53 protein-coding genes and 1 riboswitch (1 of these 54 running past the window's edge) are annotated in these 56,892 nt (G+C 72.4%); of the genes, 41 read left to right on the top strand and 12 right to left on the bottom strand.

The features are described 5' to 3' along the window. The first annotated feature begins 60 nt into the window (after positions 1-60). Both J2S58_RS05835 and J2S58_RS05830 read left to right on the top strand, forming a co-directional pair. Positions 61-591 (top strand): Lrp/AsnC family transcriptional regulator, encoded by a 531-nt coding sequence (locus tag J2S58_RS05835; RefSeq protein WP_205258407.1) that lies wholly within the window; start codon positions 61-63, stop codon positions 589-591. A 43-nt stretch (positions 592-634) separates the two neighbouring features. Continuing rightward, positions 635-2,020: a UTP--glucose-1-phosphate uridylyltransferase gene (locus tag J2S58_RS05830; protein ID WP_205258408.1), complete on the top strand. Its 1,386-nt coding sequence runs from the start codon at positions 635-637 to the stop codon at positions 2,018-2,020. Positions 2,021-2,027: 7 nt separating this feature from the next. On the opposite strand, the gene J2S58_RS05825 is transcribed toward J2S58_RS05830, so the two are convergent. Then, complete coding sequence (locus J2S58_RS05825; RefSeq protein WP_205258409.1) at positions 2,028-3,053, bottom strand: chorismate-binding protein; 1,026 nt, start codon at positions 3,051-3,053, stop codon at positions 2,028-2,030. 90 nt (positions 3,054-3,143) lie between these two features. Here J2S58_RS05825 and J2S58_RS05820 point away from each other — a divergent pair, with 90 nt between their 5' ends. The 15 genes from J2S58_RS05820 to J2S58_RS05750 all read left to right on the top strand — a co-directional run bounded on the left by J2S58_RS05820 (position 3,144) and on the right by J2S58_RS05750 (position 16,060). Further along, positions 3,144-3,719 (top strand): NUDIX domain-containing protein, encoded by a 576-nt coding sequence (locus tag J2S58_RS05820; RefSeq protein WP_205258410.1) that lies wholly within the window; start codon positions 3,144-3,146, stop codon positions 3,717-3,719. A gap of 112 nt (positions 3,720-3,831) precedes the next feature. After that, a complete protein-coding gene (locus J2S58_RS05815) occupies positions 3,832-4,506 on the top strand; it encodes a CDP-alcohol phosphatidyltransferase family protein (protein WP_205258411.1) in 675 nt (224 codons plus the stop codon). A gap of 1 nt (position 4,507) precedes the next feature. Then, entirely contained in the window at positions 4,508-5,413 is a 906-nt protein-coding gene (locus J2S58_RS05810; RefSeq protein ID WP_205258412.1) for a DUF881 domain-containing protein, read from the top strand. A gap of 73 nt (positions 5,414-5,486) precedes the next feature. Then, positions 5,487-5,819, top strand: a complete 333-nt coding sequence (locus tag J2S58_RS05805; RefSeq protein ID WP_205258413.1) for a small basic family protein — start codon at positions 5,487-5,489, stop codon at positions 5,817-5,819. Between the two features lie 65 nt (positions 5,820-5,884). Continuing rightward, a complete protein-coding gene (locus J2S58_RS05800; protein WP_306826556.1) occupies positions 5,885-6,556 on the top strand; it encodes a DUF881 domain-containing protein in 672 nt (223 codons plus the stop codon). 103 nt (positions 6,557-6,659) lie between these two features. Further along, the gene (gene gcvH / locus J2S58_RS05795; protein ID WP_205258415.1) at positions 6,660-7,055 is read left to right on the top strand and encodes a glycine cleavage system protein GcvH; all 396 of its coding nucleotides are present in this window, start codon (positions 6,660-6,662) and stop codon (positions 7,053-7,055) included. Between the two features lie 181 nt (positions 7,056-7,236). Further along, a complete protein-coding gene (gene odhI / locus J2S58_RS05790; protein ID WP_306826553.1) occupies positions 7,237-7,674 on the top strand; it encodes an oxoglutarate dehydrogenase inhibitor Odhl in 438 nt (145 codons plus the stop codon). Continuing rightward, positions 7,671-8,408: a transcriptional regulator FtsR gene (gene ftsR, locus J2S58_RS05785; RefSeq protein ID WP_205258416.1), complete on the top strand. Its 738-nt coding sequence runs from the start codon at positions 7,671-7,673 to the stop codon at positions 8,406-8,408. Before odhI ends, ftsR begins: the two co-directional genes overlap by 4 nt. Positions 8,409-8,563: 155 nt before the next feature. Continuing rightward, entirely contained in the window at positions 8,564-9,088 is a 525-nt protein-coding gene (locus J2S58_RS05780; protein WP_205258417.1) for a bifunctional nuclease family protein, read from the top strand. A 302-nt stretch (positions 9,089-9,390) separates the two neighbouring features. Next, entirely contained in the window at positions 9,391-9,933 is a 543-nt protein-coding gene (locus tag J2S58_RS05775; RefSeq protein WP_205258418.1) for a MerR family transcriptional regulator, read from the top strand. A gap of 110 nt (positions 9,934-10,043) precedes the next feature. Then, on the top strand, positions 10,044-10,517 hold the full coding sequence (locus J2S58_RS05770; protein WP_205258419.1) for a MarR family winged helix-turn-helix transcriptional regulator: 474 nt from the start codon (positions 10,044-10,046) through the stop codon (positions 10,515-10,517). Between the two features lie 107 nt (positions 10,518-10,624). Then, positions 10,625-11,911 (top strand): MFS transporter, encoded by a 1,287-nt coding sequence (locus J2S58_RS05765; RefSeq protein WP_205258420.1) that lies wholly within the window; start codon positions 10,625-10,627, stop codon positions 11,909-11,911. 64 nt (positions 11,912-11,975) lie between these two features. Continuing rightward, positions 11,976-12,081, top strand: a riboswitch (glycine riboswitch). Positions 12,082-12,152: 71 nt separating this feature from the next. Next, complete coding sequence (gene gcvP / locus J2S58_RS05760; protein WP_205258421.1) at positions 12,153-15,014, top strand: aminomethyl-transferring glycine dehydrogenase; 2,862 nt, start codon at positions 12,153-12,155, stop codon at positions 15,012-15,014. 51 nt (positions 15,015-15,065) lie between these two features. Further along, positions 15,066-15,635, top strand: coding sequence for a hypothetical protein (locus J2S58_RS05755; RefSeq protein WP_205258422.1), 570 nt, complete (start codon positions 15,066-15,068; stop codon positions 15,633-15,635). After that, a complete protein-coding gene (locus J2S58_RS05750) occupies positions 15,620-16,060 on the top strand; it encodes a hypothetical protein (protein WP_205258423.1) in 441 nt (146 codons plus the stop codon). The genes J2S58_RS05755 and J2S58_RS05750 overlap by 16 nt, the downstream gene beginning before the upstream one ends. A 35-nt stretch (positions 16,061-16,095) precedes the next feature. Here the strand turns inward: J2S58_RS05750 and J2S58_RS05745 are convergent, their stop codons facing one another. Continuing rightward, entirely contained in the window at positions 16,096-17,190 is a 1,095-nt protein-coding gene (locus J2S58_RS05745) for a hypothetical protein (RefSeq protein WP_205258424.1), read from the bottom strand. Between the two features lie 333 nt (positions 17,191-17,523). On the opposite strand from J2S58_RS05745, the gene J2S58_RS05740 reads away from it, so the two are divergent. Continuing rightward, positions 17,524-18,348 carry a PspA/IM30 family protein gene (locus tag J2S58_RS05740; protein WP_205258425.1) on the top strand — a complete coding sequence of 275 codons (825 nt, stop codon included), beginning with the start codon at positions 17,524-17,526 and terminating at the stop codon, positions 18,346-18,348. A gap of 4 nt (positions 18,349-18,352) precedes the next feature. Continuing rightward, complete coding sequence (gene pspM, locus J2S58_RS05735) at positions 18,353-19,216, top strand: phage shock envelope stress response protein PspM (protein ID WP_205258426.1); 864 nt, start codon at positions 18,353-18,355, stop codon at positions 19,214-19,216. A gap of 24 nt (positions 19,217-19,240) precedes the next feature. On the opposite strand, the gene J2S58_RS05730 is transcribed toward pspM, so the two are convergent. Continuing rightward, the gene (locus tag J2S58_RS05730; RefSeq protein ID WP_205258469.1) at positions 19,241-19,444 is read right to left on the bottom strand and encodes a DUF3046 domain-containing protein; all 204 of its coding nucleotides are present in this window, start codon (positions 19,442-19,444) and stop codon (positions 19,241-19,243) included. Between the two features lie 294 nt (positions 19,445-19,738). On the opposite strand from J2S58_RS05730, the gene recA reads away from it, so the two are divergent. The 3 genes from recA to rny all read left to right on the top strand — a co-directional run bounded on the left by recA (position 19,739) and on the right by rny (position 23,882). After that, positions 19,739-20,779: a recombinase RecA gene (gene recA / locus J2S58_RS05725; protein WP_344470578.1), complete on the top strand. Its 1,041-nt coding sequence runs from the start codon at positions 19,739-19,741 to the stop codon at positions 20,777-20,779. A gap of 5 nt (positions 20,780-20,784) precedes the next feature. Next, positions 20,785-21,651 carry a regulatory protein RecX gene (locus J2S58_RS05720; RefSeq protein WP_205258428.1) on the top strand — a complete coding sequence of 289 codons (867 nt, stop codon included), beginning with the start codon at positions 20,785-20,787 and terminating at the stop codon, positions 21,649-21,651. A 368-nt stretch (positions 21,652-22,019) separates the two neighbouring features. Further along, positions 22,020-23,882 (top strand): ribonuclease Y, encoded by a 1,863-nt coding sequence (gene rny, locus J2S58_RS05715; protein ID WP_205258429.1) that lies wholly within the window; start codon positions 22,020-22,022, stop codon positions 23,880-23,882. A 341-nt stretch (positions 23,883-24,223) separates the two neighbouring features. On the opposite strand, the gene J2S58_RS05710 is transcribed toward rny, so the two are convergent. The 4 genes from J2S58_RS05710 to J2S58_RS05695 all read right to left on the bottom strand — a co-directional run bounded on the left by J2S58_RS05710 (position 24,224) and on the right by J2S58_RS05695 (position 27,810). After that, positions 24,224-25,132, bottom strand: a complete 909-nt coding sequence (locus tag J2S58_RS05710) for an amino acid ABC transporter permease (RefSeq protein WP_205258430.1) — start codon at positions 25,130-25,132, stop codon at positions 24,224-24,226. Then, positions 25,129-25,830 carry an amino acid ABC transporter permease gene (locus J2S58_RS05705; RefSeq protein ID WP_205258431.1) on the bottom strand — a complete coding sequence of 234 codons (702 nt, stop codon included), beginning with the start codon at positions 25,828-25,830 and terminating at the stop codon, positions 25,129-25,131. Before J2S58_RS05705 ends, J2S58_RS05710 begins: the two co-directional genes overlap by 4 nt. A gap of 152 nt (positions 25,831-25,982) precedes the next feature. Beyond that, entirely contained in the window at positions 25,983-26,969 is a 987-nt protein-coding gene (locus tag J2S58_RS05700; RefSeq protein ID WP_205258432.1) for a glutamate ABC transporter substrate-binding protein, read from the bottom strand. Between the two features lie 112 nt (positions 26,970-27,081). Next, positions 27,082-27,810: an amino acid ABC transporter ATP-binding protein gene (locus tag J2S58_RS05695; protein WP_205258470.1), complete on the bottom strand. Its 729-nt coding sequence runs from the start codon at positions 27,808-27,810 to the stop codon at positions 27,082-27,084. Between the two features lie 346 nt (positions 27,811-28,156). Between J2S58_RS05695 and miaB the strand changes: the two genes are divergently transcribed. Continuing rightward, positions 28,157-29,644, top strand: coding sequence for a tRNA (N6-isopentenyl adenosine(37)-C2)-methylthiotransferase MiaB (miaB, locus tag J2S58_RS05690; RefSeq protein ID WP_205258471.1), 1,488 nt, complete (start codon positions 28,157-28,159; stop codon positions 29,642-29,644). Positions 29,645-29,770: 126 nt separating this feature from the next. Here the strand turns inward: miaB and J2S58_RS05685 are convergent, their stop codons facing one another. Next, positions 29,771-31,090, bottom strand: a complete 1,320-nt coding sequence (locus tag J2S58_RS05685) for a DUF349 domain-containing protein (RefSeq protein WP_205258472.1) — start codon at positions 31,088-31,090, stop codon at positions 29,771-29,773. A gap of 1,062 nt (positions 31,091-32,152) precedes the next feature. Here J2S58_RS05685 and miaA point away from each other — a divergent pair. The 4 genes from miaA (at position 32,153) to tatA (ending at position 36,095) form a co-directional block, all read left to right on the top strand. Then, positions 32,153-33,091, top strand: a complete 939-nt coding sequence (gene miaA / locus J2S58_RS05680; protein WP_205258433.1) for a tRNA (adenosine(37)-N6)-dimethylallyltransferase MiaA — start codon at positions 32,153-32,155, stop codon at positions 33,089-33,091. Next, positions 33,088-33,915, top strand: coding sequence for a diaminopimelate epimerase (gene dapF / locus J2S58_RS05675; RefSeq protein ID WP_205258434.1), 828 nt, complete (start codon positions 33,088-33,090; stop codon positions 33,913-33,915). Before miaA ends, dapF begins: the two co-directional genes overlap by 4 nt. Before the next feature lie 163 nt (positions 33,916-34,078). Next, positions 34,079-35,548, top strand: coding sequence for a GTPase HflX (gene hflX / locus J2S58_RS05670; protein WP_205258473.1), 1,470 nt, complete (start codon positions 34,079-34,081; stop codon positions 35,546-35,548). Between the two features lie 169 nt (positions 35,549-35,717). After that, positions 35,718-36,095, top strand: coding sequence for a Sec-independent protein translocase subunit TatA (gene tatA, locus J2S58_RS05665; RefSeq protein WP_205258435.1), 378 nt, complete (start codon positions 35,718-35,720; stop codon positions 36,093-36,095). Positions 36,096-36,203: 108 nt separating this feature from the next. Here the strand turns inward: tatA and lexA are convergent, their stop codons facing one another. Beyond that, positions 36,204-36,824 carry a transcriptional repressor LexA gene (gene lexA, locus J2S58_RS05660; RefSeq protein WP_205258474.1) on the bottom strand — a complete coding sequence of 207 codons (621 nt, stop codon included), beginning with the start codon at positions 36,822-36,824 and terminating at the stop codon, positions 36,204-36,206. 539 nt (positions 36,825-37,363) lie between these two features. Between lexA and J2S58_RS05655 the strand changes: the two genes are divergently transcribed. From J2S58_RS05655 to J2S58_RS05645, 3 genes are all read left to right on the top strand, one after another. Beyond that, positions 37,364-37,993 carry a LysM peptidoglycan-binding domain-containing protein gene (locus J2S58_RS05655; RefSeq protein WP_205258436.1) on the top strand — a complete coding sequence of 210 codons (630 nt, stop codon included), beginning with the start codon at positions 37,364-37,366 and terminating at the stop codon, positions 37,991-37,993. 275 nt (positions 37,994-38,268) lie between these two features. Further along, on the top strand, positions 38,269-38,766 hold the full coding sequence (nrdR, locus tag J2S58_RS05650) for a transcriptional regulator NrdR (protein WP_205258437.1): 498 nt from the start codon (positions 38,269-38,271) through the stop codon (positions 38,764-38,766). A 207-nt stretch (positions 38,767-38,973) separates the two neighbouring features. Then, complete coding sequence (locus tag J2S58_RS05645; protein ID WP_205258438.1) at positions 38,974-41,952, top strand: vitamin B12-dependent ribonucleotide reductase; 2,979 nt, start codon at positions 38,974-38,976, stop codon at positions 41,950-41,952. Positions 41,953-42,049: 97 nt separating this feature from the next. Here J2S58_RS05645 and J2S58_RS05640 read toward each other — a convergent pair whose 3' ends face one another. Next, entirely contained in the window at positions 42,050-42,490 is a 441-nt protein-coding gene (locus J2S58_RS05640) for a VOC family protein (protein WP_205258439.1), read from the bottom strand. A gap of 125 nt (positions 42,491-42,615) precedes the next feature. Here J2S58_RS05640 and J2S58_RS05635 point away from each other — a divergent pair, with 125 nt between their 5' ends. The 8 genes from J2S58_RS05635 to J2S58_RS05600 all read left to right on the top strand — a co-directional run bounded on the left by J2S58_RS05635 (position 42,616) and on the right by J2S58_RS05600 (position 52,262). Further along, on the top strand, positions 42,616-43,245 hold the full coding sequence (locus J2S58_RS05635; protein ID WP_205258440.1) for an alpha-ketoglutarate-dependent dioxygenase AlkB: 630 nt from the start codon (positions 42,616-42,618) through the stop codon (positions 43,243-43,245). 407 nt (positions 43,246-43,652) lie between these two features. Beyond that, positions 43,653-46,553 carry a Na+/H+ antiporter subunit A gene (locus J2S58_RS05630; protein ID WP_240189415.1) on the top strand — a complete coding sequence of 967 codons (2,901 nt, stop codon included), beginning with the start codon at positions 43,653-43,655 and terminating at the stop codon, positions 46,551-46,553. Beyond that, positions 46,550-46,921 (top strand): Na(+)/H(+) antiporter subunit C, encoded by a 372-nt coding sequence (locus J2S58_RS05625; RefSeq protein WP_205258441.1) that lies wholly within the window; start codon positions 46,550-46,552, stop codon positions 46,919-46,921. The genes J2S58_RS05630 and J2S58_RS05625 overlap by 4 nt, the downstream gene beginning before the upstream one ends. 1 nt (position 46,922) lies before the next feature. Beyond that, on the top strand, positions 46,923-48,722 hold the full coding sequence (locus J2S58_RS05620) for a Na+/H+ antiporter subunit D (RefSeq protein ID WP_240189416.1): 1,800 nt from the start codon (positions 46,923-46,925) through the stop codon (positions 48,720-48,722). Next, on the top strand, positions 48,719-49,381 hold the full coding sequence (locus J2S58_RS05615; RefSeq protein WP_205258442.1) for a Na+/H+ antiporter subunit E: 663 nt from the start codon (positions 48,719-48,721) through the stop codon (positions 49,379-49,381). The genes J2S58_RS05620 and J2S58_RS05615 overlap by 4 nt, the downstream gene beginning before the upstream one ends. Then, a complete protein-coding gene (locus J2S58_RS05610; RefSeq protein ID WP_205258443.1) occupies positions 49,378-49,638 on the top strand; it encodes a monovalent cation/H+ antiporter complex subunit F in 261 nt (86 codons plus the stop codon). The genes J2S58_RS05615 and J2S58_RS05610 overlap by 4 nt, the downstream gene beginning before the upstream one ends. Further along, positions 49,635-50,084 (top strand): monovalent cation/H(+) antiporter subunit G, encoded by a 450-nt coding sequence (mnhG, locus tag J2S58_RS05605; RefSeq protein ID WP_205258444.1) that lies wholly within the window; start codon positions 49,635-49,637, stop codon positions 50,082-50,084. The genes J2S58_RS05610 and mnhG overlap by 4 nt, the downstream gene beginning before the upstream one ends. A 492-nt stretch (positions 50,085-50,576) precedes the next feature. Beyond that, positions 50,577-52,262, top strand: a complete 1,686-nt coding sequence (locus tag J2S58_RS05600; RefSeq protein ID WP_205258445.1) for a DUF885 domain-containing protein — start codon at positions 50,577-50,579, stop codon at positions 52,260-52,262. Here J2S58_RS05600 and J2S58_RS05595 read toward each other — a convergent pair. Beyond that, positions 52,259-52,903, bottom strand: a complete 645-nt coding sequence (locus J2S58_RS05595; RefSeq protein ID WP_306826523.1) for a GNAT family N-acetyltransferase — start codon at positions 52,901-52,903, stop codon at positions 52,259-52,261. The genes J2S58_RS05600 and J2S58_RS05595 overlap by 4 nt on opposite strands. Before the next feature lie 1,185 nt (positions 52,904-54,088). On the opposite strand from J2S58_RS05595, the gene J2S58_RS05590 reads away from it, so the two are divergent. Beyond that, complete coding sequence (locus J2S58_RS05590; protein WP_205258446.1) at positions 54,089-54,451, top strand: SAV_6107 family HEPN domain-containing protein; 363 nt, start codon at positions 54,089-54,091, stop codon at positions 54,449-54,451. 64 nt (positions 54,452-54,515) lie between these two features. Here J2S58_RS05590 and J2S58_RS05585 read toward each other — a convergent pair whose 3' ends face one another. Continuing rightward, complete coding sequence (locus J2S58_RS05585; RefSeq protein WP_306826520.1) at positions 54,516-55,361, bottom strand: ParA family protein; 846 nt, start codon at positions 55,359-55,361, stop codon at positions 54,516-54,518. 140 nt (positions 55,362-55,501) lie between these two features. On the opposite strand from J2S58_RS05585, the gene J2S58_RS05580 reads away from it, so the two are divergent. Both J2S58_RS05580 and dinB read left to right on the top strand, forming a co-directional pair. Continuing rightward, positions 55,502-56,248, top strand: coding sequence for a class I SAM-dependent methyltransferase (locus J2S58_RS05580; protein ID WP_205258447.1), 747 nt, complete (start codon positions 55,502-55,504; stop codon positions 56,246-56,248). Positions 56,249-56,369: 121 nt separating this feature from the next. After that, positions 56,370-56,892 carry the beginning of a DNA polymerase IV gene (gene dinB / locus J2S58_RS05575; protein ID WP_205258448.1) on the top strand. Its footprint extends 941 nt past the window's final position, so only the first 523 of its 1,464 coding nucleotides appear in the window; the start codon lies at positions 56,370-56,372; the stop codon falls past the right edge of the window.

The raw sequence follows: 56,892 nt of genomic DNA, 5'->3' as shown, positions 1-56,892 counted from the left end.
GTATGAACTTCACGTCCGCAGACCGGAAGATGTCTGCAGAAGATTCGGTACGGTGGGCGGATGAGCGAGTTTCCGTCGACGACCGCGGCGGCCGGTCCGATCCCGACGAAGGATGTTCGGCCGGCCCGGGAGCCGGTCACCACCGACGAGGTCGACCGGCGGATCCTCACGGTCCTCGCCCGGGATGCCCGGACGCCCAACAACGCCGTCGCCGCGGAGGTCGGCGTGGCCCCGTCGACGTGCCTGGCCCGGATGCGCGCCCTGCGGGACAGCGGGGTGATCCGTGGCTACCACGCCGATCTCGACCCGGCCGCGCTCGGTCGGCCCCTGCAGGCCCTGGTGTCCGTGCGGCTGAGCTCCGGCGCGCGGGGCCGGCTGCGATCGTTCACCGACCGCATCCGCGCCCGACCCGAGGTGCGGTCGGTCTACTTCCTCGCCGGCGGCGACGACTTCCTCCTCGACGTCACCGCCGTCGACGTCGCCGACCTCCGCGACTTCGTCGTCGAGGAGCTCTCGGCGTACCCCGAGGTCGCCTCCACCGAGACCAACCTGGTCTTCGAGCACGTCCGCGGGACGGCCGCCGGGCTCTGACCCGAGGGTGATCGGGTGGTCACCGGCCCCTACGCTCCCTGTCATGAGCGAGAGCGGACTGGACCAGGCCCGGCGACTGATGGAGGCGGGGGGAGTGCACCCCCAGGCCATCGCCGTCTTCGCGCACTCCTACGACATGCTCGCCGGCGGTGAGACCGGCATCCTCGCCGAGGACGACCTGACCCCGGTGGACGAGCTGCCCCGCCTGGACGACCTGGACGTCGACGAGACCGCCGCCGCTGCCGCCCTGGCCGCCACCGCCGTCATCAAGCTCAACGGCGGGCTCGGTACCTCCATGGGCATGGACCGGGCCAAGTCTCTGCTCCCCGTCCGGGACGGTCTGTCGTTCCTGGACGTCATCGCCCGGCAGGTGCTGGCCCTGCGCGCGCAGTACGGCGCACCCCTGCCGCTCGTGGTGATGAACTCGTTCCGGACCAGCGAGGACACCCGGGCCGCTCTGGCCCGCCACCCCGAGCTCGCGACCGAGGGGCTGCCGGGGGAGTTCCTGCAGAACCGCGAACCCAAGCTGCGCACCGCCGATCTCACCCCGGTCAGCTGGCCCGCCGACCCGACCCTGGAGTGGTGCCCGCCGGGTCACGGCGACATCTACACCGCGCTGGACGCCTCCGGCACGCTCGACGCCCTGCTCGACGCCGGGTTCCGGTACGTCTTCGTCTCCAACGCCGACAACCTCGGCGCCCGGCCCGATCCGCGGCTCGCCGGCTGGTTCGCCGCGTCCGGCAGCCCGTTCGCCGCCGAGTTCTGCCGCCGCACCGCCGCCGACCGCAAGGGCGGCCACCTGGCTCGCCGACGGGACGACGGGCAGCTCGTGCTGCGGGAGTCCGCGCAGACCCGCCCCGAGGACGAGGCCGCGTTCGGCGACATCGACCGCCACCGGTACTTCAACACCAACAACCTCTGGCTCGACCTGGCCGCGCTGCGCGACAAGCTCCGTGCGAACGGCGGGGTGCTCGGGCTGCCGATCATCCGCAACGTCAAGACGGTCGACCCGACCGACCCGACCTCGCCCGAGGTGGTGCAGATCGAGACCGCGATGGGCGCCGCCATCGGGCTCTTCGAGGGTGCCGCCGCCATCGAGGTGCCACGCCGCCGGTTCCTGCCGGTGAAGTCGACCTCCGACCTCCTGGTGCTGCGCTCCGACGCCTATGAGGTGACCGACGACTTCGAGGTGGCCCTAGTGCCGTCGCGGACCGCGGCGCCGTTGGTCGACCTGGACAAGACCTACAAGCTGGTGGGCGACTTCGAACAGCGTTTCCCCGCCGGCCCGCCGAGCCTGGTGGCGGCCGAGAAGCTCGCCGTGCAGGGCGACTGGACCTTCGGGGCGGGGGTGCGGGTGCTCGGCGCCGCCGTGGTGTCGTCCGACGGGTCGCCGGGCACCATCCCGGACGGAACGGTGCTGGGCGGCTGACCCCGCCTCAGGAGCTGGCCAACCCGACCAATCGGGCGGCCTTGAGTTCGGTCTCGGCCCACTCGGCGGCCGGGTCCGACGCCCAGGTGATGCCGGCCCCGGTGCCGAAGGTGAGCCGCCGCGCGCCGCTGTCGTCCCGCGTGGCGGTGAACGTCCGGATGCCGACGGCGAGGCGGGCGGTGCGACGATCGGCGTCGACATAGCCGACGGCGCCGCAGTACTGGCCCCGGGTGCCCGGCTCGAGCTCCGCGATCACCTGCAGCGCGCGGATCTTCGGTGCACCGCTGACCGACCCGGGCGGCAGGGTGGCGGCGAGCACCTCGGTCCACCCCAGGCCGGGCTCGAGGCGGGCGCTCACCGTGGACACCAGATGGGCCAGGCCCGGGTGCTCCTGCCGGGCCAGCAGGGCCTGCACCACCACGGATCCCGGGACGGCGACCCGGCCGAGATCGTTGCGGACGAGATCGGTGATCATCACGTTCTCGGGAGTGTCCTTGTCCGCGAACGGTTCTCCCGGCCCGGCGGTGCCCTTCACCGGCGAGGACACCAGGGTCGAGCCGTCCCGCGACAGGAACAGCTCGGGTGAGGCGGTCACCACGAACCCGTCGTCCACGCACAGCACCCCCTGGTAGGGCGCGGGGTTCCCCGCGGCGAGGACGGCGGCCAGGGCCAGCGGGTCGGCGTCGTCGTCGAGCGGGGCGTCCAGCACCCGGCAGAGGTTGACCTGGTAGACCGACCCGGCGGCCACGTGCTCGCGGATGCGCCGCACCCCGGCCAGGTAGTCCGCGCGGCTCATACTGCTGCGCCAGCTGTCGACCGCCGGCCCCCGCCACGCCCGGTCCGGCGGCGGGAGCGGCGCCCGGCGGACGTCGGCGAACCGGTAGCCGGTCACCCGACCCTCGAAGGTCGCCGCGACGGCCCACCAGCCGGCCCCGTCCAGCGGTCCGGCGTCGGCGGTGAGATCGACGGTCTCCTGCAGATCCGTGGCCCACTGCCCGTCGAACCACGCGAAGGGTCCGGTGACGGGGGGCACCGACCGAGCCTAGGGGCCGCCGTGGGTGGGGTCCGCCGATCCGATCGACGCCTCACCCGCGCCGACCGCGGCGGACGCCATACTCCCGTCATGGACGCGATCCCGGGTCGACCCGAGACCACCGGCAGCACCGTGGTGTACCGCAACCCCTGGATGTCGGTGCGGGAGGACACCTTCCGTCGGCCCGACGGGTCCGCCGGCGTCTACGGCGTCGTCGACAAGCAGGACTTCTCCATCGTCATCGCCGAGGCCGACATCGCCGGGTCGGGGCCGGCGTTCCACCTCGTCGAGCAGTACCGCTATCCGCTGTCCCGCCGGGCCTGGGAGTTCCCGATGGGCACCTGGCCGGCCGGGGCCGGCGGGAGCCCGCTGGAACTGGCCCGGGCCGAGCTGCGCGAGGAGACGGGCGTGCGGGCCGAGGAGTGGCGGCACCTGGGCCACCTGAACGAGGCCGGCGGGTTCTGCTCCCAGGGTTTCGACGTCTTCCACGCCACCGGGTTGACCGCCGGTGTGCACGCCCGGGAGGCTTCGGAGGCGGACATGGTGCATGCCCTGGTCGGTGAGGACGAGTTCGGCGCGATGATCGACGACGGTCGGGTGGTGGACGCGGCGACCATCGCGGCCTACCTGTTGCTGCTGCGGCACCGCGCGCGGCCGTCCACCTGACCCGCCCGCCCGCTCGCGGCAACTAGGATTCCCCGCGACGGCGGGGCCCGCGCACCCGTCCGGAACCGTTGCGGCCGTTCGGCTCGAGGCAGACGCGGGGTGGGAGGGCACCATGTCGACCCCGGGACCGGGCTCCCCCCCGATCGACCCCACCCCGGCGGGACCGGCCGGCGCCGCCGCGCCCACCGACACCGGTCCGGCCCCCGTCGACCACGGCCCCTGGACCATCCCCAACGCGCTGTCCGTCCTGCGGCTCGCCGGCGTCCCGCTCTTCCTCTGGCTCCTGCTGGGGCCGCAGGCCGACGGCTGGGCCATGGTCGTCCTCGCGCTCAGCGCCCTGACCGACTGGGCCGACGGCAAGCTCGCCCGGCTGCTGAACCAGTACAGCCGCCTCGGGGAACTGCTCGACCCGGCCGCCGACCGGCTGTACATCGTCGCGACCCTGGTCGCCTTCGTCCTGCGCGGGTTCATCCCGTGGTGGGTGGCCGCGCTCATCGTGGGCCGTGACCTCGTCCTCGCCCTCGCCCTGCCGCTCGTCCGGCGCCGCGGCTACGCCGCACTGCCCGTCCACTATGTGGGCAAGGCCGCCACCTTCTGCCTGCTCTACGCCCTGCCCCTGCTGCTCATCGCCCAGGGCGACTCGCTGCTGGCCCGCATCGCCCTGCCCGTCGGGTACGGGTTCTTCGCCTGGGGGGTCCTGCTCTACCTGTGGTCGGCCGCCGTCTACCTGGGTCAGGTGCGCTGGGTGGTGCGGAACGTCCCGGTCCGCGGACCGGTGCGGAACTGACATGACCGGTGCCCCACCGGACGGTCCGGGGGAGGAGCCGGCCGCACCGCCCGTCCGCCGCAACCCCGTCCCCGGGCTGCTGGCCGCCCTGGACCGCGATCATCTCGACCCGGGGTACGCCGCCGCGGCCGCCCGCCGGGCCGGTGGTCCCGAGGCGCCCGACCGTCGCCGGCGGCTGCGGTCCGCCGTCCTGCTGGCCGTCGCCGTGCTTGTCCTGGGAGTGCTGTTCGGGGTCGCCGCCCAGACCACGGACCTCGGCGCGGTGGGCGCCGAACGGGCCCGCGCGGGCCTGCTGGACGACATCGAGCAGGCTCGCCAGCGGCAGGACGTCCTCGCCTCCTCGGCGGCCGCGCTGGCCGGCGAGGTGGCGGCCTCCCGCTCCGCCCTCGGCGTCCAACTGCCGTCGCTGGACGCGGCCGACCTGGCCCTGGCCGCCGGATCCGACGCCGTCAGCGGTCCCGGTGTCCGGGTGGTGATCGGCCCCGGCAGCCCCCCGTCGGCGACGACCGACGCCGCCGGAAGCCAGGCGCAGCGCACCGTCATCGCCGACCGGGACATTCAGCTGCTGGTCAACGGGCTGTGGGCGGCCGGCGCCGAGGCCGTCACCGTGGGTGGGGCGCGGCTGCGCCCGACCAGTGCCATCCGCCAGGCCGGCGGCGCGATCCTGGTGGACAACAGTCCGGTGTTCTTCCCCATCACCGTCGAGGCCATCGGCGACCCGGATGTCCTGCCCGCCCAGTTCGCGCTGACCAGCGGTTTCGGCCGGTTCAACTCCTTCGCGCAGCTCTACGGCATCCAGTTCGACCTCTCGGTGCAGGACGACCTGCAGGCGGCGGCCGGTTCGGGTCCCGACCTGCGCTTCGCCGCACCGACGACCGCACCGACGACCGCGCCGACCACCCGGTGAGACCCTTGCCCCGCCCGACCCGTCGACCGCACCACCACCGCACCCTCGCCGACCGCACTGCTGGAGGAACCCCGTGTACGCCGTTCTCGCGCTGGTCGTCGGCATCGTGGCCGGGCTCTTCCTGCAACCCACCGTCCCCGACTGGTTCGCCCCGTACCTGCCGATCGCGGTGATCGCCGCGCTGGACGCGGTGTTCGGCGGCCTGCGGGCCAAGCTCGACCACATCTTCGACGCCAAGGTCTTCGTGGTGTCGTTCGTGGCCAACGTGGTGGTGGCCGCGTTCATCGTCTTCCTGGGTGACCAGCTGGGGGTCGGGGCGCAGCTGTCCACCGCCGTCGTCGTGGTCCTCGGCATCCGGATCTTCGGCAACGCCGCGGCCATCCGGCGGCACGTGTTCAAGGCATGAGCGGCCCACAGCGGCCGCAGCCGACGCCCGTGCCGCCGCCCCCGTCCGGCCGGAGCGGCACGGGTGTGTCGACCCGGGTGGTGGTCGCGCTGCTGTGCGCGCTGCTCGGGCTCGGACTGGTGGTGCAGGTCCGCCGCACCGCCTCCGGCGACGCGCTGGCCAGCGCCCGGCCCGACGACCTGGTCCAGTTGCTCGACGGACTCCAGCGGCGGGAGGCCGACCTGACCGGCGAGATCGCCGGCCTGCAGGACACCCTGGTCCGGCTGCGCAGCAGCGGCGCCTCCTCGGCCGAGGCCCTCGCCGAGGCGCAACGGCAGGCCGCCGTCCTCGGCATCCTCACCGGTGCCGCCCCGGCCACCGGCCCGGGGGTCCGCATCGTCATCGACGACCCCCAGGCCCGGGTGCCCCCGGAGGTGCTGCTCGACGCCCTCCAGGAGCTGCGCAACGCCGGCGCCGAGGCCTTCCAGATCGGACCCGTCCGACTCGGGGTGGACAGTGCGTTCACCGGTTCCGCGGGCGCCGTCACCACCGACGGGAGACCGCTCGCCGCGCCCTACGTGTTCCTGGCCATCGGGGACCCGCCCACCCTGTCGGCCGCTCTGGCCATCCCCGGTGGGGTGCTGGACACCGTCCGCCGGGCCGGGGGGACGATGACCGTCGACCAGCAGGACACCGTGGAGATCGACGCGGTGCGCCCCCCGCGGACGCCGCAGTTCGCCCGGCCGGCCGACGGGTGACCTCCCCGGCGCCGACCCTGGCGGGTGTCCGCCCCGCGCCGGCGTGACAGGCTCCGACACTGATCCCTACCGATCCCGACCACCCCGACCCGAGAGGCCCCCCGTGATCCCCGAAGACCTGCGGTACAGCTCCGACCACGAATGGGTCCGCACCACCGGCGACGAGGCCGACACGGTGACCGTGCGCATCGGCATCACCGACTACGCGCAGAACTCGCTCGGCGACATCGTCTTCGTCCAGGTGCCCGAGCCGGGGACGACGGTGGAACCGGGCGAGTCGATCGGGGAGGTGGAGTCGACCAAGTCGGTCTCCGACCTGTTCTCGCCGGTCAGCGGGACGGTGGTGGCCCGCAACGAGGTCCTGGACTCCACCCCCGAGCTCGTCAACTCCGACCCGTACGGCGACGGCTGGATGATCGAGGTGCAGCTCACCGACCCGTCCGCGCTCGACGACCTGCTCGACGCCGCCGGGTACGCCCAGGTCGCGGGCGAGGGCTGAGCCCCGTCCGGGGACGCGCGCGCGTCCCCGGCACCGGAGTGTCACCGGGAGTGCGGGCGGGCCGCGGCGACCGTGTCGCCCCCCGGCACGGTACGGTTCACGCCACATGGATCTGTCCGTGCGGGCGATGCCGCGCGGCGTGGGGTGCCGGGGCCTCGATCCAGCTGCGAAGGAGTTTCGGGTGACTGCAAGCGACCGCGGGTCCGGTGTGGATCCGACCTCGATCTTCTCCGGCGGCCTGTTCCCGACGGCCGAGACCGAGGCGGCCGACGAGGCCCTGGGTGGTGTCGAGTCCCTGTCCGCCGGCAGTGCGCTGCTGGTCGTGAAGCGGGGCCCGAACGCCGGCTCGCGCTTCCACCTCGACAAGGACCTGGTCACCGCCGGTCGTCATCCGGAGAGCGACATCTTCCTGGACGACGTCACCGTGTCCCGTCGGCACGCCGAGTTCCGCCGCACCGGCGGGGGTTTCGAGGTCGCCGATGTCGGCTCGCTGAACGGCACCTACGTCAACCGGGAGCCCATCGAGGTCTCGGCCCTGGTCAACAGCGACGAGGTGCAGATCGGCAAGTTCCGGCTGGTCTTCCTCTCGGGGGACCAGGCCGACAGCGCAGGGTCATGACGGCGGCGGCGCTGCACAGCACGGAGCCGGCCGGCCCGTCGTTCAGCATCGGCGCGGTGCTGGACCGGCTGAAGCCGGAGTTCCCGGACGTGACGATCTCCAAGATCCGTTTCCTGGAGTCCGAGGGTCTGGTCACCCCGCAGCGCACCGCGTCGCGGTACCGGCAGTACACCCGGTCCGACGTCGAGCGCCTGCGGTACGTCCTGGCCGCCCAGCGCGATCACTACCTGCCGCTCAAGGTCATCAAGGACCAGCTCGACGCCATCGACCGCGGGCTCGAGCCGGCCACCCCGGCGGCTCGGCTGCCGCGGTCGTTGATGTCCGCCGACGGCCCCCAGCCGCGGGACTTCGCCGCCTCCACCCAGGTGCGGATGAGCCGCAGCGAGGTGCTGGCCCAGACCGGTCTCAGCGCCACCGGGCTGGCCGAGCTCGAGCAGTTCGGTCTGGTGTCCGCGGGCCCGGGTGACTACTTCGACGCCGACACCGTGCTGATCGCGCAGACCGCCGGCGAGCTGCTCGCCGCCGGGCTGGAGGCTCGTCACCTCCGCCCGTTCCGCACTGCGGCCGAGCGGCAGGCGGGTGTGGTCGCGCAGATGGTGTCGTCCTCCGCCCGGCAGAAGGACCCGGACGCGCGCGAGCGGGCCGGTGCCGCGGCCAACGACCTGGCCGCCACCACCCTCCGCCTGCACGGGCAGCTGATGAAGGCCGCCCTGCGCCACGAACTGGGCACCTGAGCCGACCCGGTCCCGGTGCGCACCGTGGTCGGTCCGCCTCGGCCGGGTTCGGATCGGCCCCCGGGCCCGTCGCTCCGGTGATCGACGGCCGGGGGCGGTCGGGCACCGCACGTGTAGCGTTCGCCAGGACGGATCGGGCAGAAGGGCACACCGCGATGATCGAGATGCGCATCATCGGCGTTCGCGTCGAGATGCCCAACCAGCAGCCGATTCTGGTGCTGACCGAGGTGAACGGATCGCGCAGTCTGCCGATCCTCATCGGTTCCGCGGAGGCCACCGCCATCGCGATGCACCAGCAGGGCGTGCGGCCCAGCCGCCCCCTCACCCACGACCTGCTCGGACAGGTGATCACCGCCCTCGGCCGTTCCGTCGTGCAGGTCCGCGTGGTCGACTTCCGCGAGGGCACCTTCTTCGGCGAGCTGGCGTTCGACGACGGCACCACCGTCTCGGCCCGCCCGTCGGACGCCATCGCGCTCGCCGTCCGGGTGGAGATCCCCGTGTTCGTCGAGGACGCCGTGCTGGCCGAGGCCGGCATCGTGCTGCCCGAGCAGGGCGACGAGGACGATCCGGACGTGGACGAGGCCGACGAGGTGACCGCGGAGGACGAGGTCGAGCGCTTCCGCGAGTTCCTCGACACCATCTCGCCCGACGACTTCGGCGGCGGCGCCCCGAAGGGCTGACTGTCGCCCGATCGGGGCGGAACCGCGCCCCGCCCCGCCCGGTCGGGCTCACCCTCGAGCAGAGGGTGAGGGACACGCCGCCGCTATCGTTGACCCTCGACCTCGGGTGCGCCTACCTTCAAGGAGTTCCACCGGTCGTCCCGCGCCTCCTCGTGAGCCGCGCCCGGGATCGACGCGCGTGGGCCGACGAGCGTCACCGGAAGTCCGGACGAGCAGTCCGAGCACCACGCATCCCGCACGGCGGGCGGCGCCAGAACGCCCGACACGAGTTCGCGTCGGAGCACGGGAAGAGGGTTGGCGGTATGCCGGAAGCCGGCCAGGATGCGCTGTTCCCGAACACCGCGGCGCCCGACGAGTCCGTCGGCTACCGCGGACCGACCGCCTGTCAGGCCGCCGGCATCACCTACCGCCAGCTGGACTACTGGGCCCGCACCGATCTGGTCGTGCCCACCGTTCGCGGCGCGTCCGGTTCCGGTTCCCAGCGGCTCTACTCGTTCAAGGACATCCTCGTCCTCAAGGTGGTCAAGCGGCTGCTCGACACCGGCGTCTCCCTGCAGAACATCCGCGTTGCTGTCGAGCACCTCCGCGCCCGCGGGGTCGACGACCTCGCCGGGGTCACCCTGTTCTCCGACGGCACCACCGTCTACGAGTGCACCTCGGCCGAGGAGATCGTCGATCTGCTTCAGGGCGGGCAGGGCGTGTTCGGCATCGCTGTCGGCGGCACCATGCGCGAGGTCACCGGATCGCTCGCCGAGTTCCCCGCCGAGCGGGTCGACGGGGAGCGCATCGTGCAGGTCGCCCACGACGAGCTCGCCCGGCGCCGACAGGCCCGTACCGCCGGCTGACGCCCGCCACATCCCGTTCCGCCCAGGACCCCCGGTTGCCGACCGGGGGTCCTTCGCGTTCCCGACCATCAGCGCCGTCGTGAGCAAGGGTAATGAGGTAGCCTAAGAACATGACCGCAGACGCGCCCCGCGACGAGACCGCCGCGCCGTCGTCGGCCGATCCGGCCGGGCTGTCCGAGGTCGCGACGCTCCGCGGGGCCGTCCTCGTGCTGGCCCGACGCCTCCGTCACCAGCAGGCCGGCGACGGCCTCCCCGCCACCGAGTCGGCCGTCCTCGGGCGGGTGTTCCGGGAAGGTCCGACGAGCCCCGGCCGGCTGGCCCGGGCAGAGCACGTCCAGCCCCCGTCGATGACCCGCATCGTCGAATCGCTGGAACGGCAGGGATTGGTCCGCCGGGACCCGCACCCGACCGACGGCCGTCAGGTCCAGGTCAGCATCACCGCCGACGGCGAGGAGTTCATCGAGCGCTCCCGCGCGTTGCGCACCGCCTGGTTGGCCCGGCAGATCGACCGGCTCGACCCGGCCGACCGGGAGATGCTGACCGCCGCGGCGCCGGCTCTGCACCGACTGGCCCATCTCGAGTGAGCGCCCCACCCCGTCCCCGTCCGTCCGAGTCCCGACCCGCCCCGGCGGGGGAGCGCCGAGCAGTCCAGGAGAACACCACGAGCACCGCCACGACCACGTCCCCGGGCGTGCAGGAACCGTCGCCGGACGCCGGGCGTCCGACCCTCTTCGCCGCCCTGCACCTGCGGAACTACCGCCTGTTCTTCGCCGGGCAGGTCGTCTCGAACACCGGCACCTGGATGCAGCGCATCGCGCAGGACTGGTTGGTCCTGCAGCTGACGAACTCGCCCCTGGCCGTCGGCATCACCACCGCCCTGCAGTTTCTGCCGATGATGCTGTTCGGGTTGTGGGGCGGGCTGCTCGCCGACCGCTATCCCAAGCGCACGCTGCTGATGATCACCCAGACCGTCATGCTGCTGCTCGCCGCGATCCTGGCCACCCTCGCGCTGACCGGCCTGGTCGAGGTCTGGCACGTCTACGTCATCGCCCTGGGGCTCGGGATGGCCACCGTGGTGGACAACCCGGCCCGGCAGACCTTCGTCAACGAGATGGTGCCGCGCGAGCTGGTCCGCAACGCGGTCAGCCTGAACAGCGGCAACTTCCAGCTCGCCCGCCTGGTCGGACCGGCCGTGGCCGGCGTGCTGATCAGCGCGGTCGGTTCCGGGTGGGCCTTCGCCATCAACGCCGTCAGCTACCTGGCCGTGCTGGCCGGGCTCGCCCTCATGCGGACCTCGGAACTGACCCCGTCCACCCTGGCCCGTCGTGGCCCGGGGCAACTGCGTGAGGCCCTGCAGTACGTCCGGACCCGGCCCCGGTTGCTCTGGCCCATCGTGCTGGTCTTCTTCGTGGGCACCTTCGGCTACAACTTCGCCATCATCCTGTCGGCGTACACCAAGGACGTCTTCAACTCCGGCGCCGATGTCTTCGGCCTGCTCAACACCGCCCTGGCCGCCGGATCGGTGGTCGGCGCCCTGATCGCCGCCCGGGCCACCACCGCCCGGCTCGCCGTGCTCTTCGCCGCGGCAGCGGGGGTCGGTCTGCTGTTGATCCTGCTCGGTCTGACCCCGTGGTTCGTCCCCTTCGTGGCCCTGCTGGTGATCACCGGCCTGGTGTCCGTGCTGTTCAACACCCTGGGCAACTCCACCGTGCAGCTGTCCACCGACCCCGAGCTCCGGGGCCGGGTGATGAGCCTGTACATGCTGGTCTTCATGGGCGGCACCCCGATCGGTTCCATCGTGGTCGGGGCCATCACGGAGGCCTGGGGGGCGCCGTTCGCCCTCGTCGTGTCCGGCTCGGTCTGCCTGGTCGCGGCGCTGGCCGCCGGGGTGCTCGCCGCCCGGCGGGCCGGCCTCACCGTGCACGTCGACCTGCACCGTGGGGTCGAACACCACCTGGAGATCGTGCACCGCTCCTGACGCGTCGAGCCCCGGCCGTCCGTCGGGGTCGGCCGGACCCACGCTGGTAGATTCGACGGGTCGACGATCCCCCGCGGGAGAGTCCGACCGGCTCGTCGTCGAGCGGCCGGACGCCGAAGGAGCAAGCTCTCCCCGCCAACCTCTCAGGCCCAACGAACCGCGGGGAGCAGACACCTCTGGAGCCGCGCCACGCGGTGACTGAGGGGGAGACCCGGGCACCACCCCGCGTCGAGGAGAGCACATGAGCATCCCCCTGAACCCGTCCGCGTTCGCCGAACGGCACATCGGTCCGGACCGTCCCGGTCTGCAGACCATGCTGGACGTACTGGACCAGGCCGACCTCGACGCGCTGGAGGCCCGGGCCGTGCCCGCCGCCATCCGGTCCGGTGCCCCGCTCGACCTGCCCGCCCCGGCCTCGGAGGTGCAGGCGCTGGCCGAGCTCCGCGCCCTGGCCGCGCGCAACCGGCCCATGGTGCAGATGATCGGCATGGGCTACCACGACACCCTGACCCCGGCGGTGATCCAGCGGAACGTGCTGGAGAGCCCGGCCTGGTACACCGCCTACACGCCGTACCAGCCGGAGATCTCCCAGGGCCGGCTCGAGGCGTTGTTGAACTTCCAGACCGCGGTCTGCGACCTGACCGGCCTGGACGTGGCCGGCGCGTCCATGCTGGACGAGTCCACCGCGGCCGCCGAGGCGATGACGCTGATCCGGCGGACCGCCCGCTCCAAGTCGTCCCGCTTCGTGGTCGATGCCGACACCCTGCCGCAGACCCTGGCCGTCCTGGCCACCCGCGCCGAGCCGTTGGGCATCGAGCTGGTCGTCGCCGATCTGACGCTCGGCGAGGAGGGGTTGCCGGCCGGCGACTTCTTCGGTCTGCTGCTGGCCCACCCCGGAGCTTCCGGCGCCGTCTGCGACCACCGCGCCGTCATCGACATCGCCCACCAGCGCGAGGCCAAGGTGGCGATGGCCACCGATCTGCTCGCCCTCACCCTGCTGACCCCGCCCGGCGAGCTCGGCGCAGACATCGCCGTCGGCTCCGCCCAGCGCTTCGGGGTGACTCTCGGGTTCGGTGGCCCGCACGCCGGTTTCCTGTCCGTCCGCAGCGACCTCCAGCGCCAGCTCCCGGGCCGGCTCGTCGGCGTCTCCAAGGACGACGCCGGGAACGCGGCGTACCGGTTGGCCCTGCAGACCCGCGAACAGCACATCCGCCGGGAGAAGGCGACCAGCAACATCTGCACCGCGCAGGTCCTGCTGGCCGTCATGGCCTCCATGTACGCCGTCTACCACGGCCCCGAGGGGCTGACCCGGATCGCCCGCGACGTGCACGGGCGCGCCCGCAAGCTCGCCGCGATGCTCACCGGAGCCGGGGTGACCCCCGAGCACGAGCACTACTTCGACACGCTGCGACTGCAGGTGCCCGGCCGTGCCCGGGCGATCGCCGCCGCCGCCCGCGAGCGGGGCGTCAACCTCTGGGTCGAGGGCGACGACGTCGTCCAGGTCTCGGTGTCCGAGGCGACCACCGACGACCACCTGGAACTCGTCCTGGGCGCCTTCACCGGCGAACGGACCGATGGCGCGGACACCGCCCCCGGCTCGGCCCTCCCGCGGGAGCTGACCCGGACCTCGGAGTTCCTCACCCATCCGGTCTTCCACGCCCACCGCTCCGAGACGGCCATGCTGCGCTACCTGCGTCGGCTCTCGGACACCGATCTCGCCCTGGACCGGACGATGATCCCGCTCGGCTCCTGCACGATGAAGCTCAACGCCACCACCGAGATGCAGGCCGTCACCTGGCCCGAGTTCGCCGGCATCCACCCGTTCGCCCCCGCCGAGGACTCGGCCGGTTACCGCGCCCTGATCGACCAGCTGTCGAGTTGGCTGTGCGAGATCACCGGGTACGCCGCGGTCTCCCTGCAGCCCAACGCCGGGTCCCAGGGCGAGTTCGCCGGCCTGCTCGCCATCCGCGGCTACCACCGCTCCCGCGGCGACGAGCACCGCACCGTGTGCCTCATCCCGGCCTCCGCGCACGGCACGAACGCGGCCAGTGCGGTGATGGCCGGCATGTCCGTGGTCGTCGTGAAGACCGCGGCCACCGGGGACGTCGACATGGCGGACCTGAAGGCCAAGATCGACCAGCACGCCGACTCGCTCGCCGCGATCATGGTCACCTACCCGTCCACCCACGGAGTCTTCGAGGACTCGATCACCGAGCTGTCCGAGCTGGTGCACGCGGCCGGCGGTCAGGTCTACGTGGACGGGGCGAACCTGAACGCCCTCGTCGGTGTGGCCCAGCCGGGCGTCTTCGGCGGGGACGTCTCGCACCTGAACCTGCACAAGACGTTCTGCATCCCGCACGGCGGCGGTGGCCCCGGGGTCGGCCCGGTGGCCGTGGCCGCGCACCTCGCGCCGTTCCTGCCCACCCACCCGCTCGTCCCCGAGGCGGGTCCGGAGACCGGGATCGGTGCCGTGTCGGGCGCTCCCTGGGGATCGGCGTCGATCCTGCCGATCTCGTGGGCGTACATCCGGATGATGGGCGCGGACGGACTGCGGGCGGCGACGTTGACCGCGATCGCCGCGGCCAACTACGTCGCGCGGCGGCTCGACGAGTACTTCCCGGTGCTCTACACCGGCGCCGGCGGTTTCGTCGCCCACGAGTGCATCCTGGATCTCCGGCCGATCACCAAGGCCACCGGCGTGACGGTCGACGACGTGGCGAAGCGGTTGGCGGACTACGGTTTCCACGCCCCGACCATGTCCTTCCCCGTCGCCGGCACCCTCATGGTCGAGCCGACGGAGAGCGAGGACCTCGCCGAGATCGACCGGTTCTGCGACGCGATGATCGCGATCCGGGGCGAGATCGACCGGGTAGGCGCGGGGGAGTGGCCGGCGGAGGACAACCCGCTGCGCAACGCCCCGCACACCGCGGCCGCGCTGGTGTCCGAGTGGACGCATCCGTACAGCCGGGCCGAGGCCGTCTTCCCGGCCGGGGTGGACCCGGCCCACAAGTACTTCCCGCCGGTGGGTCGCATCGACGGTGCCTACGGCGACCGCAACCTGATGTGCTCCTGCCCGCCGTTGGAGAGCTACGCCGGCCGCTGACTCCCGTGACGGCGCTCACATCCGGGAACCGCTCGCGGTTACCGTGACGGGATGGACCGCCGGTGGACCGGGGCGATGACGCTCCTGCTCGCGGTGACGCTCGCCCTGGTCGGCCCGGTGATGGGCGGCCGGGGTGTACGCGGTGACGCGGCCGCGGCGCCGCTGCCGGGTCCGCCTGCGGTCGGTGACTGCCTGCTGCGCGAGCCGACGGAGACCCCGACCGGCCCGGCCGCCCTGGTCACCCCGGAGGCCGAGGCCTCTCCCGCGCAGGCAACCAACAACGCGACCCTGCCGGCGGTGGGAGTGACCTCCTTCGGGTCGCCCTCCACCGGCGGGTGCGCCGGCGGGCAGCTCGGCGAGGTGGTCGCGGTGATCACCGACCGAGCTGCCGTCACCGGCGCGCTCACCCGGTCCTCCGGGGCGGACCGGGACGCCCGCTGTCGGGCCGCCGCGGTGGACTACGTCGGTCTGCGCACCGTGGACGGCGTCGCCCGCTGCCGGACGCCCCGACCGAGTCGATCGCGCTGCAGTGGTCCCCGGCCCTGCCCATCGCCACCCGGTGGGTCGGGCCGGACCGTCTGCGGCGGCAGAACGGGCAGCTCTGGATGGCCTGCGTCCTGACCCCCGCTTCCGCCGCCCCCTACCGCGGCACGGTCCGGGCCACGCTCGGTGCCGGGGTGCCGCCGTCGGCGTACGGCCTGTGCTGGCCCACCGTGGACCTGGCCGGTCTACCCCGCGCGGTGGACTGCGGCGGCCCCCACCGGGGGCAGCTGATGGCCACCGGATCGCTCGCCGAGCCGGCCGCCGCGGATTTCGCCGCCGTGCTGGCGTCCTGCCGCGCGGTGACCGCCCGCCTCCTGCTCCGCGGTGATCCCGAGGGCAGTGGCGACCTCGTGGTGCGGACCGATCCGGCCGAGCCGCCCCCCACCCGACGCTTCGCACAGGGTCCGATCACCGTGGCCTGCTTCGTCTCCACCGCGGACGGCCGTGAACTCGACCGGACCCTGATGGGTATCGGTCGGTCCGCCGTGCGGTACACCGGCTGACGCCCCTCCGTACTCGGCGCCGCCCGCCGGCCGGATCAACCGGAGACGACCTCGATCAGTTGGTCGGTGACCTCGATGCCGGCCGGTGCGAGCAGCGGCACGGTCGCCGTTGCGTCGACCCGGGTTTCGGGGGTCGTCGGGGAGACGCCGTCCACCCGTAACCCGCTGTCCACCAGGGCCTGTCGACCCTGTTCCCCGCGCAGGAACCCGGCGAACCGCCCGGCCGCATCGGCGGCCGTGGGGTCGACCCACGGGGCGGTCAGCTGCAGCACCAGCACGGTGTCGCCGGCCGTGGGCCCGCCGGGATGCACGGCGGTGAGGGGAGCATCCGGATGGTCCCGGTTCCAGGCGATGAGCTCGGACTCCACCACCGGCACGACCTGTCCGGGAGCCAGTGCGCCCAGGGCGTCGGCCGTGGAACCCGGCGCGGTGGTCCCCGCGGCCAGCGCGCGCAGGGCGGGCGCGGCCGCCGTGACCGCCGCGGCGTCGACCGCCGGAGCCGCTCCGGTGCTCGCCGGTCCGGCGTTCGTCGCCCCGGCCACCACCGACTGCAGCGCGTAGGAGCTGGCCCGGTTGGCCGCCGGGTCGGGCAGCACCAGGGTGAGGCGGGCGCCCGGGGTGAACACCTGCGGCAGATCCGACCAGGTGATGCCGCTCAGTGCGGCGACATCGCCGTCGCCGACGGCCAGCACGACCGGCGAGGTGGCCTCGGGGCGGTCGTCGCGGCCCGCGGTGAGGGCGGCGTCCTGCGCTTCGAGCGCGGTCACCTCGCTCTCCGTCGCCGCCGCCCAGACCGCCGGACCGGCGGCGTCCTGGGCGGACCCGTCCAGCAGCGACTCCGCCGCCCCGTCCGTCGGTGCGCGGACCGCGGTGGTGATGCAGGTGGACCGGGCGACCGGACGCGTGGCGTCGAACGCCGCGGCCGCGGCGGTGATCCCGCCGACGGCGCCGGGGGAGGCGAGGACGGACAGCACGGCGTCCGAGGTGCAGGTCGCGGTGTCCTGCTCGTCCCGACCGGTGACCGACACCCAGATCACGGTGGCCGCGGCCAGCACGACCACGGCGACAGCCGTGACGACGATCCAGGGCGCCACGCCCCGGCGGCGACCTCCGTCGGCGTGACGAGCCACGGTGCCTCATCTCCGTAGGCGTGGGGGCGGATGCGGGTGCCCTCGCCAGGGCGCCGGCCGCGCGGGAGGCGACCGTCCTCCGCGGGGAACACTGTAGCCAGCGGCCCCGACGCCCCGGGCCGGCCGGCGGGTCGGCGGTGGGTGGAGGGGTCCGGTGTGCGGCGGGCGGTGCTGCCCCGGGCTCCGGGTCGACCCCGGTCCGACCCTGTTTCTGTGCCTTTCACCCCTGAGTCGCACCGCCGGAGGTGGAAGCCGGTCCCGTCACCTGACACGATGGAGCGGTGGCCACCTGCGGTGGCCCGAGTCGACGCTGGCGCGAGAGGATCGGACCCGATGGCGAACCCGTTCACCAAGGCCTGGAAGTACATGATGGCCTTGTTCTCCTCCAAGGTCGACGAGTACGCCGATCCCAAGGTGCAGATCCAGCAGGCGATCGAGGACGCCCAGCGACAGCACGCCGCCCTCTCCCAGCAGGCGGCGGCCGTCATCGGCAACCAGCGGCAGCTGGAGATGAAGCTGAGCCGCCAGATGGGCGACGTCGAGCGGCTGCAGTCCTCCGCGCGGCAGGCGCTGGTGCTGGCCGACGAGGCCCGGGGCAAGGGTGACGAGGTCAAGGCCGGCCAGTACGAGCAGACCGCCCAGGCGTTCGCGACCCAGCTGGTCGCGGCCGAGCAGCAGATGGAAGACCTCAAGGCCATGCACGACCAGGCCCTGCAGGCGGCACAGCAGGCCAAGAAGGCCGTCGAGAACAACGCCATGCAGCTGCAGACCAAGCTGGCCGAGCGGACCAAGCTGTTGTCCCAGCTCGAGCAGGCCAAGATGCAGGAGCAGGTGTCGTCCTCCCTGCAGTCGATGTCTCAGCTGTCCGCCCCGGGCAGCACCCCCTCCCTCGACGAGGTGCGCGAGAAGATCGAACGCCGCTACGCCAACGCGCTCGGCTCGACCGAGCTGCACCAGGACTCCGTCGAGGGACGCATGCTCGAGGTGCAGAAGTCCACCCTGGACATGGCCGGCGCGAGCCGCCTCGATCAGCTGCGCGCCCAGTTGCACCCCGAGCTCGGTGCCGGCCAGTCCCGGGCCATCGACGCCGCCGCCGGCGCCACCCCGGACCTGAACAAGCCGGGGGTGCAGCAGTCCGCGCCGAACGGTCAGGCCTGAGGCCATGAGGCGCAACGGGCCCACCGCCCGCACCGACCTGATCAAGGTGGTGCGGTCGGCCGGGTCCGGGCTGGTGGGGACGGGCATGGCCGTGGCCCGCGGCAGCGACGTGGTCGGCACGGTCAGCAGCAGCGCGGCGGAGATGGTGCGTGCGCGGCGGGACGCATCCGCGGTCGCGCGGCGCCGGCAGACCGCCGCCCGACGCCGGGTGAAGATCTGGTCCGCGGGAGCCGTGGTGGGAGCGGGTGGGACCGCCTTCCAGACGGTGACGCTGGTGTCCGGGTTCTCCGGGGCGGCCGCCGCCGGGCTGGTCGCCTTCGTCATCCTCCTGCTGTGGTGCCTGTCCGGTGTCCTGCGATCCGCCCGCGACCTCCGGACCCGGCGTGCCGTGGTGCGGCAGTTGCCGCCGCCCCAACCCGCCCGGCCGGCCGTGGGTTCGGCCGTCCGGCCCCAGATGGAGCAGCTCAGCGGTTACTCCGACGCCCTGCGCGGGCTGGTCCCCATGATCGGGCTGCTGGCGGACGACCCCTCCGTGGCGTCCCTGCGCACCGACATCATCTCGGCCGCCGACGCCGCGGAGCGGCGCCTGCGGGAGCAGGCGGCGCAGCTGTCGTCCCTGCTGCGGGCGCGCTCGGCGGGCGGTGACGCGGCGGAGGTGGCCGGCGTCCGGGCGATGGTCGAACGTCTGACGGCGCAGGTGCGTGACGGGGTGGGCGGTTACGGCCACCTGGTCGCCGCGACGGCCGAGACCGTCGCTGCGACCCACGATCTGGCCGGCCCGGGCCCCGCCCTCACCGAGGTCGTCGAGCGCCTCCGGGGGCTGGCCGCCGGCATGCGCGAGCTGTCGGCCGGCACCACCGGCCGCTGACCCCGATCCGACCCGGACGCCCGGTCAGTCGGGCAGGCCGTACCGCAGGGTGTCCGGGACGTCGAACGAGTCGCACACCGCGAACCAGACCGTCCGTGGGTTCTCGCCCTGATGCAGCGCCTGGTCGGCGGTGCGTCCCTCCAGGGCGCTGAAGACATGGTCGTGAGCGACGCTGGCGGCGCGGTGGGGGCCGAAATGCTCCCGCATCAGCCCGCGGAACTCGGTCATTCGCACGCGGCCACGATACGGGCGCCGACCGGTGCCCCGGTCCGCCGGTCGGCCTGCACGAGCCGGTCCGTGCTCGCCGGCCTCACCGCCCCCGGCCCGGCGCTGCGACACGCCGGGCGGGTCTCGCGGGTCGAACACCTGTACGTCTAGGGTTGTCCACAGGCAGCGATCCATCCACAGCACGGTCGTGGCGGGGGCGACTGTCGGTGGTCCGTCCTACGGTCGGACTCGACACAAGCACATCGCATACCGGTGGACGATTCCACCGGAAACCCGAGGAAAGGCGCGGGCCAGATCATGTCAGCACCGGATCGCGAGAAGGCACTGGGCATCGCCCTGGCCCAGATCGAGAAGCAGTTCGGCAAGGGTTCGGTGATGCGCCTCGGTGACGAGGGCCGCGCACCGATCGAGGTCATCCCCACGGGCTCCATCGCCCTGGACGTGGCCCTGGGGATCGGTGGTCTCCCGCGGGGGCGCATCGTCGAGATCTACGGTCCGGAGTCCTCCGGCAAGACGACGGTCACCCTGCACGCGGTGGCCAGCGTCCAGGCGGCGGGCGGTATCGCGGCGTTCATCGACGCCGAGCACGCGCTGGACCCGGAGTACGCCAAGCATCTCGGGGTCGACACCGACGCCCTGCTGGTGTCCCAGCCGGACACGGGTGAGCAGGCCCTGGAGATCGCGGACATGCTGATCCGCTCCGGTGCCATCGACCTGGTCGTCGTCGACTCCGTCGCCGCCCTGGTGCCGCGCGCCGAGATCGAGGGCGAGATGGGCGACAGCCACGTCGGCCTGCAGGCCCGGTTGATGTCCCAGGCACTGCGGAAGATCGCCGGCGCACTGAGCAACACCAACACCACGATGATCTTCATCAATCAGCTGCGCGAGAAGATCGGCGTCATGTTCGGTTCGCCGGAGACGACGACCGGTGGCAAGGCGCTCAAGTTCTACGCCTCCGTCCGTCTGGACATCCGACGCATCGAGGCCTTGAAGGACGGCACCGACATCATCGGTAACCGCACCAGGGTCAAGGTCGTCAAGAACAAGGTCGCTCCGCCGTTCAAGCAGGCCGAGTTCGACATCATCTACGGCAAGGGCATCTCGCGAGAGGGCTCGTTGATCGACGTCGGCGTCGAGCAGGGTCTGATCCGCAAGGCCGGCGCCTGGTACACGTACGACGGCGAGCAGCTCGGCCAGGGCAAGGAGAACGTGCGGACGTTCCTGCAGAGCAACCCCGACATCTGCGAGGAGCTCGACAAGCGCATCAAGGAGAAGCTGGGTGTGGGTGCCCAGGTCGACAAGGACGTGCCGGTCCCGGCTCCCGTCGACTTCTGATCCGCGTGTCCACCTCCGACGATCCGGTCGCCGGCGGCGGACCGGCACCGGCCGGCTCGGCCGGTGCCGGTGCCGGGCCGTCGGGGGACACCAAGACATTTCCGGCGAAGGGTCCGGTCGGTGGGGAGACCCCCGTCGACCGGGCCGAAGTGGTCGCTCGACTCGCCCAGGAGATCGCTGCGACCGCCCGTTCCCGTTCCACCGCGGGTGACGACGCGGACGAGGACGAGCCGGATTCCGCTGACCCACGGCGGCCGCGGGGCCGGGACGGTGGGCGCCGCTCCCGTCGCGGCGCCGATTCCTCGGCCCCCGGGCACCCGGAGGACGACCCCGGTGATCCGGCGGTCCTGGCGAAGGCCATCTGCCTGCGCCTGCTGGCCATCTCCGCGCGGCCGAGGGCCGGGCTCAAGCAGTCCCTCACCCGCAAGGGCATCCCCGACGAGGTCGCGGAGACGGTGCTGGACCGGCTCACCACCGTGGGCCTGATCGACGACGAGGCCTACGCGGCTGCGTTCGTCCGCACCAAACATCGGGACCGGGCACTGGGTCGCGCCGGGCTGGGCCAGGAGCTGCGGCGCAAGGGTGTCGACCCGGAACTGGTGTCCGCGGCCGTCGCCGAGATCGACCCCACCGCCGAGCGCATCCGCGCCCGTGCCCTGGTCGATCGTCGCCTCGCCGCGGCCATGGCTGCCGGACCGCTGGCGGCCCGACGGCGTCTGGCCGGTCTGCTGGCCCGGCGTGGTTATGCCCCGGCGGTGGCCTACGAAGTCGTCGGTCAGGCGGTGGACGCCTATGTCCGCGAGATGCCGGCCGATGCGGGGGAGACCGCGGAATGGTCCGAGTCCGACGATCCGTTCGGTGACGCCGACTGATCCCGTGCGACCCTGTCGGAGCTCGGGGCACCCGGGTGGGGCGCCGTCGATGGTTGCTCCGCTCACTCCGAGCGTCCGGTGAATCCGATCGGGCTGCTCGCTCGGTACGGCCGTCGCTCGCTCGGCTTGACCCTTGCGGAGGTCCTCCCTAACCTCGGTGTCACAGGAGAATCACGATTCGCGCACGGTCACCGGCCAGCGCGACCTATATCGGCAGCGTTGCCGCGTCAGGCCCGTCACATCAGGGCCCGTACCGGGGCACCCCTCTGCAGGGTGCCGTCGAGGTCGCACGCCCAGTCCACGCGTCCGCTGACGGCTCCTGCCGCCTGCTCGGGCGGGTCGACGAGGGGGGTCCGATGCCAGCGGTGATGACCGGACTTCTCGTCGTGGTCCTCGTGGCTGTTCTTGTTCTGCTCATGGTGATCGTGCGGCGGCGCCCCGCGCCTGCCCCGGCCTTCGACGAGGCAGCCCTGCGGCGGCTGCTGGCGGACGCAGTCCAACCCACCGACCGCCCCGAGTCCAAGACATCGACGGACCGGTCTGTCGAGGACGGCGCCCGAGTGGCTGCGGCCGTCACGCAGGCCGCGGAGAGTGACGAACGAGAACGGGCTGCGGCCGTGGCCGACACCGCCCGGATGCGGGCCGAGGCAGCGGCTGCCGTCGAGGCGGCCCAGCAGGAACGACGCCGGGCCCGGGAGGAAGCCGATCGGGCCCGAGCCTCGGCCAGTGCCGACGCCCAGCGCCTCGTGGCCCAGGCCGGGTCCGAGGTGCAGACCCTGCGCAGTGGACTCGAGGACGAACGCCGCCGCCTGCGCGATCAGATCGCCGGCGAGCTGGAGCAGGACCGGCGTGACCTCGAGCGCACCGAACGGCGACTGCAGGACGCCACCGATGCGTTGGCCGAGGCCCAGCGGTCCGCGCTGCACGAGCAGGAGCGGGTCGGGGCGGACCGACGGGCCCTGGACACCGTGCGTGCCGAGCTGGACCAGCGGATGCGGGTGCTCAGCCAGGAGAACGAGGACCTGCAGGCCAAGTGGAACGCCCTGGACCAGCGGGCTCGCGACCTCGACCAGGCCGCCGCGGCCCAGGAGACCGAGCTCACCCGGGTGTCCGGGCTGACCGTGGAGGACGCCCGCGCCGAGCTGCTCGCCCGGCAGGAGCACGTGGTCCGGCGGGACATGGCCCTGATGACCCGCCGCATCGAGCGGGAGGCGGAGGCCGACGCCAAGCAGAAGGCCCGGGTCATCGTCGCCGACGCCATCCAGCGGGTGGCCAGCGACCAGACCGCGCAGACGGTGGTCTCCGTGCTGCACCTGCCCAACGACGAGGTCAAGGGCCGGATCATCGGGCGCGAGGGCCGCAACATCCGGGCCTTCGAGACGGTCACCGGGGTCAACGTCATCATCGACGACACCCCTGAGGCCGTCCTGCTGTCCTGCTTCGACCCGGTGCGGCGGGAGATCGGACGCATCACCCTGCAGATGCTGATCGACGACGGGCGCATTCACCCGCACCGCATCGAGGAGGCCTACGAGCGGGCCCGCGACGAGGTCGACGTGTTGTGCCGGCGCGCCGCCGAGGACGCGGTGCTGGCCGTCGACCTCGACGACCTGCACCCCGAGCTGATGTACCTGGTCGGCCGGCTGAAGTACCGGACGTCCTACGGTCAGAACGTGCTCGGCCATCTGGTCGAGACCGCGCACATCGCCCGCGGGCTGGCCCAGGAGCTGGGCATCGACCCGACCGTCGTCACCCGCGGTGCCTTCCTGCACGACATCGGCAAGGCCCTGACCCACGAGGCCCAGGGGTCCCACGCCCTCGTCGGGGCCGAGCTCGCCCGCAAGTACGGCGAGTCCGACGACGTGGCCCACTGCATCGAGGCCCACCACGACGAGGTCGCCCCGGCCACCGTCGAGGCCGTCCTCACGCAGGCAGCGGACTCCTGCTCCGGCGGCCGCCCCGGCGCGCGTCGGGAGAGCCTGGAGAACTACGTCCAGCGACTCGAGCGCATCGAGGCCATCGCCAACGCCAAGAAGGGCGTCGAGAAGGTCTTCGCCATGCAGGCCGGCCGCGAACTCCGGGTGATGGTCAAGCCCGACGTGGTCGACGACCTGGAGGCGCACATCCTGGCCCGGGAGGTGGCCAAGCAGATCGAGGAGGAGCTGACCTACCCCGGTCAGGTCCGGGTCACCGTCATCCGCGAGTCCCGGGCCACCGAGATCGCCCGCTGAGGCCCGGTTCCCACCGCCACCGCCAGCGGTGCTGCCGAGGCGCTGGTCGGTCGTCCCACCCGACCAGGAAGCGCCGCGGGACACCCCATCAGCGACAGTCCGCGAAGGGGCCGGCCACCCGGTGCCGGCCGGCGCGTCCCCGTGCCCGGCCCGCAGTGCCGGGTTCCGGTGGTCCGGCAGGTCCGTCGTCGAGACGGGGCGGTCGTCGTGTGCACGACGCCCTGACGGTGTGACTCCCGCGGCTCGGGCCGGAGACGCGGGAACGGCGGCCGGCTGATGCCGACCGCCGTTCCTCCGCTCTGCACCCGGGCCCGGCTCACCGGGCCGCACGGCATTCGCTGTCAGGTGGCGCGGTCGTCGGGCACCAGAGCGGCGGGAACCCCTGCCTCGCCCACCCCGGTGATCGGTTCGAGCCCGGCCGTACCGCCGCCCCGCCGCACCCGCATGCGCTTCTCCACGTACCCGGCGCCGAACCCGAGCAGCAGATTCAACGCGATGTAGATGGCGGCGACCACCACGTAGACGGCCAGGAAATTGCCGTACACGCTCGCCGCGGTGCCGGCCGCCCGACGCAGCTCGGCAAAGCTGAGCAGGATGCCGCCGAGCGCGGTGTCCTTGACGATGACCACCAGCTGGCTGATCACCGCGGGGAGCATGACGGTCAGCGCCTGGGGGAGCAGGATCTGCGTCATCACCTGGGTCTTGCGCATGCCGATGGCGACGGCAGCCTCGGTCTGGCCCTTGGGCAGCGACAGGATGCCGGCCCGGAACACCTCGGCCAGCACCGATCCGTTGTAGAGGACCAGGGCGGTGACCACCGCGACCAACGGTCGGGCCCCGGAGGACACCCCGGTGTACAGGGCGTAGAACGCGGCCGCGAAGACCATCAGGATCAGCACCGGGATGGCCCGGAAGAACTCGACGACGATCCCGGCGACCCAGCGCAGCCACGCGTGGTCCGAGAGCCGGGCGACCCCGAGCAGGGCGCCGACCGGGATGGAGATGATCACCGAGAGGGCGGCTGCCTTCAGGGTCTCCAGCAGACCGGGCAGCAGGTACGTCGTCCACATCTGCGCGGTGAGGAACGGTTCCCACTTCTGCGCCGTCAGCTGGTTCTTACCGTTCAGGGTGTCGTAGATCCACCAGAGCCCGGCCAGCAGCAGCAGCGCGACGACGACCGACAGCACGGCGTTGCGTCGACGGGCCTTGGGGCCCGGGTGGTCGTACAGGACGGAGAGTCGATCGCTCATCGCTTGACCGCCATCTTCTTCGCCAGGGCGCCGAGCAGCAGGCCGGTGGGCAGGGTGAGCACGATAAAGCCGAGGGCCACGACCAGGAAGATCGCGGTGATCTGGTCGGGGTTGAACTCGATGCCGGTCACGATGATCACCGACGCCTCGGCGACCCCGATGGCCGACGCGATGGTGGTGTTCTTGATCAGGGCGATGAGCACGGAGGCGAGCGGCGCGATGACCGCCCGGAACGCCTGCGGCAGGATGATCAGCCCGAGCACCTGGGTGAAGCGGAGCCCGATGGCCCGGGCGGCCTCGGCCTGCCCCGGCGGCACCGTGTTGATGCCGGAACGGATCGCCTCGGCGACGAAGGTCGCCGTGTAGAGGATGAACCCGATGACCGCGAGGCGGAAGTTCGTGGTGTCCAGGTACCCCTGCGGGTTGACCCCCGGGGTCCGTTCGGCGACCCGCAGACCCAGCTGCGAGAAGAGCACGAAGTACATCATGATGATCACGACGGTGAGCGGGATGTTCCGCACGATGTTGACGTACACCGTGGCGAACCCCCGGAGCACCGGAACCGGTGAGACCCGCATGGCCGCGAGCACCGTCCCGAGGACGAGCGCGCCGATGGCGGAGAAGAAGGTCAGCTGGATGGTCATCCAGAACGCGCCGAGGATGTCGTAGCGCGGGTCGGACAGGAAGCTGAAGTCCACGGGCTCTCCTTGTGGATCCGGGGGCGGATTCCGGGTGCCCGATCACCGGGGCGCGGCCGTCGGGCCGCGCAGGGGGGGATGGGTGGACCGGGGTTCGGTTCTGCACCGGAACGACCGTGGCCCCCGGATGCCGGGGGCCACGGCCGGGTGGATCAGCTGCCGGGGGTCGGCGGGGTCGGGATGGTGTAGCCCGACGGCCCGACGGTCGACTCCAGGGCCGCGGCCCAGGAGCCATCGTCGATCATGGCCTGGATCGCGTCGTTGATCGCCGTGGTGCCGGCGTCGTCGCCCTTGGCCAGGCCGATGCCGTAGTTCTCGTCCGAGAACCCGCTGCCGACGAGCTTGAGCTCACCGGGGTACTGGGCGGCGTACCCGGCGAGGATCACGTCGTCGGTGGTGACGGCGTCGACCACACCGGTGCGCAGGGCCTCCACGCACTCGGTGTAGGTGCCGAACTCCTGCAGGGCGACGGTCGCGGAGTAGTTGTCCTTGACCTTCTGCGCCGGGGTGGAGCCGGTGACCGAGCACAGGATCTTGCCGTCGAGGGAGTCCGGGCCGGTGATGTCGGCGTTGTCCGCCTTGACCAGCAGGTCCTGGTGGGCCACGAAGTACGGCCCGGCGAAGTTCACCTTCTCCTTGCGGGCGTCGGTGATCGAGTACGTGGCGACGATGTAGTCGACCTCGCCGCGGTCGATCAGGTTCTCACGCTCGGCGGACTTCGACTCCTTGAACTCGATCCCGCTCTCCGGCACGCCCAGCTTCTCCGCGACGTACTTGGCGACCTCGACGTCGAACCCGGAGAAGCTGCCGTCCGGGTTCTTCAGGCCGAGCCCGGGCTGGTCGTACTTGATGCCGACGATGAGCGAGCCGCCCTCGGCCTTGGTCAGCAGGGCCGAGTCGCCGGCTGCGGCGGAGCCGGTGGCCGAACCACCGGCCGAGCCGGTGGCGGAGGAGGCGGCCGAACTCGCGGCGGAGGTCGCGGAGCTCACGGCCGAGCCGGCGGCGGAGGTGGCCGAGCCCGCGGCGGCGGTGCCGGAGGCGATGACGCCGCCGGCCGATCCACTGTTCCCGCCACAGGCGGAGAGCAGCAGGGCGAGGGCGGCGACGCCGGCGAGGCCGGCCTTGGTGCGGTACTTCATGGGGTACTTCCTCTCGGTCCTCTCCCGGACGGGGATCTCCCGGACGGGGATGGATCTTCTTGCCGTGCAACGGCGGGGAGTGCCCCGCCGACGATCGTGGGGAGGGCCTCGGTCAGTGGGCGAGGATCTTGCTGAGGAAGTCCTGCGCCCGCGGGGACGACGCGTGGGTGAAGAACTCCTCCGGCGGGGCGTCCTCGACGATCTGGCCGTCGGCCATGAACAGCACCCGGTCGCCGGCCTTGCGGGCGAATCCCATCTCGTGGGTGACGACGACCATGGTCATCCCCTCCCGGGCCAGCGAGGTCATCACGTCCAGGACCTCGTTGACCATCTCCGGGTCCAGGGCGCTGGTCGGTTCGTCGAAGAGCATCACCTTGGGCTTCATGGCCAGGGCCCGCGCGATCGCGACGCGCTGCTGCTGGCCGCCGGAGAGCTGGGCGGGGAGCTTGTCGCGCTGGGAGGCGATGCCGACCCGTTCCAGCAGGGACATGCCCAGCTTCTCGGCCTCGCCCTTGTTCATCTTCCGGACCTTGATCGGCCCCAGGGTAACGTTCTCCAGGATCGTCTTGTGGGCGAACAGGTTGAACGACTGGAAGACCATCCCGACGTCGGCGCGGAGCTGCGCGAGCCCCTTGCCCTCGGCGGGGAGCTCCGTCCCGTCGATGCGGATCGATCCGGAGTCGATGGGTTCGAGCCGGTTGATCGTCCGGCACAGCGTGGACTTGCCCGACCCGGACGGTCCGATGACGATGACCACCTGGCCGGCCGGCACCTCGAGGTTGACGTCCTTGAGGACGTGCAGCTCACCGAAGTGCTTCTGCACGTCCGTCATCGCGATCATGGTCCCGGTGGACTGCTGGGGTGCTGCGGTCACACGTCCTCCTGCCCATTTCCGGCCGGTCGGCCGGGACACCGACCCTGTCACAGGCGAGCCGCCCCGGGGTCCTTCTCCGGGCAGCAGTAATCGAACCTTTACGAGAAGATGACACACCCGGGTGTAGGGCGCCCCGAAGATGGACGGCGGATGCGGCCCCCGTGCGGCAGGATCTCCGGGCCGCCACCGTCCCGGACGTACCCTGTTGCCCGTGACTTCCGTGCCGCTGCTGCCCGCCCCGCAGGCTCTCCCGGCCCCGCCGGCCGCCTCGCCCGCCACCGCCGTGAACGTCCCCGCCGTACCCGACCACGGGATGCCGGCCCGGACGTACCAGGTGCGGACGTACGGCTGCCAGATGAACGTGCACGACTCGGAGCGGCTGGCCGGCCTGCTGGAGCAGGCGGGCTACGTCCCGGCGGATGCCGCCACCGGAGATCCGGCCGACGTGGTCGTGCTGAACACCTGCGCGGTGCGGGAGAACGCGGACAACAAGTTGTACGGCAACCTCGGGCACCTCGCCCCGGTCAAGGCCGACCGGCCGGGCATGCAGATCGCGGTGGGCGGGTGCCTGGCCCAGAAGGACCGCAGCGAGATCCTCCGGCGGGCCCCGTGGGTCGACGTCGTGTTCGGCACGCACAACGTCGGGTCGCTGCCGACCCTGCTCGAGCGGGCCCGGCACAACGAGCAGGCGCAGGTCGAGATCCTGGACGCCCTCGAGGTGTTCCCGTCCTCGCTGCCGGCCAAGCGCGACTCGGCCTACTCGGCGTGGGTGTCTATCTCGGTGGGCTGCAACAACACCTGCACGTTCTGCATCGTGCCCTCGCTGCGCGGCCGGGAGAACGACCGCCGGCCCGGCGACATCCTGGCCGAGGTCGGGATGCTGGTCGACGACGGCGTCCTCGAGGTCACCCTGCTCGGCCAGAACGTGAACTCCTACGGCGTCGAGTTCGGGGACCGCACCGCGTTCGGCTCGCTGCTCCGCGCCTGCGGGCGGATCGACGGCCTGGAACGCGTGCGGTTCACCTCCCCGCACCCCAAGGACTTCACCTCCGACGTCATCGCCGCGATGGCCGAGACCCCGAACGTGTGCCACCAGCTGCACATGCCGCTGCAGTCCGGGTCCGACCGGGTGCTGAAGGCGATGCGCCGCTCCTACCGCAGTGCCCGTTACCTCGGGATCCTCGACGAGGTCCGGGCGGCCATGCCGGACGCGGCCATCACCACCGACATCATCGTGGGCTTCCCGGGGGAGACCGAGGAGGACTTCCAGGCCACCCTGGACGTGGCCCGGACCTCCGCGTTCGCCGCCGCGTTCACCTTCCAGTACTCCCCGCGGCCGGGTACCCCGGCGGCGAGCCTGCCCGACCAGGTGCCGCCCGAGGTGGTCAAGGACCGGTACCTGCGCCTGATGGAGGTCGTCGACGGCTCGGCGCTGGCCGGCAACCGTTCCGTCGTCGGACGCGAGGTCGAGGTGCTGGTCGCGGCGGGGGAGGGTCGGAAGGACACGGCGACCCGACGCCTGTCCGGCCGGGCCCGGGACGGACGGCTCGTCCACTTCGCGCCCACCGGACCCGCCGTCGACCGGGCCGTCCGACCGGGGGACGTGGTGCGCACGGTGGCCACCTACGCCGCCCCGCACCACCTGGTCGCGGACGGCGACCTGACCCACCACCGCCGCACCCTCGCCGGCGACCGGGCCGAGGCCGGGGTCACCCCGCGGACGCCCGGGGTCGGACTGGGGCTGCCGTCGATGGGCCGGCCGGCCCCCGCCGCCGTGCCAGTGTCCGCCTGCGGCGCCTGACCTCCCGGGTAGCGCGGACCCTGGGCGCGACCGACCCTGGGCACGACGGAGCCCGGCACGACCAGAGCCCTTCCCGGGTGACCCGGGAGGAGCTCTGTGGTCGTGCGTGCGGTCCGGCCGGGACGGTCAGTCGACGGCCTTGCGGGCCGCCTCCAGCCACTCCTGCCACTGTGCGGCCTGGGCGTCGGCCTCCTTGGCCTTGCGCTCGTTGCCGGCGGCCCGGGCCTTGGCCGCCTGCTCCTGGTAGCCGGTGACGCGGGACTCGAACTGCTGCAGCCGCGCCGTGGTCTCCGGGTCGGTCTTGCGCCAGTGCTTGTCCTCGGCGGCCTTCACGGCCTCCTCCACGGCGCGCAGTCGCCCGTCGAACTCCCGGATCCGCTCGCGCGGCACCTTGCCGGCGGCCTCCCACCGTTCCTGCAGGTTGCGCAGGGCTGCCTTCGCCTTGTCCAGACCCGCGGCGGGGTCGATGGCCTCGGCCTCGACCAGCAGCTTCTCCTTGATCGCGGCATTGCCCTCGAACTCGGCGTCGCGCGCGGCGAAGGTCTCATTGCGGCGGGAGAAGAACTTCTCCTGGGCCGCGCGGAACCGGGCCCACAGGGCGTCCTCGACGTCGCGGGGGGCGCGTCCGGCGGCCTTCCACTCGATCATCAGATCCCGGTAGCCCTGGGCGGTGTCACCCCACTCGGTGCCGTCGGACAGCGCCTCGGCCCGCGCGATCAACGCCTCCTTGGCGTCCTTAGCCGCGGTGCGCTGCTTGTCCAGCTCGGCGAAGTGCGACCCGCGGTGCCGGGTGAAGGTGTCCCGCGCCTTGGCGAACCGCTTCCAGAGAGCGTCGTCGGTCTTGCGGTCGATCCCGCGGATCGCCCGCCACTCCTCGACGATCTCCTTGAGTCGGTCGCCGGTGGTCTTCCACTGGGTCGACTCCGCGAGGCCCTCGGCCTCGGCGCACAGCGCCTCCTTGGCCTTCACCGCCTCCGCGCGGGCAGCGGTCCGGGCCTGTGCGGCGATGGCCATCGCCCCGTCGGCCCCGGTGATGATGGTCTCGAGCCGCGCCGCGTACCCGTCGAGATCGCCGATGGCGGACAGGGTGTCGATGGAGTCCCGCAACGTGGACGCCTGCTGCTTGGCCGCCTTGGGGTCGCCCGAGCCGGACACCAGACGGGCCTCGAGCAGGGCCACCTCGGTGGCGAAGTTGTCGAAGCGCCGGCCGAAGTGGGCCAGTCCGGCCTCGGCGTCCCCGGCCTGCCAGCTCCCCACCTGCCGCTCACCGGCCGCGGTGCGGACGTAGACGACCCCCTCGTCGTCGATGCGGCCCCACTGGTGCGGGTCGACGGGTTCCACGATCGGCTCGACGGTCGGGGTGGCCGGAGCGGTGGACGGTCGCGGTCCGGGACGGCGCGGTCCCTTGCCGCCCGGGCGGCCGGCCGCACCGCGCTGACCGGGCATGCGGGGCCCGGTCGGCTGATCGCGACGGCCGCCCGGCCCGCCCGACGGGGCGACCGGGGCTCCGGGGACCGGGGGGGAGACCTGATCGTCGGTGGTCGCCTCGCGGGGGGTCACGGGCGCGGTGTCCGGGGCGTCGTGCTCGGGGGCGGCGAGCGCCGGCTCCTCACCGGCCGGCACCGACGGCACCGGCGCGGCGGGCACGGAGACGGCTTCCGCCCCGTCGGACCGCTCGACGGTGGTCGGATCCCCGCCGGCGCGCCCGGCGTCCGCCTGCCCCGCCTCGCGCCGTTCCGCCTCGGTCGGTTCCGGGTGGACGGCCGGGCCGGTGGTGGTGGCGTTCTCGGCACTGAAGGTGGTGTCCGGGTCGTGGTCCGGCTCGATGCCGGTGGTGCTGCTCGACCGGTCGGGGGCTTCCGGGGCGGGGTGGTCCGTGCCGGGCGCATCGGAGTCCGTGGCTCCGGCGGCGTCCTCGCTGTCTCCGGCCGCCGGCGCCGTGTCGGTCAGGCCCGGGTGCGGTGTGATCACGTCGGCCGGGGCCTGCGAGAGGACGTACTCGTCGCGCGGGTCGTCGGTGGGAATGCCGTCCTGGGCGGCCTGGCGCACGTCCGCCTCCGGGTCGGCGTCCTGGCCGGAACGGGGGGCGGGGGTGGTGTCCTCGGTCATCGGTACGGGCCTTTCCACTGCTCGACGGGGGTGTCGGGACGACACCCGGGCGCCCGTGGACGCCCCCTGCTCAGAGCTGACCCCTGGTCAGCGAACCCTCAGTGTGCCCGGCCGGGCCCGGCGAGGCGAGAGCGGGATGCGCTCCGGCCCACGTGTCCCGCCCACCGGCGCCGCGGCTACGCGCACCCCGGCGGTACCGTCGGGCGGCTCCGACCGTGCCGCGCCGGTACCGGCTCGGCGATCGGCAACAGCTCGGGGAGGTGGACGTCGGGTGATCCGACCTCTGGTGGCCCGCCCGGGCGTGCCGACGCTGCCCGGTCCAGCGCCCGCTCCGCGCGTCCGGCTCCACGACGGGCAGCCGTTCGCCCTGCGGTCCCACCCGGGCGGGGGGACCACCCGATGACCATCCCGCCACCCCTGGTCGTGGTGACCGGACCGACCGGCGTCGGAAAGTCGGAGCTGGGTCTGCGGCTCGCCGAGCACCTGGGCGGGGAGGTGATCAACGCCGACTCCATGCAGCTGTACCGCGGCATGGACATCGGGACGGCGAAACTCACCGTCAGCGAGCGCCGCGGGATCCCGCACCACCTCCTCGACGTGCTCGACGTCCGGGAGACGGCCACCGTCGCGGCCTACCAGCGGGACACCCGGACCGCGGTCGAGGGCATCCGGGCGGCCGGACGGGTGCCGATCCTCGTCGGGGGCTCCGGCCTCTACATCCAGGCGGTGGTCGACGAGATCGAGTTCCCCGGCACCGATCCACAGGTGCGGGCGCGCCTCGAGGCCGAGCTGACGGAGCTCGGTGCGGCCGTCCTGTTCGCCCGCCTGGAACGGGTCGACCCGGCGGCCGCCGAGGTCATCGAGAGCGCCAACGGTCGGCGCATCGTCCGGGCGCTGGAGGTCAACGAGGTGACGGGGGGCCCGTTCCGGGCCACCCTGCGGCCGGGCCCGCCGCGGTACGACGCCGTCCTGCTGCGGTTGGACCGGGACACCACCGTGCTGGACGCGGCACTGGAGCGGCGGGTGCGGGGGATGGTGGCCGACGGCTGGCTCGAGGAGGTCAGGACGCTGGCCGCGGCCGGGCTGCGGGAGGGTTTCACCGCCCGGCGTGCCCTGGGCTATCCGCAGCTGCTCGCCGTGCTGGACGGGCGCGCCGATCTGGATGCGGCCATCACCGAGACGGTGGTGGCGACGCGGCGCTTCGTCCGTCGGCAGCGGTCCTGGCTGCGGCGTGACCTGCGCATGATCGATCTCGACGTGGACGAGCCGGGGCTGGTCGACCGGGCGTTGCGCGAGGTCCGCGCGGCCGGGTCGACGCTGGGTACGGTGGTCCGGTGACGGATGCCGCCGACCCCGCCGGGCCGCCCTCCGGGTTGCCGTTCGTCAAGGGGCACGGGACCGAAAACGATTTCGTCCTCGTTCCCGACCGCGAGGGTCTCCTCGATCTCACCCCGGACCAGGTCCGGGCCCTGTGCGACCGCCGCGCCGGCATCGGTGCCGACGGGGTGATCCGCGTCGCCCCCGGGACGCTCGCCCCGTTCTTCATGGACTACCGCAATGCCGACGGGTCGCTCGCCGAGATGTGCGGCAACGGAGCCCGCGTCTTCACGCGCTTCCTGGTGGACGCCGGGTGGACCGGACCCGGCCCCGTCACGTTCGAGACGCGGGCCGGTCTGCGGACCGCCGAGGTCGGACCGGACGGCGACGTCACCGTCGGGATGGGTCCGGCGGTCCTCGGGGCGGCGTCGGCCGCTGTCGTCGGCGGGGTCCGCTACCCGGGTGTGGCGGTCGACGTGGGAAATCCGCACCTGGTCTGCCGGCTGGACGGTGGCCTCGCCGAGCTCGCCGCCCTGGATCTGACCCGGGCGCCCGGGGTGGACGCGGAGCTCTTCCCGGCGGGCGTCAACGTCGAGTTCGTGGTGCCGCTGGCCCCGGATCGTGTCCGCATGCGGGTGCACGAGCGGGGCAGCGGGGAGACCCGGTCGTGCGGCACGGGCACCGTCGCCGTCGCGACGGTCGCCCTGGGCTGGGCCGGCCGGAGCGTCGGATCGGTGCACGTCCTGGTGCCCGGGGGAGCGGTCCGCGTCGACCGCACCGGCCAGGACAGCAGCCTGACCGGTCCGGCCGTTCTGGTCGCCACCGGGCACTGGACGGGAACCTGAGGCGTCCGCCCTCAGCGCAAGGGCGAGAAAACCCTGTGATCCGACGGCCGTTCGGTGGCACCCTGGACGGCATATGAGCACACAGAACACATCGCCGATGCCCGCTGCCGACCTCGAGCCGGCCGTCGATCCCCGCGCGTCGTCCGCCGTGGTCCTGGACGGAATGTCGGACATCGACCTGGACGGGCCTGCCGCCGGGCGGGAATCCGTCGTCACCGACCGGGTCGATCCCACCGTTCTGGACGGGGCCGATCGGGTGTCGGGCGGGAGCCAGGACCTGGCCGACCGGGCCGCCCTGCGGCGGGTGGCCAGTCTGTCCACCCAGCTCACCGACATCACCGAGGTCGAGTACCGCGATCTGCTCCTCGAGCAGGTCGTCCTGGTCGGAGTCTGGTCCGGCGGCACCCTGACCGATGCCCAGGCGTCGATGACCGAGCTCGCCCGCCTGGCCGAGACGGCCGGTTCCGTCGTGCTGGACGCGCTCATGCAGCGGCGTCAGCACCCCGATTCCAGCACCTACATCGGCTCCGGCAAGGTCGCCGAGCTCAAGGAGGTCGTGGAGGCCACCGGTGCCGACACGGTCATCTGCGACGGCGAACTCACCCCCGGCCAGCTGCGCAACCTGGAGGAGAAGCTCCGGGTCAAGGTGGTCGACCGCACCGCGCTGATCCTGGACATCTTCGCCCAGCACGCCCGCTCCAAGGAGGGCAAGGCGCAGGTCGAACTGGCCCAGCTCAACTACCTGGTGCCCCGCCTGCGTGGATGGGGCATCGCCCTGTCCCGGCAGCGTGGTGGTCGGGTGGCCGCCGGCGCCGGCATCGGCTCGCGAGGCCCGGGCGAGACCAAGCTGGAGATCGACCGCCGGCGCATCTACAAGCGCATCGCCCAGTTGCGCGTCGAGCTCGGCGGGATGCGCAAGGTCCGGGACACCAAGCGGTCCCAGCGACGGGACAACGCCGTGCCGGCCGTGGCCATCGCCGGCTACACCAACGCCGGCAAGTCCTCGCTGCTCAATCGCCTGACCGATGCTGGGGTGCTGGTCGAGGACGCCCTGTTCGCCACCCTGGATCCGACCACGCGCAAGGCGCGGACGACCGACGGGCGGCTGTACACGCTGACCGACACCGTCGGCTTCGTCCGGCACCTGCCCCACCAGCTGGTCGAGTCCTTCCGGTCGACCCTGGAGGAGATCGGCGACGCCGATCTGCTGATCCACGTGGTCGACGGCTCGGACGCCAGTCCTCAGGACCAGGTGACCGCGGTGCGCCAGGTGCTGGCCGAGATCGAGGCGTCGACCGTCCCGGAGATCATCGTGGTGAACAAGATCGACGCGGCCGACCCGGTGACCCTGGCCCATCTGCGGCATCTGTTCACCGGTGCGGTGTTCGTCTCCGCGCATACCGGGGAGGGCATGGAGGAGCTGCGGTCGGTCATCGCCCGGCACCTTCCGGACCCGGCCGTCGAGGTCGACGTGCTGCTGCCGTACACCGAGGGGGCGTTGGTGTCCCGGGTGCACGCCGAGGGCACCGTCCTCGAGGAGGAGCACGAGGGGGCGGGCACCCGGTTGCGAGCCCGGGTGAACGGCAACCTGGCCGGTCTGCTCGAGGGCTACCGGGTCGCCCCGGCCGGCTGATCGACCGTCGATCGGCGACCGGACCGCGACCCCCGGGTGGACGAACAGGGGTCGCACGGGGGTGCGGGGTATCGTGGGCACCGATTGCCTGCGTGTTCGCTCCACGGCACGCATCGTCCGACGACATCGACCGTCGCCTGCCTCGGCAGCGCTTCGCAGGAGGTTTGACATGGGTGGCTTGTCCTGGTGGCACTGGCTGATCGTGCTGGCCGTTTTCATCCTGTTGTTCGGCGCCAAGAAGCTGCCCGATGCCGCCCGCGGCGTCGGCCGGTCGCTGCGCATCCTCAAGTCCGAGGTGTCGGCGATGCACGAGGACGACGCGGCCAAGGGCAAGGTGGCCAAGCCGGCCGAGACGGACGCCAGTGCGTCCCTCCCGACCCCGGCCGCCCAGCTCAACCCGGTGCCCGCCCCGCTGCCGCCGGTCGCCGCGCCGGCTTACCAGCAGGCGGCGCCGGCCTACCAGCCCGCGCAGGCGGCCCCCGCCTACCAGCCGCAGCCGGCGCCGGTCTACCAGCCGGCCCCGACGGAGGAGCACCGCGCCTCCTGATCCCTCGGATCCAGCACACGAAAGCCCGGACCCCCTCAGGGAGTCCGGGCTTTCGTGTCGGTGCCCGATGCGTTGCCGGTGGCTGACGGCAGCGGTCGGTCACCGAGCTCAGATCTTGCGGAGCACGGTGACCACACGGCCGAGGATCACGGCCTCGTCACCGGGGATGGGCTCGTAGGCGGCGTTGTGCGGCATGAGCCAGATGTGGCCGTCCTTGCGGCGGTAGGTCTTGACCGTCGCCTCGCCGTCGATCATCGCGGCCACGATGTCGCCGTTCTCCGCCACCGGCTGCTGACGGACCACCACCCAGTCGCCGTCGGTGATGGCCGCGTCGATCATCGAGTCGCCCACCACGCGGAGCAGGAACAGGGTGCCCTCGCCGACGAGCTCGCGGGGGAGGGGGAAGACGTCCTCGACATGCTGTTCCGCGAGGATCGGGCCGCCGGCGGCGATCCGCCCGACCAGCGGGACGAAGGCCGGGGTGGGCATCGTGGGACCCGTGTCCGTCGTGCCGTCGTCGAACGTCTCGTCGGACGGTCGGATGTCCACGGCCCGGGGGCGGTTCGGGTCCTTGCGCAACAGCCCCCGACGCTCGAGGACCTTGAGCTGGTGGGCCACCGAGGACGGCGACTTCAGGCCGACGGCCTCGCCGATCTCGCGGACGCTCGGCGGGTAACCCCGCTCGGCCACCGATTCCCGGATCACCTGCAGCACCTTGCGCTGGCGCATGGTGAGCACCCCGGGTGCGGCCGGGACCTCCGGGAACTCGACCACGGTGGCGTCGGTGCCCGGGGTGGGTGCGCCGGTCCCGGTGGGGGAGTCGGTCGCCTGGTCGGGTCGGGTGTCCGGGGCCGATCCGGTGGGTGGGCGTTGCGTTGCCACTGACGTGACCTCCCTGTCGTGCGGGGCTGATGCGGGACCGGTCGCCGGCCCCGTCCGTCCCGGAGATGTCAGGAGCCTAGGTCACGATTCATACAAGCGTTCGATCGACACGCCGCGATCCCTTTCGACTGTCGGGGGTGCCGTGTAGAACTCGTGGTGACGTTCGATAGAACGTGCGTTCGACTCCGCGGAGTCGGCCGGTGTCGGTCCGGGACCAGGTGTCCGGGACCGCCGCACGGCCGCTGCGGTCGGTGTCGGACGCCGAGCGGCCCCACGGGGTCGTGATGGGAACGAGGTGTGCGATGGGTACCCAGACGTGTGCGCTCCCTGCCCGGACTGCCGGGCGACGTGCCGACCGTGGAGTCGACGACCGGACCGCCGGCCGGGTGGCCGGGCCCCGCCCGGTGGCCGTCTTCCCCCGGGCGGCGGAGTGGGACAGCTCGGCCGGCTCCGACCGCGCGCTGCTGCAGGCCTGGGGTCTGGCGGAGCGACCGACGGGCACGGGTGGTCTCTCCGGGCCGGTCGGCTCCGCGCGACCGGGTTCGTCGAACGCCCCGTCGATCTCGCGGCAGGCCGCGAGGATCACCGGCGGGTCGCGCACCGCGGCAGGTGCCGCGGCGGCCCGCCGACGGCAGCGTCGCACGGCGCGGCGCGGCCCGGTCACCGGAGTGCTGCCTTCCCGGCCGGTCCGGCGGCTGGTGGTGGCCTGTGCGCCGCCCGCCGTCCGTTCGGTCGTCCGGGGTTACGTGATGGGTCGGGCGGCCCGCCTGGCGATGACGTTCACCGTCTCGGTGTCGGCTCTGCTGCTGGCGCTCACGCTGGCGTCCGCCCCCGCGGCCGGCGGCGTCACCCAGGTCACTGTGACCCCCGGCGATTCGCTGTGGTCCATCGCGCAGGACAGCGATCCCGGCCGGGATCCCCGGGCGGTGGTGGAGGACATCCGTCGGATGAATTCCCTCACCGAGGGTGTCCTGCCGGTCGGCGTCATGCTGACGGTCCCCGTTTCCGCAGGGTGATCTCCGCTCGCCGGGGTGTGTCTTCCTCACCCTCGGTGAGCGATGTCCGATGGGTACGCCGGCGCGGGTGAATGTCGGGGCGACACGCCGGGTCGTCTTGCTTCCCGTGGGGTGGGCATCTACCGTCAACCCCAACATGTGGGACTGACACCGGTGTAAGATATCAACAGGTTGTGCCACCGTCACCGGTTGGTTGTCCACAGGAGACAGCGGTTGTCCACCGGCTGTCCCGTGGTGATCCACATGTCGACACCGGGAGAGAGGGAGGCGCAGCGATGAAGTGCCCCTTCTGTCGTCATCCCGATTCCCGGGTGATCGATTCCCGCGAGATCGAGGACGGGCAGGCGATCCGCCGCCGCCGGTCATGCCCGCAGTGCACCCGGCGGTTCAGCACCGTCGAGGAGTCAGTGTTGTCCGTGGTGAAGCGCAGCGGTGTCACCGAACCCTTCAGTCGGTCCAAGGTGGTGCTGGGCGTACGCCGCGCCTGCCAGGGGCGGCCCGTGGACGAGGACGCACTGGCCCTGCTCGCTCAGCAGGTCGAGGAGACCGTCCGGGCCTCCGGTCAGGCCGAGGTGCCCAGCCAGGAGGTCGGGCTGGCCATCCTGGGCCCGTTGCGGGTGCTGGACGAGGTGGCCTATCTCCGCTTCGCGTCGGTGTACCGCTCCTTCGACTCGGCGGCCGACTTCGCGGCCGAGATCGAGGCGATGCGGGCCGACGCGGATCGGGCGGAAGCTCCGCCGGGGGAGCACGGACCGCCCCTCCCGGTCGGCTGACCCACCCCTCCCGCCCCGTCGATCCCCGCGTCGACACCCGGACCAGCAGTTCACCGGCGACACCGGCGTCGCCCCGTTCCACCGCCCCCACGGCCGACCGACTCCACGCCACATCACCGAGCCACACCACCACGCGTCACGACCATCGCGCCTGAGCTCCACGCGGCGTACCACCAGACCTCGCACCACCAGGGGAAGGACCCACCCATGACCGAAACCGTCGACACCGCTCCGTCGTCCAACGGCGGCAGTCGCCGTCGCAAGGGCGCCACCGAGGCGTCCCGCGGTCTGCACCTCGAGCGCGTCTTCACCACGGCGGGTGTGCACCCCTACGACGAGGTGAGCTGGGAACGTCGTGACGTGGTCATGACGAACTGGCGCGACGGGACGGTCAACTTCGAGCAGCGCGGCGTGGAGTTCCCGTCGACCTGGTCGGTCAACGCCACCAACATCGTCACCAGCAAGTACTTCCGCGGCGCCGTGGGTAGTCCGACCCGCGAGAGCAGCCTGCGGCAGATCATCGACCGGGTGGTGGGTACGTACACGCGGGCCGGCGACGTGCACGGCTACTTCACGGCCGACACCGACCGCGAGGTGTTCGAGCACGAGCTGACCTGGATGCTGCTGCACCAGGTGTTCTCCTTCAACTCCCCGGTGTGGTTCAACGTCGGAACCCAGTCGCCGCAGCAGGTCTCGGCCTGCTTCATCCTGTCCGTGGACGACACCATGGACTCGATCCTGAACTGGTACCGCGAGGAGGGGCTGATCTTCAAGGGCGGCTCGGGCGCCGGGCTGAACCTGTCCCGCATCCGGTCCTCCAAGGAGCTGCTGTCCTCCGGTGGTACCGCCTCCGGCCCGGTGTCCTTCATGCGCGGCGCCGACGCCTCCGCCGGCACCATCAAGTCCGGCGGCGCCACCCGTCGCGCGGCCAAGATGGTCGTGCTCGACGTGGACCACCCGGACATCGCCGAGTTCGTCGAGACCAAGGCCCGCGAGGAGCACAAGGTCCGCGCCCTGCGCGACGCCGGCTTCGACATGGACCTGGGCGGCGAGGACATCGTCTCCGTCCAGTACCAGAACGCGAACAACTCCGTCCGCGTCTCCGACGAGTTCATGCGGGCCGTCGAGGCCACCACCGACGAGGGTGCGGCGTTCGGCCTCCGGGGCCGGCAGAACGGTGAGGTCGTCGAGACCGTCGACGCCCGCGAGCTGTTCGACAAGATCACCACCGCCGCGTGGGAGTGCGCCGATCCGGGTATCCAGTACGACGACACGATCAACGACTGGCACACCTGCCCCGAGTCGGGCCGGATCAACGCCTCCAACCCGTGCAGCGAGTACATGCACCTGGACAACTCGTCGTGCAACCTGGCGTCGCTCAACCTGCTGAAGTTCCTTTCCCCGGAGGGCGTCTTCGACGCGCCGCAGTTCGCCAAGGCGGTCGAGTTCGTCATCACCGCGATGGACATCTCGATCTGCTTCGCCGATTTCCCGACCGAGCCGATCGCCAAGACCACCCGTGACTTCCGGCAGCTGGGCATCGGGTACGCCAACCTGGGTGCGCTGCTCATGGCCACCGGTCACGCCTACGACAGCGCCGGCGGACGCTCGCTGGCCGCGGCCATCACCTCGCTGATGAACGGCGTCGCCTACCGGCGTTCCGCCGAGCTCGCCGGGGTGGTCGGACCCTACGAGGGCTACGCGCGCAATGCCGACGCGCACAAGCGGGTCATCCGCAAGCACGCCGCCGCCAACGACCAGATCCGGTCCATGGGCAGCAACGACTCCGCCACCCTGAAGCTGGCCACCAGTGTCTGGGCGCAGACCATCGCGCTCGGCGAGCAGCACGGGTACCGCAACGCGCAGGCCTCGGTCCTCGCGCCCACCGGCACCATCGGCCTGATGATGGACTGCGACACCACCGGTGTGGAGCCCGATCTCGCGCTGGTCAAGTTCAAGAAGCTGGTCGGCGGCGGCTCCATGCAGATCGTCAACCAGACCGTGCCGCGCGCGCTGAAGTCGTTGGGCTACCAGGGTGAGCAGGTCGAGGCCATCGTCGAGTTCATCGCCGAGAACGGGCACGTCATCGACGCCCCCGGGCTGCGTCGCGAGCACTACGAGGTCTTCGACTGCGCCATGGGCGCCCGGTCGATCGCGCCCATGGGTCACGTCCGGATGATGGCCGCGGTCCAGCCGTTCATCTCCGGGGCGATCTCCAAGACCGTCAACATGCCGGAGGACGCCACCGTCGCCGATGTCGCCGAGATCTACACCCAGGGGTGGAAGTACGGCCTGAAGGCTCTGGCCATCTACCGCGACAACTGCAAGGTCGGCCAGCCGCTGTCGGCGTCGAACAAGAACCACGGTGTGTCCTCGGCCGACCAGTCCGGGGCCGCTGCCGCGGCGCCGGTCGCCGCTGCCACGCCGGTCGTGACCGGTCCGGTGCGTCGTCGCTTGCCGAAGAAGCGCCCGTCGCAGACGGTCTCGTTCACCGTGGGCGGGGCCGAGGGCTACCTGACCACCGGTTCCTACCCGGACGACGGCCTGGGTGAGGTCTTCATCAAGCTCGGCAAGCAGGGTTCGACCCTGGCCGGCGTGATGGACGCGTTCTCGATCGCGGTCTCGGTGGGCCTGCAGTACGGGATCCCGCTGGAGTCCTACGTCGCGAAGTTCACCAACCTGCGCTTCGAGCCCGCCGGCATGACCGACGACCCGGACGTGCGGATCGCGACCTCGGTGATGGACTACCTGTTCCGTCGTATCGCGCTCGACTACCTGCCCACCGACAGCCGTGCCGAGCTGGGCATCTTCTCCGCGGAGGAGCGTTCGGCCCAGGTGTCCAACACCTACGGCTCCGGGACGACGTCCGACGTGCTCGAGGAGATGCGTTCCTCGGTGGACGCCACCCCGGTGGTGCGGCCCGCGGTCGAAACGGGTGGAGTCGCCGACCACGGTGCGCAGCCGGGCGCGGCTGCCGGCTCGGTGAACGACCCGGGGGTGGCGCCCAAGTCCGCCTCCACCGTGGCCGCCCCGCTGGGCCGGGCCGGTTCCTCCACCGAGTTGTTGGAGCTGGTCATCGGCAAGTCCGCCGACGCCCCGCTCTGCTTCACCTGCGGCACGAAGATGCGCCCCTCCGGCGCGTGCTACGTCTGCGAGGGTTGCGGCTCGACCTCCGGTTGCAGCTGATCCGATGACCATCGCTGCCCCGACTCCCGCTCAGCGGGGTCGGGGCAGTGGTGTCTGGGGGCCTGACCTCCCGTTGGCCGTAGCCCTCGGTCTCCGATCAGTTCCCACCCAGGTCGGGCACGGTGAGCGAGCCGTCCTCCGCCAGCGGGAACCCGGGGTTCCAGGCGATCTCCCACCCGTGGCCCTCGGGGTCGAGGAAGTAGCCGGCGTACCCGCCGTAGAACGTCTCGGCGGGCGGGCGCGTGACGGTGCCACCGGCGGCCTCGGCGGCCGCCAGGACCGCGTCCACCTCGGCGGGGGAGCGGACGTTCTGGGCCAGGGCGATACCGCCGAAGCCGCCACGGTCCGTGTCGTCCGGGTCGTACCCGGCGTCGGCGGCGAGGTCCGGGCGTCCCCAGAGCACCAGGGCCATCCCGCCCAGCTGGAAGAACACGGTCCGCTGCACCTCCTGACCGGACCAGCCCAGGGCTGAGTAGAACCGGCGCGCCCGGTCGAGGTCGCGAACGCCGAGGGTGACGAGGCTCAGTCGTTGATCCATGGGACGACGCTAGATCGGCCCGGCCGGCGCAGCACCCCGGAGGTGGAGTGAGCGTGGTGTCCACAGTGTGGAGAATTGCTGGGGACAACTCGAACAGGTGTTCGAGGATGGGCTAGCCTCGGCCCATGCAGATCGCGGCGCAACCCTCGATGTTCGACCTGGATCTCCTCCCGGAGGTGACCCCGCCCGCGGGTCGGATCCGGCGCCTCCCGTTGACGGACGGAGCGTGGGTCGACGTTCTCCCCGGCTGGTTGACGGGATCTGACGCAGTGCTCGACCACTTGATGACGGCGGTGCCCTGGCGCGCCGAGCGTCGGCAGATGTACGACCGGGAGGTCGCGGTCCCGCGGATGTTGGCCTGGTACGGCCCCCAGGACGAGCTGCCGCATCCGGTGCTCGACGACGCGCGCGAGCTGTTGTCCGCCCACTACGCCCGCGAGTTGGGGGAGCCGTTCGTCACGGCGGGGCTCTGCCTGTACCGCGACGGCTCCGACAGCGTCGCCTGGCACGGCGACCGGATCGGGCGCGGTGCCGCGGCCGACACCATGGTCGCCATCGTCTCGGTGGGGTCGGACCGCGTACTGCACCTGCGGCCGCGGAACGGCGGACCTGCCCGGCGTTTCGCGCAGGGGCACGGCGATCTGGTGGTGATGGGCGGCTCCTGCCAGCGCACCTGGGACCACGCGATCCCCAAGACGACGCGGCCGGTCGGTCCGCGGGTCAGCGTGCAGTTCCGGCCGGCCGGCGTGGCCTGATCCGATGCCGCCGCCCGGCTCCGGAGCGTGGTGGCCTCAGCGCGACCCGGGCGGCTGCTCGTCCCGGCGGACCTTCCGGCGCGCGAGCGCGTCGACGATCTTGTGCACGAGCTTCATGAGTGCGCCCATCGAAGGCTCCCTGCCCATCGGTGCGCCCCGCGGGGCGCTGTGGATGTCACCCAGCTTGGCAGGCCGTCACCCGGTCATCGGGGGACCTGGTGGCGGCTCGGTCGCGGCGGGGCTCATCCGGAGCCGAAGGCGTCGTCCGGACGGGTGGCGACCGGTAAACTAATTGAAACCATCGACGAAACCCCCGGGAGACCTGTGCGCCTGACCGGCCGGCCCCACCCGACCCGCCACAGAGCGCTCAGCTCCCGACCTTCGTCCCCCCTCCGCCGGATCCGCGGATGCTGAGCCGTCCCGGTGCGGGCGTCTTCGAATTCGCACCGGCCCTGATCGCCGCCTATGTCGTCCTCGCGGTCCTGGCTCCGGCGCTGTGCAAGCGGTGGGGCCGTCCGGCGCTCATGGCCTGCGGGCTCCTGCCGCTGGCCACCACCGTCTGGGCCGGCGCCCAGTTGTCCGCGGTCCTCGACGGCGGCGAGCGGTTGGTCCACGTCGACTGGATCCCGACCCTGTCCATCGGGATCGACCTGCGCCTGGACGCCCTGTCCCTGGTCATGACGCTGGTCGTCGCCGGGGTCGGCACCCTGGTCTTCCTGTACTCCGGGCGGTACTTCCCGGCCGACGACGACGGCCTCGGGAAGTACACCGGATCGTTGCTCGCGTTCGCCGGTTCGATGCTGGGTCTGGTGCTCGCCGACAACCTGCTGCTCCTGGTCATCTTCTGGGAGCTCACCGGGGTGTTGTCCTACCTGTTGATCGCCCACCGGTCGGGCAAGCGCTCCTCCCGGGTTGCGGCGACCCAGGCGTTCATCGTGACCACCGCCGGCGGGCTGGTCATGCTCGTCGGCGCGGTCATGCTCGGGGAGAACGCCGGCACGTACACGTTGTCCAGCATTCTCGCGGCACCGCCGTCCGGGCCGTTGATCACCACCTCGGTGGTGCTGATGATCGTCGGCGGCATCACCAAGTCGGCGATCGTGCCGTTCTCGTTCTGGCTCCCGGGGGCCATGGCTGCGCCCACCCCGGCCAGCGCGTTCCTGCACGCCGCCACCATGGTCAAGGCGGGCATCTACCTGTTCGCCCGGCTCGCGCCCGCCTTCGCCGCGTTGTCCCTGTGGCAGCCGGTCCTGATGGTCCTCGGCGGCATCACGTTGCTCTACGGCGGCGTCGTCGCCCTGCGGCAACGCGACCTGAAGCTGTTGCTGGCCTACGGCACGGTGTCCCAGCTCGGCCTGATGACCCTGCTGATCGGTACCGGCAACCCGGACGCCCTGCTCGGCGGCCTGGCCATGCTGATCGCGCACGCCACGTTCAAGGCGGCGTTGTTCTTCGTGGTCGGGGTCATCGACACGTCGGCCGGGACGCGGGACCTGACGAAGCTCAGTGGCCTGCGCCGCTCCATGCCGGTGATGTTCTGGGTCAGCGTGCTGGCCGCCGTCTCGATGGCCGGGGTGCCGCCCATGATCGGGTTCGCCGCCAAGGAGGCGGGTTACGCCGGCATCCTGGACGGGGGCGCCTGGGGGGCCGGCGGCGCCGTGGTGATGACCCTGGGATCGGCGCTCACCGTCACCTACAGCATCCGGTTCCTCTGGGGGGCTTTCTCCGACAAGCCCGGGCAGGCCGACACCGAGGTCTCCCCGTCCTCCCCGTGGATGACCGGCCCGGCCGTCGGGCTCGCCGCGCTGGGCCTGGTGCTCGGACTCGTCCCGCAGCTGCTCGAGCCGCTGGTGCAGTCCTACGCCGGCACCGCCGGTGAGACCCACGAGGACGCCATGGCGTTGTGGCACGGGTTCAACCTGCCGCTCGCCCTGTCCGCGACGGGCTGGCTGCTCGGCACGGTGATCTTCTTCGGTCAGCGTCGCCGGGAGCACGCCGGAGAGATCGCCCGCCCCGCTGCGGCCGAGCCGGGTCGGTCCTACCGGGCCACCACGGCCGGGGTCGACGCGGTCGCCGTCGCGGTCACCAACGCCACGCAGCGGGGCTCCCTGCCCGTCTCCCTCGGCGCCATCCTGATCGTCCTGATCGCGTTCCCCGGCACCATGCTGATCAAGGCCGGGGTGGGGCCGAAGTCGGTCGAGACCTTCGGTGACCCGGCCGAGGTGCTGCTGTCGGCCGTCATCCTCGCCCTGGCCGTGGTGCTGCTCCGGGTCAAGCGCGGCATGGTCGCGATCATCCTGGTCGGCGGGGTCGGGTACGCCGTCGCCGTGCTGTTCATCCTGCGAGGAGCGCCGGATCTCGCGTTGACCCAGCTGCTGGTCGAGACGGTCACCCTGGTGGCCGGTCTGCTCGTCCTCACCCGCATGCCCGACCGGGCGTTGTTCGCCTCCCGCAAGGGCAACGGGTTCCGTGCCGTCGTCGCCGTGTTCGCCGGCGCCCTGATGACGGCTCTCGCGCTGATCATCCCCGGTACCCGGACCGTGGCGCCGATCTCCGACGCGCTTCCCGACCCGTCCGTCAGCTACGGCGGCGGCTACAACATCGTCAACGTCATCCTGGTCGACGTCCGGGGCTGGGACACCTTCGGGGAGATCTCGGTGCTCATCGCCGCCGCCACCGGGGTCGCGTCGTTGGTGTTCCTGTCGCAGCGCACCGGGTCGGTGCCGCGCCGGCCCACCGCGCTGCCGAAGGCGGCCAAGCCTCGCCGCCCGTCCCCGTGGCTGGCCACCGACTGGACGCCGCGACGCTCCCTGCTGCTCGAGGTCGTCACCCGGCTGATCTTCCACATCATCGTGGTCTTCTCGCTGTACGTCCTGTTCGTCGGGCACGACCAGCCCGGTGGTGGGTTCGCGGCCGGGCTCATCGTCGGTCTCGCGCTGACCCTGCGGTACCTGGCCGGCGGCGCCTTCGAGCTCGGGGAGGCCGCCCCGGTCGATGCCGGCATCGTCATGGGCATCGGTCTGCTGATCGCCGCGGTAATGGCCGTCGTCGGGCTCGTCGGCGGCGGGTCGGCCCTGCAGTCCACGATTTTCCAGGGCGAGGTGTTGGGCCTGGAGCTGAAGTTCGTCACCTCCACGATCTTCGACATCGGCGTCTACCTCGTCGTCATCGGCCTGGTGCTGGACGTCCTGCGCTCGCTGGGTGCCGAGCTCGACCGACAGGCCGTCGTGGACCGACTCGACGACGACGCACCCCGTTCCCGGCGGGGCCGCCGCACCGCCGACACGGGACGGGGGACTCGTCGATGACCACCAACCTGATCATGGCCCTGACCATCGGCGCGCTCTTCGCCGCCGGGGTGTACCTCATGCTGTCGCGCAACCTGGTCCGGGTCCTGCTCGGCTTCCTGCTGGTCGGCCACAGCGTCAACCTGCTCCTGCTGAGCTCGGGAACCGACGGCGAGCCGCCGATCGTCGGCGAGGTGTCCGGCGACGAGGCCTACGCCGACCCGCTCCCGCAGGCGCTCATCCTGACGTCCATCGTCATCTCGTTGGCCGTCACCGCGTTCCTGCTGGCGATGGTGTACCGCAACTACCGGTCGACCTCGCAGGTCGACGTCCAGGACGATCCCGACGAGGACCTGGTCGACAGCCCGGCGACCGGCGGGGAGGAGTGAGATGAACCCGTCCTCGATGGTGGCCCTGCTGCCGCTGGCCGTGGTGCTGCCCATGGCCGGCGCCGGTGTCACCCTCATCGCCAGTCGTCGGCCCAAGCTGCAGCGGATGCTGTCGGTCTCCGCCCTGGCCGCTCAACTCGTCGTCGCGCTGGCCATGCTCGTCTGGGTCGACAACAACGGCGCGATGGTCATGCACATCGGCGGGTGGTCGGCGCCGTTCGGCATCACCCTGGTCGCCGACCGACTGGCCGCGTTCATGCTGGTCGTCTCTACGACGGTGACCCTCGCCGTGCTCGTGTACGCGATCGCACAGGGGCGGGAGGACGAGGGCGGGGGCGGCGAGTCGGAGACGCCGGTGTCGATCTTCCACCCGACGTTCCTCATCCTGGCGACCGGCGTCTCCAACGCCTTCCTGTCCGGCGACCTGTTCAACCTCTTCGTCAGCTTCGAGATCCTGCTGACCGCCAGCTACGTCCTGCTGACCCTCGGCGGGACGAAGGAGCGGCTGCGGGCCGGGGCGCCGTACATCGTGGTCTCGCTGCTGTCCTCGATCATCTTCCTGTCCGCGATCGCCCTGATCTACGCGGCCACCGGCACGGTCAACCTGGCCGACCTGGCCGGGAAGCTCGACACCGTGCCACCGGGCATCAAGGCCACTCTCGGCGCCGTCCTGCTGGTCGCCTTCGGCGTGAAGGCGGCGGTGTTCCCGATGTCGGCATGGTTGCCGGACAGCTACCCGACCGCGCCCGCGCCGGTCACGGCCGTGTTCGCCGGGCTGCTCACCAAGGTCGGTGTCTACGCGATCATCCGGGTGCAGACCCTGCTTTTCCCCGGGTCGTACGGCACCCTGCTGATGATCGCCGGCGGCCTGACCATGCTGGTCGGCATCCTGGGCGCCGTGGTGCAACCGGGGATCAAGCGGTTGCTCTCCTTCACCCTGGTCTCGCACATCGGCTACATGATCTTCGGCGTCGGTCTGGCCTCGGCGGCCGGCATCTCCGCGGCCATCTTCTACGTCGCCCACCACATCCTCGTGCAGACGGCGTTGTTCCTGGCCTCCGGACTGATCGAACGCGTGGCGGGCACCACGATGCTCGCCCGGCTCGGCGGCCTGGCCTCGGCCGCCCCCGTGCTGGCGGTGCTGTTCTTCATCCCGGCCATGAACCTCGCCGGGGTGCCGCCGCTGTCCGGGTTCCTCGGGAAGGTCGGTCTGTTCGAGGCGGCCCTGGCCGACGGTCGTGTCCTCCCGCTGATCGTCGTCGGCGTCGGTGCGCTGACCAGTCTGCTCACCCTGTACGCCATCGTCCGCATGTGGGGTCGGACATTCTGGCGTCCCGTGCCCGAGGGCGTCGACGACGACCACCAGCACGACCACGGTGTCGACCCCGACACGCAGGTCGGTCGCACCACCACCGGCGCGGAGTCGGGCATGTCCACCGGCACCCGGAAGCGTGCCACCCGGGCCGCCGCGCGCCGCCGCACCCAGGACGAGGTGGCCCGCCTGCCCGGCGGGATGATCGGCGCCACCACCGCGATGGTCGCCGTCGGGCTCGTGCTGACCATCGGAGCCGGCCCGGTGTACGCCTTCACCCAGCGCGCCGCCGACAACCTCATGGACCCGGCCGTCTACGTCAACGCCGTCACCAGCACCACCGGGGACGGGGAGGACGAGCTGCGCGGATCCGTCGGCGGAACCGCTCCCGACCCGGCCCCGGCGTCCGAGCCGACCTCCGACCCATCCGCGCCGAGCGAGGCGCCGGCCGTCGACGGTCCGGCCGAGACCACCGGGGGCGGGTCATGACCGGGCGCGTGCGCGGCCGGGAACGTCAGTGGGAGATCCGCGGGCGGGAGTTCAGCCGTCGGACCCACTGGCAGACCTACCTCGTCGCCCTCGTGGTGCTGGTGATCATCTGGATCTTCCTGTGGGGCTCGATCAACCCGGTGCTCATCGGTATCGGGGTCGTCTGCAGCGCCATCGTGCTGTTCGTCTTCCCGCTGCCGTCGCTGGAGTTCCGGGTGGGGGTGCACCCCGGCAAGGCAGCCGTCCTGATCGGCCGCTTCCTCGTCGACATGGTCGTCGCCAGCGTGCACATCGCCTGGCTGGCGATCCGACCGCGCCTGCCACGGACCGAGGTCACCACCGTCCAGCTGACCACCGACTCCGATCTCGTCCAGGCCCTGACCGCACTCGCCGTGTCCCTGGTGCCCGGCAGTCTCATCATCGAGGCCGACCCCGAGGAGCGCACCCTGCTCATCCACGTGCTCGACGCCGACCAGGCGACCATGGACGAGTTCGCGAACAAGGTGCGCGCGCAGGAACGCCGCATCGTCGAGGCCTTCGGGACCGACGACCCGCAGGCGCCCGGGCCGGTCCTCGACCGGGTGGGCGTCCGCGACCGCGCCGCCCGCCGTGGGTCCTCGCCGATGACGCGACGCCGGAAGGGGGGACCGCGACGATGACCGTGACCATGTGGATCTGCGGGGTGCTCTTCGGGCTCGGCGCCACGTTCTCCGCCATCCGGCTCGTGCGGGGGCCGACCATGATCGACCGCGCCGCCGCCCTGGACATCATCCTGGCGATCATCGTCGGGGTCCTCGTGCTGATCGCCGCGGACACCGAGAGCCCGATCATGCTGGTGGTGGCCGTGGTCGTCGCCCTGCTCGGTTTCATCGGGTCGGCCGGACTGGCCAAACTGCTGCCCCGGGACCGCCGATGAGCGTCGTCGACACCATCGCCTCGGTCTGCCTGGTCGGCGGAGCACTGCTGTCCATGCTCGCCGGGATCGCCGTCCTGCGGTTTCCCGACACCATGTCCCGGATCCACGCCGCCACCAAGCCCCAGGTGCTCGGCATCGTCCTGCTGATGATCGGGCTCGGCCTGCGGTTGGGCACGGTCGCCATCATCGGCGAGCTCGCCCTCATCGTCGTCCTGCAGTTCGTGACCGCTCCGGTGGCCGCCCATCTCACCGTGCGGGCCGCCTTCCGGGGGGAGCAGGAGGACCAGGACGCGCAACCGGACGGCCTGAGCGGGCACGGTGCGGAAGCCGCGGGGGCCGACGACACCCCGACCGAGATCGCCCATGCCCTGGTCGACGAGAACGTCGGAGCCGATCCGGACCACCCCAACCGGACCGTGCTCGATCGGCGACCCGAGAGCGATTGACGACCGGCGGGCACCCGCCGCGATCGCTCCGCCCCAACGGTCGACCAGCACTGCCGGAAGACCCCTCCGTGCGGTCCCCTCCGTGCGATCCCCTCCGTGCTATCCCCTCCGTGCTATCCCCTCTGTGCGATCTCCTCTGCGCTGACCCGGCCGCGCGGATCCTGCCCACCTGCTCTCGGATGGGTGTCCACCGATCGGCGGACATCCCTTTTCCCCCGGTCCGTCCGCCGATCGCCGGACGGTCGCGGAGCGGCTGTCCAGACATGCTTCTGGAGTCGGACAGCGCGACATGCAGGCCCCGGGCGAGGAGGGAACGCCCGGGAGACCCGCCGCCGCCGACATCGGTCGGTCACCGGTCGGCGACGGGTTCGGGGAGGTCCCCGCCGCCGACCGGGACCACGCCCCGACCGCCACCGGTGACCCGCGCAGAGCGGTCCCGGGCGCCGAACGGCCCCCGCTGACGCCGCGACCGGCGCCGGTAGCCTCCCGTCCATGCGCACGCAGACCGCCGTCGACCGCATCTCCGACGACCACGTCCGCGCTGTCGCCGCGACGAGCCCGGTCACCGCTCTCTACCTGGGGTACCCGGCCGGCCCGGGCCTGGACGATCTCTCGCCGGAGGGACTGGACCGGCGGCACGACGTCGTCCGGGAGACCCTCACCGCCCTGCGGCTCACGACCCCCGCCGGAGAAGGGGAGGAATTGGCCCGGGAGGTCATCGAGGAACGTCTGACGGCGGAGTCCGACCAGTTCGCCTCCGGATGGCAGCACGCCGACTTGAACGTCATCGAGTCCCCGCTCCAACGGGTGCGGACGGCCTTCGACCTGATGCCGCGCGGAACGGACGACGAGCTCAGCGCCGTCGCCGGCCGGTTGCGCGCAGTGCCGGACACCCTGGCCGGGTACCGCATGTCCCTGCTGCACGCCGCGGACCAGGGCCGGGTCGCCGCCGTCCGGCAGATCGTCCGGTGCGCCCGGCAGTGCGGAGTGACTGCCGGATCGGGCGACGCCGCCGGCCACTTCAGCGGGTTGGTCCGCTTCGACCGGGACGACGTCCTCGGCCGGGATGTCGCGGCCGCTGTCGACTCCGCCCACGCCGCCTTCGCGTCGTTCGGGACGTTCCTGCGGGACGAGTTGGCGCCCCGGGCTCCCATCGAGGATGCGGTGGGACGAGAACGGTACGAGCGGGGCTCTCGGGACCACCTCGGCGCTGTGCTGCCGCTGGAGGAGACGTACGCCTGGGGGTGGGCGGAATTCCTCGGCATCGAGCGGGAACTGCGGACGGTGGCAGCCCGGATCGGCGGCGGCGGACCGGCGACCGCCGCCGCGGTCCTCGACGCCGATCCGCGTCATCAGGTGCACGGGCAGGACGGGCTGCAGCGGTGGTTGCAGGACTTGTCGGAGAGGTCGATCGACGAACTGGGCCGGACCCACTTCACCATCGCCGACCCGATCCGACGCCTCGACTGCCGGATCGCTCCGCCGGGCGGACCCATCGGCGCCTACTACCTCGGGCCCAGTGACGACTTCAGCCGACCCGGATCGATGTGGTGGTCGGTCGATCCGGGCCGTGAGGTGTTCTCGACGTGGCGGGAGGCCACGGTCGTCCACCACGAGAGCGTGCCGGGCCACCACTTCCAGATCGCCACCGCCGTGCACAGCCGTGACCGGCTCAACGACTTCCGCCGGTTGCTGGCGGGTCCGTCGGCCTACACCGAGGGGTGGGCCCTGTACGCCGAACGGCTCGTGCGCGAGTTGGGTTACCTCGACGACGACGGCGATCTGCTCGGCATGCTGGACGAGCAGCTCTTCCGGGCGGCCCGGGTCGTCGTGGACATCGGCATGCACCTGCGCCTGCGGATCCCGGCGGACACCGGCTTCCACGAGGGCGAGCGGTGGACCCCGGAACTCGGGCTGCAGTTCCTGACCACGCGGACCCTGGCCGACCCGGCCCGGTGCCGGGACGAGATCGACCGCTACCTCGGGTGGCCGGGTCAGGCCCCGGCCTACAAGGTGGGCGAGCGGGTGTGGCTGGCGGGACGCGAAGCGGCGCGTCGCCGACAGGGCGGCGCGTTCGACCTCAAGACCTTCCACACCGCCGCACTGCAGCTGGGTGGCATGGGGCTGGATCCGCTGGCCCGCACCCTGGCCCGGCTGCCGAGCGCCGTCGGGCGCTAGGCCGGATCCTGTTCGGGGTTCGCCCCGCTCGCCCCGCTCGCCCCGCTCGCCCCGCTCGCCCCGCTCGCCCCGCTCGCCCCGCTCGACCCGTCGAGCGGGAGAGGGCGACCGAGCACCCCGAAGGGCCGCGCGTCGCCGGTGAACCGGTAATCGCGCAGCACGTCCTGGAAGCCGAGCCGGCGGTACAGCCGCCAGGCCCGGTTCTCGCCCTCGGGGGTGGAGAGCAGCACGTCCCGTTCGGTGCGGCCGTCGAGCAGCCGCCGCAGCAGGATCTCGCCCAGGCCGGAACCCTGCGTGTCGGGACGGACGTGCAACTCGGTGAGTTCGAAGAAGTCGGTGAGCCACCGTTCGACGTCCCCGCCCCGGATCCGGGCGCCGCGCTGCACCTCGGCGAACCACCACTGACCCGGCAGGCCCTGGTAGCCGTAGGCCAACCCCCGGATCGCGTCGTTCCCGTCGACCGCGACGACACAGTCGAAATGGGCACGCCGGCTGTGTTCCTCCCACAGGGTGATCCGTCCCTGGCCCACGCCGCCCGGATACCGCATGGCGGCGACGTACACATCGACGAGTTCGTCCAGGCGGGCCCGGAAAGCCGCCGGGGGCAGTCGGAGGACGGTCAGCGTCTCCGGATCGCTCACCGGACGCCGCCCGGATCGGCCGTGGTCGGGACACCGGCGGATCGCACCGCGCGGGTCCGCAGGGGAGTGGTCGACGAGGCAGGACTGTCGGTGGTCCCCGGCAGGATCCGGGGAAGTCCGCGGGTCGGCCGGGACGAGCGGTCGTTCACAGTCGCCATGAGACCACGGCGAACGGGTGCCGCACAGCAGGGTGCCCCGCGGGCCGCTGCCGGGCCGCTGCCGGGCCTCTGTCAGACTACAGAGGTACACTCGAACATGAGTTCGAACGAACGACACCAGCAGGGACGATCCCGGTCGCACATCGGGTGGCGGGCCGTCCCGGGACAGAAGGAGGCCGACCGTGGCACGTGAGACCGTCCCCGATCCACCGGTCCGTCCGTACCGGTCGGGTGCCGCCCCCGTGTCCCACCGCGCCGGGCCGTGCCCCGTGGCTGGCCGTCGCGCTGCCTGTCGTCCGTCGGCCGGGCGTTTCCCGGCCGGTCCCCGGACCGCCGTCCGCGCCTGTGGCGCCCCCGCCCGACCACATGTCCACCGGCGCCCGACGCCGACCGAGGAGCAGTCATGACACCCACCACGCTGTTCCCGGCGCTGACCGGGTGGTCCCGCGCTGCCCTCCCGTCACCGGACGGTGGGGTCGGGCGGGGCGCACGGCCGGCGCTGTTCCCGGTCTCCTCCGCCGTCCCGGCCCGTCCGGTGGACGTCCCCGCCCGTCCGGTGAATGTCCCCGCCCTTCCGGTCGCTGTCGCCGCCGGCGGCGAGCAGGGGCGCGGCGCGGGTCCGGTGCCCGCGCGAGGTCCGGCCGAACCCACGGTGCGGTCCGTGTCGGCTCCGCCCTTCGGTGCGGGGCCCGGTCTGACCACCCCGGGGCCGCGGCGGCGGTCGCAGCCGGGAGCGACCACGCTGTCCCTGGTCCCCGATGTCGCGTCCGTCGGCCGGGTGACGACGGACGGTGGACCCGCCGAGGGTCCGTCCGAGGTCCGGCCCCCGGTGGGACGGCGGTCGGTGGGACGGCGGTCGGCAGATGCGGACGGTTCGGCCGACCGTGCGTCCGGAGACGGACCGTCCGCGGGGCGGCGATCCGGTGGCGGCGCGCCGGTCGCACGTTCCACCGGGTCGCGACCGCGATCCGGCGCAGCGGCCGCCGGTCGGCGTCCGGGGCCGGGCGGCTCTGCCGAGGAGGCTCCGATGTCGCAGGCCGTCCGCGATCTGCTGGCCGATGCCGGACGGGGGTTGGGCCGGGCGATCGGGGAGCGGGCACCGGCCGATCGTTACGCGATCGCCCATCTGGCTGCGCTCCGGGCGGCCGCTGCGGTGCTGGCGGCTCGGGCCCGCCCGGTCCGGGGGCGGCGTGGCAGCGCATGGGAGCTGATGACGAGGGTGGCCCCGGATCTCGCCGAGTGGGCGGCGTTCTTCGCGGCCGGCTCCGGGAAACGGCAGGCGGCGGAAGCCGGCCTGGCGACGACCATCTCGGCCCGGGAGGCCGACGACATGATCCGGCAGGTGGCGGTGTTCCTCGAGCTGGCGGAGAGCGCCGTGCAGAGAGCCTGACCACCGTTCGGCCGTGCCGTGGGCGCGGAGGTGCGGGCCCAGCGTCGGTCGGGTGCGACCTGGATCAGCCGCGGCGTCTGATCTTCCCCGCCCGGAGCAGGCGGTCCAGGAGGGCGTCGAAGTCGTGGGCGATCTCCCGTGCGCCGGCCGTCGGCCAGGAGTGGATCGGCACCGCCGCGCCCTGGGCCTGCTGGACGGCCGAGCGGTCGGCGAGCACGGGGGAGAGGACCAGGGGCCCGAACAGGTCCCGCAGCTCCTGCAGTCGGTACTCGTGCTCGGACACCCGGGGCCGGAACCGGTTGATGACCACGCCCAGGGGCTGCAGTCGCAGATCACCCCTGGTGCGTTCCTGCTGGACGGCCTCCAGGGCGCGCTGGACCCCGGTCACCGCGAACAGGGACGGCTCGGTGACCAGGACAGCGCGGTCGGCGGCCACCAGGGCGCTCCGGGTCAGCTGACCGAGCGACGGTGGGCAGTCGATCAGGACGAGCTCGGGGGCCGGATCGACGCGGGACAGCGCGAGGGCCAACCGGGCCAGGTGCTTCGATCCGGGATCGGGGTGGTTGTGGGCCTCGACGCGTTCGCTCCCGGGCAGGACGCGGAGGTGGTCACCCCAGCCCGACGGTCGGACGGCACGCTCGACCACCTTGCGGCGGGGATCGTCGAGCACCTCGGCGATCGTCGCGGATCCGTGGGGACGGCGGTCGGCGGTGTCCTCGGCCGGATCGACCCCGCTGCCCAGGGCGCCGACGGCGGTCTCCGGGTCCACGGTGGTGGTGGCGTTCATCTGGGGGTCGAGATCGACCAGCAGGGTGTCCACCCCGCGGTGCTGGGCAGCTGACGCGAGGCCGAGGGTGACCGTGGTCTTCCCGACACCACCTTTGAGACTCAGCACGCTCGCGATCAACACGACGATCACCGTACCGTCACCGATCGCCACGAATGCCCGCCGGGGCGGCCGTGTCGGTGTCCGCCGCTACGCTTCCCACCACCCCGCGCATCACCACTCGATGGACACGCGGCCGGCCGGCCACACCAGGAGGAGCACGCATGCAGGACGGAGCCCGCGCCGTGGTCGTCGACCCGGTCCAGGCCGCCCTGGCCGCCCTGGTCGCCCCCGGGTCGACGGTGATCGACGTCGGAGGCGGCAGCGGTACACGCGCCGTCCCGCTGGCCCGTCAGGGCTGCGTGGTCACCGTGGTCGACAGTTCCATCGATGCCCTGGCGATCCTGCGCCGCCGGGCCGCCGAAGCCGGGGTGGCGGACCGGGTGCACGCCGTCCAGGCCGACGCCGACCGGCTGGCCGGAGTCGTCCCCCAGGGTCAGGCCGATCTCGTGGTCTGCCATCACCTGCTCGAGCAGGTCGACGACCTGCCCTCCACCCTGTCGTCCCTCGCTGCGGCGCTCCGGCCCGGCGGCCGGTTGTCCCTGCTCGTGCCGGGCCTCCTGTCCGCCGTCCTCGGCCAGGCGCTGGCCGGTCGCGCGGGTGAGGCGCGCGCCATGCTGGCGGACCCGGCCGGCCGCTGGGGGCCGCGGGACCCGCTCCGACGCCGCTTCGACATCGCCGGCATCTCCGCCGACCTCGCCGCAGCCGGCCTCGAGGTGGACCAGGTCACCGGCCTGGGGGTCGTCTCGGGCCTGCTGAGCGGGCGATCCACGCAGGCGTCGGACGGGGACCTCGCGGCTCTGGAGCAGGAACTGGCGGTGCACGAACCGCTGCGTCGGATCGCCGGCGACCTGCACGTCCTCGCTCGCAAGCCGGTCCCGTCGAACCCGGACCCCGCCCCGTCCCCGTGAGGGTGCCCCGCTCCGTCCCGGTGGTCCGGTCGTTCCCCCCGGAGGGAGCCCGGCCCGCCACCGCCACGCGGCGTCGTCCCCGTGCCGGGCAGCGCCGTCCCCGTGCCGGGCGGGGTCGGCGATGAGTGCCCGGCAGGGCACCCCCCGACTGGTCACCACCGACCTGCAGGCCGTCGACGACAGCCGGTGCACGGTGCTGCACGTCGACATGGACGCGTTCTTCGCGATGGTGGAGATCCGTCGTCGTCCCGAGCTGCGTGGCCGACCGATGATGGTGGCCGGCGGCGACGGGCGCGGCGTCGTCCTGTCCGCGACGTACGAGGCCCGGCGACACGGTGTCCGGTCGGCCATGCCCACCGGGACCGCGCAGGCGTTGTGCCCGGGCATCCTCATCGTCCCGCCCGACCACACCGCCTACTCCGAGGCGTCCGCCTCGGTGATGGCTCTCTTCCGCGACATCACGCCGCTGGTCGAACCGGTGTCCGTGGACGAGGCCTTCCTGGACGTCTCCGGCCTCTCCCGCACCCTCGGCCGGCCCGGGGCGGTCGCCGCCCATCTGCGGACCCGCATCCGCACCGAGCTGGGCCTACCGGCCACCGTCGGCGCCGCGTCGAGCAAGTTCATGGCCAAGCTCGCGTCCGGCC

This window comes from Nakamurella flavida, assembly GCF_030811475.1.
Taxonomy (GTDB): Bacteria; Actinomycetota; Actinomycetes; order Mycobacteriales; family Nakamurellaceae; genus Nakamurella; species Nakamurella flavida.
This window is presented reverse-complemented; position numbering and strand designations above follow the sequence as displayed.

Coding starts and splice junctions, on each gene's coding strand:
- J2S58_RS05835 (WP_205258407.1), top strand. CDS start 61: ATGAGCGAGTTTCCGTCGACGACCGCGGCGGCCGGTCCGATCCCGACG.
- J2S58_RS05830 (WP_205258408.1), top strand. CDS start 635: ATGAGCGAGAGCGGACTGGACCAGGCCCGGCGACTGATGGAGGCGGGG.
- J2S58_RS05820 (WP_205258410.1), top strand. CDS start 3,144: ATGGACGCGATCCCGGGTCGACCCGAGACCACCGGCAGCACCGTGGTG.
- J2S58_RS05815 (WP_205258411.1), top strand. CDS start 3,832: ATGTCGACCCCGGGACCGGGCTCCCCCCCGATCGACCCCACCCCGGCG.
- J2S58_RS05810 (WP_205258412.1), top strand. CDS start 4,508: ATGACCGGTGCCCCACCGGACGGTCCGGGGGAGGAGCCGGCCGCACCG.
- ftsR (WP_205258416.1), top strand. CDS start 7,671: ATGACGGCGGCGGCGCTGCACAGCACGGAGCCGGCCGGCCCGTCGTTC.
- J2S58_RS05780 (WP_205258417.1), top strand. CDS start 8,564: ATGATCGAGATGCGCATCATCGGCGTTCGCGTCGAGATGCCCAACCAG.
- J2S58_RS05775 (WP_205258418.1), top strand. CDS start 9,391: ATGCCGGAAGCCGGCCAGGATGCGCTGTTCCCGAACACCGCGGCGCCC.
- J2S58_RS05770 (WP_205258419.1), top strand. CDS start 10,044: ATGACCGCAGACGCGCCCCGCGACGAGACCGCCGCGCCGTCGTCGGCC.
- gcvP (WP_205258421.1), top strand. CDS start 12,153: ATGAGCATCCCCCTGAACCCGTCCGCGTTCGCCGAACGGCACATCGGT.
- J2S58_RS05755 (WP_205258422.1), top strand. CDS start 15,066: ATGGACCGCCGGTGGACCGGGGCGATGACGCTCCTGCTCGCGGTGACG.
- J2S58_RS05750 (WP_205258423.1), top strand. CDS start 15,620: ATGGCCTGCGTCCTGACCCCCGCTTCCGCCGCCCCCTACCGCGGCACG.
- J2S58_RS05740 (WP_205258425.1), top strand. CDS start 17,524: ATGGCGAACCCGTTCACCAAGGCCTGGAAGTACATGATGGCCTTGTTC.
- pspM (WP_205258426.1), top strand. CDS start 18,353: ATGAGGCGCAACGGGCCCACCGCCCGCACCGACCTGATCAAGGTGGTG.
- J2S58_RS05730 (WP_205258469.1), bottom strand. CDS start 19,444: ATGACCGAGTTCCGCGGGCTGATGCGGGAGCATTTCGGCCCCCACCGC.
- rny (WP_205258429.1), top strand. CDS start 22,020: ATGACCGGACTTCTCGTCGTGGTCCTCGTGGCTGTTCTTGTTCTGCTC.
- J2S58_RS05710 (WP_205258430.1), bottom strand. CDS start 25,132: ATGAGCGATCGACTCTCCGTCCTGTACGACCACCCGGGCCCCAAGGCC.
- J2S58_RS05700 (WP_205258432.1), bottom strand. CDS start 26,969: ATGAAGTACCGCACCAAGGCCGGCCTCGCCGGCGTCGCCGCCCTCGCC.
- J2S58_RS05695 (WP_205258470.1), bottom strand. CDS start 27,810: ATGATCGCGATGACGGACGTGCAGAAGCACTTCGGTGAGCTGCACGTC.
- miaB (WP_205258471.1), top strand. CDS start 28,157: ATGCCGGCCCGGACGTACCAGGTGCGGACGTACGGCTGCCAGATGAAC.
- J2S58_RS05685 (WP_205258472.1), bottom strand. CDS start 31,090: ATGCCCGGTCAGCGCGGTGCGGCCGGCCGCCCGGGCGGCAAGGGACCG.
- miaA (WP_205258433.1), top strand. CDS start 32,153: ATGACCATCCCGCCACCCCTGGTCGTGGTGACCGGACCGACCGGCGTC.
- hflX (WP_205258473.1), top strand. CDS start 34,079: ATGTCGGACATCGACCTGGACGGGCCTGCCGCCGGGCGGGAATCCGTC.
- tatA (WP_205258435.1), top strand. CDS start 35,718: ATGGGTGGCTTGTCCTGGTGGCACTGGCTGATCGTGCTGGCCGTTTTC.
- lexA (WP_205258474.1), bottom strand. CDS start 36,824: ATGCGCCAGCGCAAGGTGCTGCAGGTGATCCGGGAATCGGTGGCCGAG.
- nrdR (WP_205258437.1), top strand. CDS start 38,269: ATGAAGTGCCCCTTCTGTCGTCATCCCGATTCCCGGGTGATCGATTCC.
- J2S58_RS05645 (WP_205258438.1), top strand. CDS start 38,974: ATGACCGAAACCGTCGACACCGCTCCGTCGTCCAACGGCGGCAGTCGC.
- J2S58_RS05640 (WP_205258439.1), bottom strand. CDS start 42,490: ATGGATCAACGACTGAGCCTCGTCACCCTCGGCGTTCGCGACCTCGAC.
- J2S58_RS05635 (WP_205258440.1), top strand. CDS start 42,616: ATGCAGATCGCGGCGCAACCCTCGATGTTCGACCTGGATCTCCTCCCG.
- J2S58_RS05630 (WP_240189415.1), top strand. CDS start 43,653: ATGCTGAGCCGTCCCGGTGCGGGCGTCTTCGAATTCGCACCGGCCCTG.
- J2S58_RS05625 (WP_205258441.1), top strand. CDS start 46,550: ATGACCACCAACCTGATCATGGCCCTGACCATCGGCGCGCTCTTCGCC.
- J2S58_RS05620 (WP_240189416.1), top strand. CDS start 46,923: ATGAACCCGTCCTCGATGGTGGCCCTGCTGCCGCTGGCCGTGGTGCTG.
- J2S58_RS05615 (WP_205258442.1), top strand. CDS start 48,719: ATGACCGGGCGCGTGCGCGGCCGGGAACGTCAGTGGGAGATCCGCGGG.
- J2S58_RS05610 (WP_205258443.1), top strand. CDS start 49,378: ATGACCGTGACCATGTGGATCTGCGGGGTGCTCTTCGGGCTCGGCGCC.
- mnhG (WP_205258444.1), top strand. CDS start 49,635: ATGAGCGTCGTCGACACCATCGCCTCGGTCTGCCTGGTCGGCGGAGCA.
- J2S58_RS05600 (WP_205258445.1), top strand. CDS start 50,577: ATGCGCACGCAGACCGCCGTCGACCGCATCTCCGACGACCACGTCCGC.
- J2S58_RS05590 (WP_205258446.1), top strand. CDS start 54,089: ATGTCGCAGGCCGTCCGCGATCTGCTGGCCGATGCCGGACGGGGGTTG.
- J2S58_RS05580 (WP_205258447.1), top strand. CDS start 55,502: ATGCAGGACGGAGCCCGCGCCGTGGTCGTCGACCCGGTCCAGGCCGCC.